At 36.3% G+C, this 57671-nt stretch carries 55 protein-coding genes and 1 tRNA gene (1 of these 56 only partly in view); 29 read left to right on the top strand and 27 right to left on the bottom strand.

Translation table 11 applies throughout. The annotated features are described in order from the left end of the window. The 4 genes from ACIEHO_RS05405 to ACIEHO_RS05390 form a co-directional block, all read right to left on the bottom strand. On the bottom strand, window positions 1-470 hold the 5' portion of the coding sequence (locus ACIEHO_RS05405; protein WP_406969433.1) for a hypothetical protein. It extends 67 nt beyond the left edge of the window; only the first 470 of its 537 coding nucleotides appear in the window; its start codon is at window positions 468-470; its stop codon lies beyond the left edge, outside the window. A gap of 163 nt (window positions 471-633) precedes the next feature. Further along, window positions 634-1287 (bottom strand): tetratricopeptide repeat protein, encoded by a 654-nt coding sequence (locus ACIEHO_RS05400; protein ID WP_406969431.1) that lies wholly within the window; start codon window positions 1285-1287, stop codon window positions 634-636. A gap of 48 nt (window positions 1288-1335) precedes the next feature. Beyond that, window positions 1336-2595 (bottom strand): helix-turn-helix domain-containing protein, encoded by a 1260-nt coding sequence (locus tag ACIEHO_RS05395; protein WP_406969429.1) that lies wholly within the window; start codon window positions 2593-2595, stop codon window positions 1336-1338. A gap of 161 nt (window positions 2596-2756) precedes the next feature. Beyond that, the gene (locus ACIEHO_RS05390; protein ID WP_406969427.1) at window positions 2757-3602 is read right to left on the bottom strand and encodes a DUF2911 domain-containing protein; all 846 of its coding nucleotides are present in this window, start codon (window positions 3600-3602) and stop codon (window positions 2757-2759) included. A 351-nt stretch (window positions 3603-3953) separates the two neighbouring features. Here ACIEHO_RS05390 and ACIEHO_RS05385 point away from each other — a divergent pair, with 351 nt between their 5' ends. The 14 genes from ACIEHO_RS05385 (at window position 3954) to ACIEHO_RS05320 (ending at window position 13233) form a co-directional block, all read left to right on the top strand. Next, complete coding sequence (locus ACIEHO_RS05385; protein WP_406969425.1) at window positions 3954-4610, top strand: TetR family transcriptional regulator C-terminal domain-containing protein; 657 nt, start codon at window positions 3954-3956, stop codon at window positions 4608-4610. Between the two features lie 7 nt (window positions 4611-4617). Next, a complete protein-coding gene (locus ACIEHO_RS05380) occupies window positions 4618-5931 on the top strand; it encodes an ABC1 kinase family protein (protein WP_406969423.1) in 1314 nt (437 codons plus the stop codon). Next, window positions 5928-6563, top strand: a complete 636-nt coding sequence (locus tag ACIEHO_RS05375) for a flavin reductase family protein (protein ID WP_406969421.1) — start codon at window positions 5928-5930, stop codon at window positions 6561-6563. Before ACIEHO_RS05380 ends, ACIEHO_RS05375 begins: the two co-directional genes overlap by 4 nt. Before the next feature lie 20 nt (window positions 6564-6583). After that, window positions 6584-8014: an SDR family oxidoreductase gene (locus ACIEHO_RS05370; RefSeq protein ID WP_406969419.1), complete on the top strand. Its 1431-nt coding sequence runs from the start codon at window positions 6584-6586 to the stop codon at window positions 8012-8014. Window positions 8015-8019: 5 nt separating this feature from the next. Then, window positions 8020-8448 carry a hypothetical protein gene (locus ACIEHO_RS05365; RefSeq protein ID WP_406969417.1) on the top strand — a complete coding sequence of 143 codons (429 nt, stop codon included), beginning with the start codon at window positions 8020-8022 and terminating at the stop codon, window positions 8446-8448. Beyond that, window positions 8445-8717, top strand: a complete 273-nt coding sequence (locus ACIEHO_RS05360) for a TIGR03643 family protein (protein ID WP_406969415.1) — start codon at window positions 8445-8447, stop codon at window positions 8715-8717. The genes ACIEHO_RS05365 and ACIEHO_RS05360 overlap by 4 nt, the downstream gene beginning before the upstream one ends. Before the next feature lie 42 nt (window positions 8718-8759). Next, window positions 8760-9464 carry a GTP cyclohydrolase I FolE gene (gene folE, locus ACIEHO_RS05355; protein ID WP_406969413.1) on the top strand — a complete coding sequence of 235 codons (705 nt, stop codon included), beginning with the start codon at window positions 8760-8762 and terminating at the stop codon, window positions 9462-9464. 1 nt (window position 9465) lies between these two features. Then, entirely contained in the window at window positions 9466-9690 is a 225-nt protein-coding gene (locus ACIEHO_RS05350; protein WP_406969411.1) for a hypothetical protein, read from the top strand. 166 nt (window positions 9691-9856) lie between these two features. Further along, window positions 9857-10072: a hypothetical protein gene (locus ACIEHO_RS05345; RefSeq protein WP_406969409.1), complete on the top strand. Its 216-nt coding sequence runs from the start codon at window positions 9857-9859 to the stop codon at window positions 10070-10072. A gap of 24 nt (window positions 10073-10096) precedes the next feature. Further along, window positions 10097-10780, top strand: a complete 684-nt coding sequence (locus tag ACIEHO_RS05340) for an SDR family NAD(P)-dependent oxidoreductase (protein WP_406969407.1) — start codon at window positions 10097-10099, stop codon at window positions 10778-10780. Window positions 10781-10801: 21 nt separating this feature from the next. Continuing rightward, window positions 10802-10978: a Lacal_2735 family protein gene (locus tag ACIEHO_RS05335; protein WP_406969405.1), complete on the top strand. Its 177-nt coding sequence runs from the start codon at window positions 10802-10804 to the stop codon at window positions 10976-10978. After that, window positions 10965-11429 carry a TspO/MBR family protein gene (locus ACIEHO_RS05330; protein ID WP_406969403.1) on the top strand — a complete coding sequence of 155 codons (465 nt, stop codon included), beginning with the start codon at window positions 10965-10967 and terminating at the stop codon, window positions 11427-11429. The genes ACIEHO_RS05335 and ACIEHO_RS05330 overlap by 14 nt, the downstream gene beginning before the upstream one ends. Before the next feature lie 4 nt (window positions 11430-11433). Next, window positions 11434-11907: an SRPBCC family protein gene (locus ACIEHO_RS05325; RefSeq protein WP_406969401.1), complete on the top strand. Its 474-nt coding sequence runs from the start codon at window positions 11434-11436 to the stop codon at window positions 11905-11907. A 21-nt stretch (window positions 11908-11928) separates the two neighbouring features. After that, window positions 11929-13233 (top strand): cryptochrome/photolyase family protein, encoded by a 1305-nt coding sequence (locus ACIEHO_RS05320; protein ID WP_406969849.1) that lies wholly within the window; start codon window positions 11929-11931, stop codon window positions 13231-13233. Window positions 13234-13351: 118 nt separating this feature from the next. Here the strand turns inward: ACIEHO_RS05320 and ahr are convergent, their stop codons facing one another. Continuing rightward, entirely contained in the window at window positions 13352-14359 is a 1008-nt protein-coding gene (ahr, locus tag ACIEHO_RS05315) for an NADPH-dependent aldehyde reductase Ahr (RefSeq protein ID WP_406969399.1), read from the bottom strand. Between the two features lie 138 nt (window positions 14360-14497). On the opposite strand from ahr, the gene ACIEHO_RS05310 reads away from it, so the two are divergent. The 3 genes from ACIEHO_RS05310 to ACIEHO_RS05300 are packed head-to-tail and all read left to right on the top strand — an operon-like array spanning window position 14498 to window position 17722. Then, a complete protein-coding gene (locus tag ACIEHO_RS05310; protein WP_406969397.1) occupies window positions 14498-15112 on the top strand; it encodes a fumarylacetoacetate hydrolase family protein in 615 nt (204 codons plus the stop codon). A 21-nt stretch (window positions 15113-15133) separates the two neighbouring features. After that, entirely contained in the window at window positions 15134-17053 is a 1920-nt protein-coding gene (locus ACIEHO_RS05305; RefSeq protein ID WP_406969395.1) for a DUF294 nucleotidyltransferase-like domain-containing protein, read from the top strand. A gap of 3 nt (window positions 17054-17056) precedes the next feature. Then, window positions 17057-17722: a 3'-5' exonuclease gene (locus tag ACIEHO_RS05300; protein ID WP_406969394.1), complete on the top strand. Its 666-nt coding sequence runs from the start codon at window positions 17057-17059 to the stop codon at window positions 17720-17722. Between the two features lie 4 nt (window positions 17723-17726). On the opposite strand, the gene acs is transcribed toward ACIEHO_RS05300, so the two are convergent. The 4 genes from acs to ACIEHO_RS05280 all read right to left on the bottom strand — a co-directional run bounded on the left by acs (window position 17727) and on the right by ACIEHO_RS05280 (window position 23488). Further along, window positions 17727-19634, bottom strand: coding sequence for an acetate--CoA ligase (gene acs, locus ACIEHO_RS05295; protein ID WP_406969392.1), 1908 nt, complete (start codon window positions 19632-19634; stop codon window positions 17727-17729). Window positions 19635-19823: 189 nt separating this feature from the next. Continuing rightward, on the bottom strand, window positions 19824-21614 hold the full coding sequence (locus ACIEHO_RS05290; protein WP_406969390.1) for a sodium:solute symporter family protein: 1791 nt from the start codon (window positions 21612-21614) through the stop codon (window positions 19824-19826). 6 nt (window positions 21615-21620) lie between these two features. After that, window positions 21621-21875: a DUF4212 domain-containing protein gene (locus tag ACIEHO_RS05285; protein WP_406969388.1), complete on the bottom strand. Its 255-nt coding sequence runs from the start codon at window positions 21873-21875 to the stop codon at window positions 21621-21623. A gap of 254 nt (window positions 21876-22129) precedes the next feature. Next, window positions 22130-23488, bottom strand: a complete 1359-nt coding sequence (locus tag ACIEHO_RS05280) for an alanine/glycine:cation symporter family protein (protein WP_406969386.1) — start codon at window positions 23486-23488, stop codon at window positions 22130-22132. Between the two features lie 90 nt (window positions 23489-23578). Here ACIEHO_RS05280 and ACIEHO_RS05275 point away from each other — a divergent pair, with 90 nt between their 5' ends. Beyond that, complete coding sequence (locus tag ACIEHO_RS05275) at window positions 23579-24682, top strand: heparan-alpha-glucosaminide N-acetyltransferase domain-containing protein (protein ID WP_406969384.1); 1104 nt, start codon at window positions 23579-23581, stop codon at window positions 24680-24682. Beyond that, window positions 24672-25043, top strand: a complete 372-nt coding sequence (locus tag ACIEHO_RS05270; protein WP_406969382.1) for a TfoX/Sxy family protein — start codon at window positions 24672-24674, stop codon at window positions 25041-25043. The genes ACIEHO_RS05275 and ACIEHO_RS05270 overlap by 11 nt, the downstream gene beginning before the upstream one ends. Before the next feature lie 137 nt (window positions 25044-25180). Here the strand turns inward: ACIEHO_RS05270 and ACIEHO_RS05265 are convergent, their stop codons facing one another. From ACIEHO_RS05265 to ACIEHO_RS05235, 7 genes are all read right to left on the bottom strand, one after another. Beyond that, window positions 25181-27142, bottom strand: a complete 1962-nt coding sequence (locus tag ACIEHO_RS05265; protein WP_406969847.1) for a protein-disulfide reductase DsbD family protein — start codon at window positions 27140-27142, stop codon at window positions 25181-25183. Between the two features lie 16 nt (window positions 27143-27158). Beyond that, the gene (locus tag ACIEHO_RS05260) at window positions 27159-27605 is read right to left on the bottom strand and encodes a protein-disulfide reductase DsbD domain-containing protein (RefSeq protein ID WP_406969380.1); all 447 of its coding nucleotides are present in this window, start codon (window positions 27603-27605) and stop codon (window positions 27159-27161) included. Window positions 27606-27617: 12 nt separating this feature from the next. Further along, window positions 27618-27929: a peptidase M16 family protein gene (locus ACIEHO_RS05255; protein WP_406969378.1), complete on the bottom strand. Its 312-nt coding sequence runs from the start codon at window positions 27927-27929 to the stop codon at window positions 27618-27620. Beyond that, a complete protein-coding gene (locus tag ACIEHO_RS05250; protein ID WP_406969376.1) occupies window positions 27914-28111 on the bottom strand; it encodes a hypothetical protein in 198 nt (65 codons plus the stop codon). Before ACIEHO_RS05250 ends, ACIEHO_RS05255 begins: the two co-directional genes overlap by 16 nt. Continuing rightward, window positions 28112-28300 (bottom strand): hypothetical protein, encoded by a 189-nt coding sequence (locus ACIEHO_RS05245; RefSeq protein WP_406969374.1) that lies wholly within the window; start codon window positions 28298-28300, stop codon window positions 28112-28114. It lies immediately after the preceding gene. 239 nt (window positions 28301-28539) lie between these two features. Next, window positions 28540-29031: a carboxypeptidase-like regulatory domain-containing protein gene (locus ACIEHO_RS05240; protein ID WP_406969373.1), complete on the bottom strand. Its 492-nt coding sequence runs from the start codon at window positions 29029-29031 to the stop codon at window positions 28540-28542. Between the two features lie 429 nt (window positions 29032-29460). Next, a tRNA-Arg gene (locus tag ACIEHO_RS05235) sits at window positions 29461-29534 on the bottom strand. A gap of 243 nt (window positions 29535-29777) precedes the next feature. On the opposite strand from ACIEHO_RS05235, the gene galK reads away from it, so the two are divergent. From galK to ACIEHO_RS05210, 5 genes are all read left to right on the top strand, one after another. After that, window positions 29778-30926 carry a galactokinase gene (gene galK / locus ACIEHO_RS05230; protein WP_406969371.1) on the top strand — a complete coding sequence of 383 codons (1149 nt, stop codon included), beginning with the start codon at window positions 29778-29780 and terminating at the stop codon, window positions 30924-30926. A gap of 17 nt (window positions 30927-30943) precedes the next feature. Continuing rightward, window positions 30944-31966, top strand: a complete 1023-nt coding sequence (locus ACIEHO_RS05225) for a UDP-glucose--hexose-1-phosphate uridylyltransferase (protein WP_406969369.1) — start codon at window positions 30944-30946, stop codon at window positions 31964-31966. Between the two features lie 124 nt (window positions 31967-32090). Beyond that, on the top strand, window positions 32091-33662 hold the full coding sequence (locus ACIEHO_RS05220; RefSeq protein WP_406969367.1) for a hypothetical protein: 1572 nt from the start codon (window positions 32091-32093) through the stop codon (window positions 33660-33662). Window positions 33663-33851: 189 nt separating this feature from the next. Continuing rightward, complete coding sequence (locus ACIEHO_RS05215) at window positions 33852-35675, top strand: glycoside hydrolase family 2 protein (RefSeq protein ID WP_406969365.1); 1824 nt, start codon at window positions 33852-33854, stop codon at window positions 35673-35675. Window positions 35676-35773: 98 nt separating this feature from the next. Further along, entirely contained in the window at window positions 35774-36361 is a 588-nt protein-coding gene (locus tag ACIEHO_RS05210) for a hypothetical protein (RefSeq protein ID WP_406969363.1), read from the top strand. 194 nt (window positions 36362-36555) lie between these two features. Here ACIEHO_RS05210 and glyA read toward each other — a convergent pair whose 3' ends face one another. Beyond that, complete coding sequence (glyA, locus tag ACIEHO_RS05205; RefSeq protein WP_406969845.1) at window positions 36556-37827, bottom strand: serine hydroxymethyltransferase; 1272 nt, start codon at window positions 37825-37827, stop codon at window positions 36556-36558. A 214-nt stretch (window positions 37828-38041) separates the two neighbouring features. Here glyA and fahA point away from each other — a divergent pair, with 214 nt between their 5' ends. From fahA to ACIEHO_RS05190, 3 genes are all read left to right on the top strand, one after another. Next, the gene (gene fahA / locus ACIEHO_RS05200; protein WP_406969361.1) at window positions 38042-39325 is read left to right on the top strand and encodes a fumarylacetoacetase; all 1284 of its coding nucleotides are present in this window, start codon (window positions 38042-38044) and stop codon (window positions 39323-39325) included. 124 nt (window positions 39326-39449) lie between these two features. After that, window positions 39450-40628 (top strand): hypothetical protein, encoded by a 1179-nt coding sequence (locus tag ACIEHO_RS05195; RefSeq protein WP_406969359.1) that lies wholly within the window; start codon window positions 39450-39452, stop codon window positions 40626-40628. Window positions 40629-40972: 344 nt separating this feature from the next. After that, window positions 40973-42406 carry a T9SS type A sorting domain-containing protein gene (locus ACIEHO_RS05190; protein ID WP_406969357.1) on the top strand — a complete coding sequence of 478 codons (1434 nt, stop codon included), beginning with the start codon at window positions 40973-40975 and terminating at the stop codon, window positions 42404-42406. Between the two features lie 341 nt (window positions 42407-42747). Here the strand turns inward: ACIEHO_RS05190 and ACIEHO_RS05185 are convergent, their stop codons facing one another. From ACIEHO_RS05185 to ytxJ, 5 genes are all read right to left on the bottom strand, one after another. Further along, complete coding sequence (locus ACIEHO_RS05185) at window positions 42748-44085, bottom strand: vanadium-dependent haloperoxidase (RefSeq protein ID WP_406969355.1); 1338 nt, start codon at window positions 44083-44085, stop codon at window positions 42748-42750. A gap of 306 nt (window positions 44086-44391) precedes the next feature. Next, a complete protein-coding gene (locus tag ACIEHO_RS05180; protein WP_406969353.1) occupies window positions 44392-44805 on the bottom strand; it encodes a hypothetical protein in 414 nt (137 codons plus the stop codon). 765 nt (window positions 44806-45570) lie between these two features. Beyond that, window positions 45571-47010 carry a PQQ-dependent sugar dehydrogenase gene (locus ACIEHO_RS05175; RefSeq protein WP_406969351.1) on the bottom strand — a complete coding sequence of 480 codons (1440 nt, stop codon included), beginning with the start codon at window positions 47008-47010 and terminating at the stop codon, window positions 45571-45573. Window positions 47011-47092: 82 nt separating this feature from the next. Continuing rightward, on the bottom strand, window positions 47093-47488 hold the full coding sequence (locus ACIEHO_RS05170; protein ID WP_406969349.1) for a gamma-glutamylcyclotransferase family protein: 396 nt from the start codon (window positions 47486-47488) through the stop codon (window positions 47093-47095). Next, entirely contained in the window at window positions 47489-47878 is a 390-nt protein-coding gene (ytxJ, locus tag ACIEHO_RS05165; RefSeq protein WP_406969347.1) for a bacillithiol system redox-active protein YtxJ, read from the bottom strand. Window positions 47879-48116: 238 nt separating this feature from the next. On the opposite strand from ytxJ, the gene clpB reads away from it, so the two are divergent. Together clpB and deoC are read left to right on the top strand one after the other, a co-directional pair. Next, on the top strand, window positions 48117-50723 hold the full coding sequence (clpB, locus tag ACIEHO_RS05160; RefSeq protein ID WP_406969345.1) for an ATP-dependent chaperone ClpB: 2607 nt from the start codon (window positions 48117-48119) through the stop codon (window positions 50721-50723). A 341-nt stretch (window positions 50724-51064) separates the two neighbouring features. After that, window positions 51065-51802: a deoxyribose-phosphate aldolase gene (gene deoC / locus ACIEHO_RS05155; RefSeq protein WP_406969343.1), complete on the top strand. Its 738-nt coding sequence runs from the start codon at window positions 51065-51067 to the stop codon at window positions 51800-51802. On the opposite strand, the gene ACIEHO_RS05150 is transcribed toward deoC, so the two are convergent. From ACIEHO_RS05150 to ACIEHO_RS05130, 5 genes are all read right to left on the bottom strand, one after another. Next, window positions 51780-52625, bottom strand: a complete 846-nt coding sequence (locus ACIEHO_RS05150; protein ID WP_406969341.1) for a 5-oxoprolinase subunit C family protein — start codon at window positions 52623-52625, stop codon at window positions 51780-51782. The two genes, deoC and ACIEHO_RS05150, sit on opposite strands and share 23 nt — an antisense overlap. A 16-nt stretch (window positions 52626-52641) precedes the next feature. Continuing rightward, the gene (gene pxpB, locus ACIEHO_RS05145) at window positions 52642-53373 is read right to left on the bottom strand and encodes a 5-oxoprolinase subunit PxpB (RefSeq protein ID WP_406969339.1); all 732 of its coding nucleotides are present in this window, start codon (window positions 53371-53373) and stop codon (window positions 52642-52644) included. 3 nt (window positions 53374-53376) lie between these two features. Next, a complete protein-coding gene (gene pxpA, locus ACIEHO_RS05140; RefSeq protein ID WP_406969337.1) occupies window positions 53377-54117 on the bottom strand; it encodes a 5-oxoprolinase subunit PxpA in 741 nt (246 codons plus the stop codon). Continuing rightward, window positions 54117-55346 (bottom strand): Nramp family divalent metal transporter, encoded by a 1230-nt coding sequence (locus tag ACIEHO_RS05135; RefSeq protein ID WP_406969335.1) that lies wholly within the window; start codon window positions 55344-55346, stop codon window positions 54117-54119. Before ACIEHO_RS05135 ends, pxpA begins: the two co-directional genes overlap by 1 nt. 1119 nt (window positions 55347-56465) lie before the next feature. After that, the coding region (locus tag ACIEHO_RS05130; RefSeq protein WP_406969333.1) for a T9SS type B sorting domain-containing protein at window positions 56466-57671 on the bottom strand (1206 nt) is incomplete at its 5' end.

Here is a 57671-nt window from a genome sequence, read left to right as displayed (position 1 = left end):
TTGTATATTTTTTTTACTCGCTTGGTATCATACCAAACCAAATAATCAGAACTTACCAATTTACATTTAGAAAATTCCCTCAAAACATTGTCCCTTACTACACTAGGAAGCTTAACTTGTTTAAATCTTTCTTTGGTTTTTAAAATTTCACCGTTTTTACCATACAGTACTTCAATATACCCTTTATCTGTTTTAAATTTTACTTTAAAAGGCTCTGATTTGCCCTTATATTCTGGAACTGAAGTAACATCAAATTTAGATACACGCTCCTCTAATACGCTTACATGTATAGCCATAGAGTTATCAACCACTTCATTTTTATAATTACTGTTTATTGCCTTAGTTGAAGGTTCCGTGGTTTCAGAAGTCATTTCTTCTGTGTTTAAAGCTAGTAGATCTGTGCCTACATTTTGTGAATTTCCGAGATTTGCAGTAAAAAAAACTACCAATAATAATACAATTGCTTTCATGATTATATGTGTTTAAAGATTAATAAGTAATGTTTACACAAATATGAAACAATAGAGTACACAAGGCTTAACAGCTATGTTGTTAATTATTTAAAGTTTTATTTAAAGGCTATAACACATAATTTGAAGCATTTAAATTATGTTGAATGGTGTCGCATTATAGCTAGTCCTTAAAGTATGGACTTTGTTTGTAATTGCCTAAATTCATTTTTTCTAAAAGTGACAGGAATTCTGGGTTATCGTGCATATCGGTAAAAAAATGGTCGTGTTTTATTCTATTCATTTCACCGTTTTTTCTTTTGAAGCCAATATTCAACCATTGCATAGCTTTATCATGCTCACCTAGAAAAGCAAATTTTTGAGCTATATAATAGGCATTATGTTGCACCCGCTCTTCATCGGCATGGTTAATGTCCAAATCGTTTATCCATCTAAAAACCCCATTAATTCCATTTTCTTTGTAGGCCTGTAACATAGGGGCAACATTTTTATTATAATTATGACTTAGGCTCCAATTATCAACAAGTTCATTAACGGCCAAATCATGCTCTCCTTTATTAACGTAAGCTAAAAAAGCAATCCACGGCGCCCATCCATCAATTGGACTTAACTCTTTAGCCCTTTCTGCTTCCTTTAAAGCCGCATCGTAATCTTCGATGAATAAATAATATTCTGCACTCGATATATTGATATAATATGAAACTGGCGCAGCCAATAAAGCTTTATTTAAATATTCTCTACTCTTTTCAAAATCTCCCTTAACGGACATCAAATACCTGGCATAAATGGTCATCACATAAGGATTTTTGGAATCCAAACTTAATGCTTTTAGAAATTCCTTTTCGGCTTCCTCCCAATTCCATTTTTATTCCATGAATATCAATCCGAGTGCACGGTGGGTTTCGGCCAAATCGTCGTCAAGCTCAATAGCTTTTAAAGCATAGCCCTTAGCCGTTAAATAATCTTCCTCTGAAGGTGATGGCCAACCTCGGTAAAGACTTAAAATGGATAAACCAGAATATGGAAGCGCAAATTTTGGATCTAACTCAATACTTTCATTAAAATATTTTTCTGCAAGCATAAACCCTTCATCTGAGAATTGATACAAAAAGTAATCTCCCTTTTTATACAAGTTGTAGGCCTCTAAATTTACGGTTGGAATCTTTTCTATTTCTTGAATTTCTGAAGGAGACAAAACAAGATTTAATTCCTTAGCAATTGATCTGGAGATTTCACTTTCCAGATAAAAAATATCCTCAAATTCCCTATCAAAATCTTTTGACCATAAATGTGTGTCATTTTTTGCATTTATAAGGTGGACAATAATTTTAATTCTATCGTCATACTTTTGAACGCTGCCATCAATAATATAATTTACGCCCAAAGCCTCGCCTATTTCCAAACCTGATAAATCTGTGCTTCCATACCTATCGGAAGATTGCCTAGACTTTACCAAAACACTTTCAATTTTAGACAAATGGTTTATAATGTCGTCCCGCATACCATCAGCAAAATACTGATTGCTTTCATCATTACTCAAATTCTTAAAAGGAAGCACGGCAATTGACTTTTCACCAACATTACTTTCTTTATTGTTTACCAGTTCAGTTTCTTGAACTGTGGGATTATTGAACGTAATGAATAAAAACACCAAAAGTGCAATCCCTCCAAATACGGCAACTAATATCCCTAACTGAGATGAAAGTTTTTTTCTTTTTACTTTTTTTCGTGTTCGTTTTGAAGTAACTCTAATTGGAATATTTGAATCAGCATCTTCAGTTTTTGAACTTCTATACTTAACCTCACCAGGCGGATAACCAAAATACTCACTAAAACGGGTGTTAAAATAAGTAGGACTACTAAATCCAACGCGATATGCTATTTCGGAAGCCGTTGCAACATTATCTTGCAGCATCACCATAGCTTTTTGAAGTCTATATTCACGAATAAATTGACTTGTTGATTTTCCTGTTAGCGCATTTAACTTTCTATGCAAATGCGATCGGCTTGCACCAAGTTCTTCGGCCAATTCATTAACTCCAAATTGTTCATTTTCAAGGTTGGTTTCTATTAAATTTTCAACCTTTTTTATTAACTCTTCATTTAAAGATAATTCGTTTGGCATTTGGTTTTTTAGTTATTTTAAAGAAGTGTATCTATATTAGATAGTACTAATATACAGAATTAAAACATAAATAATTTTTGTTTCTAATTGTTTAAAATCAAAAAGCACAGGTTTTTAAAAACCTGTGCTTCTTTGTATCTAAAAATCTAGAATATCTAATCCTACATCGCCCCCCACTCTTTTAAAGAATCTTTGTTCATTTTTACATAATCGGCATTACCAGCTTCCTCAGCTCCGGCCAAAGACTTTTTAGCCGTTGCAATTGCTGCCTTTTTATCACCTAATTTGGCATAAATTAAAGACTGTTGTCTAAGTTGCCAAAAGCCTGGTTTTTCAATCATACCCATGGCTTTTTCCATGTATTCTTTGGCCTGTTCTAAATTTTTACCTTCCTGAGAATAGTAAACCGCAGCCGAATAATAATCACTAGCCGCAGGCCCACTCAAAGCCTTATCAATAGAAGCCTGAACAATGTCGCTTGTTGGTAAGGTAAACGGAACACCTACATAGGTGTTTTCCCAAATAAAATCTAAGGTGCCTCCATTATTCGTAATGCTATTTACGTCAAGAGTAAAGGTTTCAACAATAAATGGTACCGAATGGGTTTTTACGGTTGTTTTAGCAGCCACCTTACTGTCATCCCAATTACTGGGTGTACCCCAATTTTCGGTATCGCTATAAAAATAAACCTCCCAAGACTCTTTGCCAGGCTTCGTAAAAATAGCATAACTACCCGCTTTTAAAGTTTGTCCGTCAACGGTTGCATCTGTGCTAAATGTAATAATGGAATTTTTGTTGGCTCCGGTTCTCCACAGTTTATCAAAAGGCACTAAATCACCAAAAACAGCTCTACCCTTCACGCTTGGTCTAGAGTATTCTATGGTTACATCGGTAAGTCCAACTTTCTGTTCCAATTTACTTGCAGGGCTCGGTGCAGGCGTTTGTACCTGTGCATTGGTAGCGTAAACAGTTGTAAACGCCAATAAAATCAAAAGTAATTTTTTCATGTTTTATAATATTTATTATCCTGGTTAATGGTTAACCATAAATTTACATATCGAAATCCTGTTTAGTGTTAACAAAATCTTAAAAAAAGCAATAAGCCTGAGAGCTTAAACCGAGTGTTCCATAAAGGCGCTCGCTATAATTAGAATTTCTTTATATAAAGTGTATTATAAAAACATTAACGAATGCTATTGAGAGCCGCAACAAGGGTACCTCTGCTATCCTTAGCTCGAGCCATGAAATCGATCAAAAAACACTACATTAAAGCAGTTCAAATTAAACTAATAAAATTTTGTTTAACTTTTTAACTAAATAGTTAAACATTTTTGTATCTTTGTTGTAAACAGAATGATATGGCAAAGAAAAAAAATATTACCACCGATACTATCATTAGCCTTTATATGGATTTTATTTTAGAAAATGGTGAAAAACCAAAATCGGTTTATGCCTTCACTAAAACAAATAATTTTGATGAAGCTAAATTCTATCAACATTTTGCATCATTTGATGCCGTTGAAAAGGCAGTTTTTGAGGCATTTTTCACCAACTCGATAAAAGCCTTAAACAAGAGCGAAGATTATCAGATTTTTGATGCCAGAAACAAATTACTTAGCTTCTATTACACCTTCTTTGAAACTTTAACGGCCAACAGAAGTTACGTTTTACATATGTTAAACAGTTACAAAACCAATTTAAAAGGTTTAAGGGTACTGTCAGGACTTAAACATCATTTTATTGAATATGTGCACAGCTTAGGCATTCAAATGCTTGATTTAAAGGAAGAGCGATTAGAAAAAATTCAGCAAAGAGCTCTGAAGGAATCCGCTTGGTTGCAACTCATTCTTACCATAAAGTTTTGGCTGGACGACAATTCTCCCGCGTTTGAAAAAACCGATATTTTCATTGAGAAATCGGTAAATACCAGTTTTGATGTTTTAAATGTAGCCCCGTTACAAAGTGTTATGGATTTGGGCAAATTCATATTTAAAGAAAAAATAAGCATGAACTAATTTGCCCATGAAAACCATAGACCACATTCCAACCACAAAAATATCACGGGCTACAAAACTTGTTTCAACGGGTGCCAAAGTAGGCGTTAACTATCTGAAGTATTACGGCGACAAACTAGTAAATACACCAGAAGAAGCCAAGGAACGTCTAAACAAAAACAATGCATCTGACATTTACGATAGTCTAAAGCAACTTAAAGGTAGCGCTTTGAAAGTAGCTCAAATGCTTAGCATGGAAAAAAGCATTCTGCCAAGGGCATATGTCGAGAAATTTTCGTTGGCACAATTCTCGGTTCCGCCACTATCGCCACCCTTAGTTATAAAAACATTTAAAAAATATTTTGGAAAAACACCAAATGATCTATTCGATACTTTTAATGCAACCTCTGTGAATGCTGCCAGCATTGGTCAAGTGCATATCGCAGAAAAAAATGGGAAAAAACTTGCTGTGAAAATCCAATATCCAGGGGTTGCAGAAAGTATCGCTTCAGATTTGGCTATGGTGAAACCCGTTGCCATGAGTATGTTCAATATAAAAGGAAAAGATTCCGATAAATATTTTAAAGAGGTTGAAAACAAATTGGTCGAAGAAACCAATTATATTTTAGAACTTCAACAAAGTGAAGAAATTGCCAAGGCTTGCCAACATATTGAAAACTTAAGATTTCCAGAATATTATAAAACGCTGTCTTCTGAACGTATCATAACCATGGATTACATGGTAGGCGAACACCTTTCTGAATTCACTGCTTACAATACAGATATGCAGAAGGCCAATAGACTGGGGCAAGCGTTATGGGATTTTTACATGTTCCAAATTCACAATCTAAAAAAAGTGCATGCCGACCCGCATCCGGGGAACTTTTTAATTTCTGAAAATGGTGAACTTATTGCCTTAGATTTCGGGTGTATGAAAAGCATTCCTAATGAATTTTATGTGCCGTATTTCGAGTTGGCAAAAAAAGAAAACATCAAGAATCAAGATTATTTTGTTTCAAAACTTTATGAGCTTGAAATCCTAAAGTTAGATGACACCAAGGAAGAAATTGAATTCTTCACAGCCATGTTTCATGATATGTTGAGCCTGTTTACACAGCCTTTCCATCAAGACACTTTTGATTTTTCGAATGCAGAATTCTTCGGAAAAATTGCCGAGTTGGGCGAACGTTATTCAAAAAGTACCGAATTAAGAAAAATGAACGGCAACCGAGGTTCCAAACATTTTATATATATCAACAGAACATTTTTCGGACTATATAATTTAATGTTCGACCTAAAAGCCGAAAACATAAAAATCGATAATTATTTAAAACTCTCATGATCTATTTTAACGAATCTGACATAGAAAGTTTAGACCATATTTATAAAATCAACTTAATAAATAGTTGCTCTGGTTATAAATCGGCTAACCTTATTGGAACCAAATCGGAAACTGGTGTTGACAACGTTGCTGTTTTCAGTTCGGTAACCCACATGGGTTCAAGCCCAGCCTTATTTGGATTCTTTTTAAGGCCAACTACAGTTTTAAGAAATACCTATGAAAACATAAAATCTACCGGATGTTACACTATAAATCATATTCATAAAAGTATCACAAAAGAAGCACACCATACCTCGGCAAAATATGACGCATCGATTTCAGAATTTGATATAACCAGTTTAAAACCAGAAAACAAAAATAACTTTATAGCGCCATTTGTTCAAGGTGCACCCATTCAACTAGCTATGGAATATGTAGAAGAATATCCTATAAAAGCCAATAATACCATTTTATTGGTTGGTAAAATAAAGGGCTTGTACATAGATGATGGCTTAGTGGAAGACGACGGGTTTGTAAACCTTTCTGAAGCTCATGTTGCTGCCATAAATGGACTGGATGGTTATGCAATTCCAGAAAAGAGAACACGGTACGGCTACCAGCGGCCAAAAGAAACTGTTCTATCAAATAGATAACTCAATTAAGAAAACAACTTATGACTATTCTTGTTACCGGAGCGACGGGATATATTGGAAAACGCCTTATACATTTTTTATTAAATGAAGGCCATACCGTTGTTTGCGTTGTTAGAGATAGGCTAAGAGCCGATAAAAGTTACACAGAAGAAGATAATGTTTATGTTTTTGAAGGGGACTTCTTAAAGCCAGAAACATTGAAAGATATCCCAAAAGACATTGACGTAGCTTACTACTTGATACATTCGATGTCCAACTCATCAAAAGATTTTGAATCGCTTGAGGAGCAGTGTGCAAATAACTTCAAGACTTGCATTGAAACTACCAATACCAAACAAGTTGTTTATTTGAGTGGCATCACCAACGAGGAAAAGCTTTCGAAACATTTACAGTCCAGAAAAAATGTGGAAGACCTACTAGCTTCAAAAAAATATGCGCTTACCATTTTTAAAGCTGGTATTATAGTAGGTTCTGGAAGTTCTTCTTTTGAAATCATTAGGGACTTGGTTGAAAAATTACCGTTTATGATTGCCCCTAAGTGGTTAAACACAAAAACACAGCCCATTGCCGTTAGAGATGTGTTAACCTTTTTATCAAAAGCTGCAGGCAACGAAGAACTGTTCAATAAAACCTATGATATTTTTGGTCCAGAAATCATTACCTACAAGGATATGCTACTTCAATTTGCAGAAGTTAGAGACTTAAAACGGTACATCCTAACCGTACCGGTCATGACTCCAAAATTATCATCGTACTGGTTGTATTTCGTTACTTCCACGTCTTACAAATTGGCCGCCACTTTGGTGGATAGTATGGGCGTTCAAATTATAGGAAAACCAAGTAATATCAACAAAAACTTAAAAGTAGACCCAATCCCGTACAAAAAGGCTGTGAAGTTAGCTTTTGAAAAAATTGAGCAAAATAGTATTATCTCGAGTTGGAAAGATTCTATGGTAAGCAGTGGCAGACTGCGAAACAATTTACATAAATACATAAACGTACCTAAATTTGGCTGCTTCAGAGATTACAAAGAACGCCAAATAAACGATACTCAAAAAACCATAGATAAAATTTGGAGTATTGGCGGAAAAACAGGATGGTATTACGGAAATATTTTATGGCGTATAAGAGGTTATATTGATAAGGTTTTTGGAGGCATAGGTTTAAGACGAGGCCGTACAAGTCCAACCGATTTAGATGCCGGAGATGCATTAGATTTTTGGCGTGTTATTTTTGCAGATAAGAACAAACAAAAACTTCTACTCTATGCTGAAATGCGCCTACCTGGTGAAGCTTGGCTGGAATTTAAGATTGAAGATAATTTACTAAAACAAACGGCTACCTTTAGACCTCGCGGACTTTGGGGCAGATTGTACTGGTACAGTGTACTGCCTTTTCATGGGTTTATATTCTCTGGAATGATAAGCAAATTAGTTAAAATTGAGCCATAAAATCTATGATACTAAATTCAACATATTACGAAAAAGAACATAAACAAATCATTTCAGATTTGGTTGGCCGATCGTTTACCTTATTGGAGATTTTCAAAATGCGCGGTATTGGTTCTAAAAGAATGATTATAGATGAGGCCAGCCCCAATCTACAACCTTACTTAAATACAGTATCAGATATTAATTATGGTAATATGGAAATTAGAAAGAATGGTGTGCTAATTTATATCAACAAGGGCTTACAAAATTTTACTTGGGTTATTCCGTATTATCAATTAGCCCTTTATAAAACTAATGGCATCAGTATTCATGCACAGGGCAAGTTTATTCATTTTAAAAACAACAAAACCTTTAAAGAGAATAGATCCTTTTTTAAAAAATTGATGGATGAAAAGCTAAAATATGACGAACAACACAACTTCCAGCCTTCATGACTCTAACCGATTATGAAATAGATAGAATAATCGAAATGGCTTGGGAAGACAGAACCACCTTTGAAGCTATCACATTTCAATTTGGTTTAAAAGAGCAGGAAGTCATCGAACTGATGCGGACGGAGCTCAAACCAAGCAGTTTCAAATTGTGGCGCAAGCGTGTTCAAGGCAGAAAAGCAAAACATGAAAAATTAAGAAATTTTGAAAAAGGGCGCTTTAAATGCTCCAGACAAAAGCAGATAACCCATAATAAAATTTCTAAAAGATAAGCCATGGATTTTAAAGGTAAATAGGTTAAAAAAAGGACAATTATGAATATAGAAACAAAAAATGGTAAAACCAGAGTTAACGGCCATCGACTTAACGGGGTGTCTTATGATGATATTGGAGATGACCACTTATACACGGGACTTGAAACACCGTTAAAGAAAGACGCTTTTAAACTATCTGACGAAGAAAAAAAAGAACGTATTGCTATTTTGTTTGAAGAAATAATGGACGTGATGGGCCTCGACCTCACAGATGATTCCCTGCAGGGCACCCCAAAGCGTGTAGCTAAAATGTACATCGACGAAATATTTTCTGGACTCAACCCAAAAAACAAACCTAAAGTGGCGTTGTTCGATAACAAGTACCAATATAACCAGATGCTGGTTGAAAAAAACATAACCTTTTACTCCAATTGTGAGCATCACTTTGTTCCCATAATTGGTAAGGCTCATGTAGCTTACATATCATCAGGAAAAGTAATTGGCTTATCAAAACTTAATAGAATGGTTCAATATTTTGCCAAACGTCCACAAGTTCAAGAACGACTAACTAATCAAATAGCACAAGAATTAAAAGATATTTTAAAAACGGAAGACGTCGCCGTAATCATAGATGCCAAACATTTGTGCGTGTCGTCCAGAGGCATCAAAGACAATACCTCATTAACTGTAACATCATTCTATGGTGGAAAATTTAACACCCCATTCAAAATTGCAGAATTACAAAATCATTTAAAAAGTAGCTAATATGGATTTAATAAACAAAGCTTTAGAATTCGAAAAAAGAAAAATGAAATCCTTATCAACAAGTGATAGAGTGAAAATTTCAAGAGAAGCCAAAAGTCTTATTTTAGATTTAAATAAAATCTACAAAGAGAAGAAAGATGAAAAAATTATGGACTTAATGAAACGATTAACCGCCATAAAAAGGAAAGTTGAAAAACGATTGAAAGGCGCTCCCTTAACAGCTTAATATTTATAACTCAACAAAATAAGTCACCAATAAAACAATCATATTAAATTTTTTATAAAAAACATTGACAAAAATCATAAATATCATAGATTTTACTATATTGTGAAATTGATGAAATATACCATATTTCATGTAATATCAATTTATAGAATAAAGATTAAAAACTATGGAGATTATTGACCGAGCTTTAGAATTCGAGCAACGTAAGCACACATTTAAAACCACAAGTGAGCGTATCGAATCGTCTAGAGAAGTAAAAGACCTAATACTAAGTTTAAATAAAGTTTACAAAAAAGACAAAGATCCAGAAATAATGGATCTTATGAAACGCTTAACAGCTATAAAACAAAAAATAGAAAAACGGCTAAAGGGCAGGCCATAAAATAATCAAAAGCCCTGAAACCATATGAAAACAATAATTTTAATAGGTGGTAGTAAGGGCATTGGAAATGCCATTCTTAACAAACTTATAGACTCTTGCAAAATAGTAAACATTAGTAGGAGTTCGCCAAAACAAGACCATCCCAATTTAACACATCATTCCTGCGATATTTTAAAGGGCGACTTACCAAAAATTAAAAGTGCTGACGCCTTAATATATTGTCCAGGTAGCATAAATTTAAAACCAATATCGAGGTTAAGTACGGAAGATTTTCAAAATGATTTTGAAATAAATGTACTGGGTGCCGTAAAATCCATACAAGAGTACATACCTGCCTTGAAAGGTGGCAATACCCCTTCAATCTTACTTTTTAGTACTGTTGCGGCAAAATTAGGCATGCCTTTTCATGCTAGTATCGCAACTGCTAAATCGGGTGTGGAAGGTTTAGTAAAATCTCTTGGGGCCGAACTAGCGCCTACCATTCGCATCAATGCCATTGCGCCTACAGTTACCAATACCGATTTGGCTTCAAAACTATTGCGCAACGAAAAAATGATTGATAACATCACCGAAAGACACCCTCTAAAAAAGTTTTTAGAGCCTGAAGAAGTTGCTGAGATGGCTTCATTTTTAATTTCGGATAAAACCACATCCATCTCGGGTCAAATCTTTAACATGGATTGTGGAATTGTGAGTTTCAAAATATAAAACACTAAAAAATAAATAGCTATGTTCAGTTTTTTCAAGAAAAAGTCAAAAAGAGAGAAATTAGAAGAAAAGTTTAAAAAATTAATGCAAGAATGGCACGACCTCTCCTCTATTAATAGAGCTGCTAGCGATAAAAAATATGCTCAAGCGCAAGAAATTGCCAAAATTTTGAATGATATGAAACATGAAGCTGCTTAAATACATCTTATTTTTTTTAGTTATAAATTTCGGTGCATTGGCTATCGGCACATGGCTGATGGACAATGGCCCGCAAACCGAGTGGTATCTTAATATAAACAAAGCGCCTTGGACGCCCCCGGGTTGGGCATTTGGTACTGCTTGGACGACCATAATGATTTGCTTCTCCATATACATGGCATTTTTATACAAACTCATACCTGGAAGTACAACACTAATAGCCCTATTTTCAGTTCAATTTGTTTTAAACGTTCTTTGGAATTATATTTTTTTCAATCAACACTTAATTGCAGCAGGTTTAATTTGTATTGTTCTATTAACCCTAATCGTATTGAGGTTCATTTTTGATTATAAAGATATCTTAGGCATAAAAACACTACTTATACTCCCCTATTTTGTTTGGCTGTGCGTGGCCACATCACTAAACACCTACATATTTATTTACAATTAAAAGCATGAAAATATACAGGTTACACGAAAAGCAAAATTTACCAATTTCAGTCGGCGAAGCTTGGGACTTTTTATCAGACCCCAAAAACCTTAAAACCATTACGCCAGATTATATGGGGTTCAATATACTTTCTGGTGCCGATAGGCCTATGTTCGCTGGTCAAATTATCCAATATATTGTAACACCTGTTCTCGGCATTAAAACCAAATGGGTCACTGAAATAACGCACAGCATCCACCAAAAATACTTTGTAGACGAACAGCGATTTGGTCCTTACAACCTATGGCATCACAAACATTTTATAAGAGAAATTAATGGCGGTGTTGAAATGGAAGACATTATAGACTATAAACTCCCTTTTGGCCTTATTGGGCAAATGGCTCATCCTATTCTAGTAAAGCCTAAGTTAGAAGAAATTTTTAATTACCGTAAGCAAAAATTAGAAGAGCTATTTGGCCTATACAAGAATGACCAATAGATGAAAAAGAATGAACAAAGAATGAATCAGCCTTTAAATATATTTTGGTTTCGTCGTGATTTAAGATTAGATGATAATGTTGGTTTCTATGAAGCCTTAAATGGCGAACACCCTGTTTTACCCATTTTCATATTCGACAAAAACATCCTTGACAAGCTTCCAGAAGATGATGCGCGCGTCACCTTTATTTTCAACACCTTGCAAAGCATGCGCAACACTCTTCAGAACGAAAGAAATAGCAGTATTGCCATATTTTACGGTACACCAGAAAAGGTTTTTAAAAATCTAATTGCCGATTACGATATCAATGCTGTATTCACCAACCATGACTACGAACCTTATGCCAAAGAACGCGACTCGCAAATAAAATTGCTTTTAGAAGAACAAAACATCACCTTCAAAACCTATAAAGACCAAGTTATCTTTGAAAAGGACGATATTTTAAAAAATGACGGTACGCCCTATGTTGTTTATACGCCCTACATGAAAACGTGGAAAGAAAAGTTTAAAAGCCATAATCTTAAAATCTATTATACCAATAGGCATTTGGACAATTTAGTGGAGCATAGCAGGCTCCCAAATGTCTCATTGTTGGATATGGGTTTTAAAACAGCCTCACAAAAAATTGAAGGTTATACGGTAACACCAACCCTTATTCAAGAATACGAGGACAAACGAAATTTTCCTGCCAAAGACGCCACCTCAAAGTTGGGTCCGCACTTACGATTTGGTACCGTGAGCGTTCGTAAAATGATTAAAAAAGCCATTGCCGAGAAAAACGAAATCTTTTGGCAAGAACTGATTTGGCGTGAATTCTTTATGCACATATTATGGCATTTTCCTCATACGGTCACAGAAAGCTTTAAACCCAAGTACGACCGTATCATGTGGCGAAATAACGACGATGAATTTAAAATTTGGTGTCAAGGTAAAACGGGTTACCCACTGGTAGATGCGGGTATGCGCCAACTTAACGAAACCGGCTTTATGCACAACCGGGTGCGTATGCTGGTGGGTAGTTTTTTATGTAAACATTTACTGATTGATTGGCGATGGGGCGAGGCTTATTTTGCCGAAAAACTTCACGATTACGAAATGGCCAGCAATGTAGGCAACTGGCAGTGGGTGGCCGGGTGTGGAGTGGATGCCGCACCATATTTCAGAATTTTTAACCCAACCACACAAATAGAAAAGTTTGACAAAAAACTAGAATATATTAAAACATGGGTGCCAGATTATCAAGAACTCACTTACCCAAATAAAATGGTTGACCATAAATTTGCCAGAGAACGTTGCTTAAAGGTTTACAAAGAGGCTTTAAACTAGTATTTGATTTTTATTGAACAAAGTAGTTACTCGGTTTAAATTTGAATTAAACAATTATAAAAACCATATCTTTAAACCATCAAGAATATAAAACCCAAGTGCTTATTGTGCCTTTAGACTAGGCTTTCAGCACCAACCTGAAACGTGCTTTCCCTTCCTCTAAATGTGACAATGCTTTGTTTACATCTTCCATTTTAAACTCTTCAACCGTTGGATAAATATCGTGTCTTACACAAAACTCTAACATTTTCCGCGTAAGCGCTATACTTCCAATTGGGCTTCCACCGACCGATTTTTCACCAACTATTAAACTAAATGCAGGAATGGCCATTGGTTCTAAAACGGCACCCACTGTATGTAGTTTTCCTTTTGGAGCAAGTGCGGTTAAAAATGAACCCCAGTCTAAAGTAACGTTGGTCGTATTTAAAATAAAATTCAGGGAACCGGCTATACCCTCGAGTTCCTCCGGTTTTGTTGAGTCTATAACCTGATGAGCTCCCATATTAAGAATCATATCTTTTTTGTTGGGATTTGAACTAAATGCGTAAACCTCGCAGCCCCATGCTTTTAAAAACTTAATAGCCATATGGCCCAATCCACCAATGCCAATAACCCCTACTTTATCGGTAGGCTGAACACCAGAAAGCACAATAGGATTGAAAACGGTAATACCGCCGCAAAACAACGGTCCTGCTTTCTTAATATCTAAGCCTTCAGGAAGAGGAATAACCCAAGACCAATGCCCTCTTACGGCATTTGCAAAACCACCATGCCTTCCAACAATAGTCGCTTCGGCATTACCACATAAATGCTGGTCTCCATCCAAACATGAGTTGCAATGCATACAAGAGGCAGAGTTCCATCCCATACCCACTTTATCTCCAGCTTTTAGTCCCTGTACATCGCTTCCAACGGCTAATACCTCACCCACAATTTCGTGGCCGGGCACAAGAGGAAATTCAGACATGCCCCAATCGTTATTAATCATACTTAAATCAGAATGGCACAATCCACAATAATGGACTTTGATGTCCACCTCTTCTTTTCCTATTTCGGGAAGCTCGTATTCAAACTTTTCTAACTTTGCCCCAGCTTCTTTAGCGGCATATGCTTGTATTTTTCTCATGGTTTTTGGTTTCAAAATGGTTTTAGAAAAGATACAAAAAAAAGTCGTGATTTAATAAATTGAGATTAGCTAGTTAATAACATTTTTAAAGTGGTAATTTTATTAAATTTACACTTCTAACTTTAACAAAACTAAATCATGAAAATATTAGCTATTGGCAAAAACTACGTTGCCAACAAAGTTGAAATAAGCGCGAACAAAACCGGCAATCAAATTATATTTTCTAAACCCGAATCGAGCTTGGTAAAAAACAACCATGACGTGGTTTATCCTAGTTTTACCAATCAATTGAATTATGAAGCGGAGTTGGTTATTAAAATAGGAAAAAAAGGCAAAGACATAAAAATTAGTGAAGCCGCATCGTACATTTCAGAAATTGGTATTGGTATCGATTTTACCGCCAAGGATGTCTTTAATGCCAGCAGAGAAAACAAGGGGCCTTGGGATTTAGGAAAAGGGTTTGATGGTGCTGCACCGATTTCAAAGTTTCAAAACATATCTAATTTTCCAAACCTGAATAATATTAACTTCAATTTAGTAATAAACGGAGAAGAAAAACAAATAGGAAACACTAGCCTGATGATTTACGATTTCAGCGACATTATCGCTTTTACTTCTAAATTCATGACATTGGAATCTGGCGACCTTATCTTTACAGGCACTCCCGCATCCGGAACTGGTGAAATCCATAAAGGCGACCATTTACAAGCCTCTATTGAAGGTCAATTACTTTTGGATTTTAAAATAATATAGTTTAAATCTATCAATATAATAATGAGTAATTCTATTGCCTATCGCGTTTACGATTTCCTAAAAAATTACCCGCCTTTCAATCTTTTGCAAAAAGACGATTTACTTAAAATTTCAGAAGATGTTTCAATCATCTATTTGGAAAAAGGCGATACTATTTTTAAAAAAGGCGATAATTTGAAGAACGTTTTTTACATAGTTAGAAATGGGGCCATAACGCTTTATCATACTGCTAACGACAACGTTCAACATATTGTAAACATTAGCGATGGTGGTGATGTTTTTGGATTAAGACCGCTTATTGCGGAAGAAGATTATAAAATTACGTCCAAAGCGAATGAAGAATCTATCGTTTATGCCATCCCAATAGATATTTTTAGAAAAGTAAGCGCTAACAATAGTTACGTTTCGAAATTTTTAATCACGGCGTTTGCCACCAATGCTTTCGACCCATATACAGCAGAAGAAAACAAAAAAATATTTGTTGATTATTTACCCAATACGTCACAAGACATTGTAAACTTTCAAACGGCCAACTATAGTAAAAACCCCATTACTTGTGGCCATGATTCATCTTTAAAAGATGCTGCAATCAAAATGAAGGATCATAAAATCGGTTGTATTATTGTGGTTGACGAAAGCAACAAGCCTGTTGGAATTATTACAAACAGCGACATAAAAAACAAAATTGCCACGGGCACCTTCCCTATTAAAACTTGCGTTACCAAGATTATGAGTACACCTGTGATAACCTGTAGAAAGGACTTGACGGTAGCCGAAGGTCAGTTGAAAATGTTACAGTACAACATTGGTCATTTGTGTATTACCAAAGACGGCACCGAAAACTCGAAACTTATCGGTGTTTTAACCAATCATGATGTTTTGGCTACCTTAGGAAATAACCCCGCCGTTATTTTAAAGGAAATTAAACGGGCCAAGCGCACTAAAAAATTGCGGGCAGCTAGGCTAACGGCCAACAATCTCCTAAAAAGTTATTTAGAGCAAAACATACCCATTGGCCATATCACAAAAATAATCTCGCAAATTAACGATGCTGTAACAGCGCGAGCAATTGAAATTGCACTAAAGAAAATGCCGAGCAAACCACCGGTAAAATTCTCTTGGATTGCTACGGGAAGTCAAGGTAGAAAAGAGCAACTCTTGTTTACAGACCAAGACAACGCCATTATTTTTGAAGACGTTCCTAAAGATAAACACGAAGAAACACAAGCTTATTTTCTAGAATTAGGTAAACTGGTAAGTAAATCGCTTAACAAGATAGGTTTTGAATATTGTGAGGCCGATATGATGGGCAGCAATCCAGACTGGTGCAAAACCATAACTGAGTGGAAAGTACAATTTGACGACTGGATTTTAAACACCGATGATAAAGCCATTTTATTGTCTTCTATATTTTTCGATTTTAGCCATATTTATGGTAAAAAAGCCTTAGTTACCGATTTATCTGATTCTATTTATAAAACCTTAGAACAAACCTCTCTATTCTTTAAGTTTTTGGGAAGAGATGCCTTAAAAAACCCGCCTCCGTTAGGCTTTTTTAAACAATTTGCCGTTGAAAAAGATAATGAGCAAAAAGACCTCTTCAATATTAAAAACAGAGCTATTATGCCGTTGGTTGACGCCGCTCGGTTACTCATATTGCAAAACAGAATTAAAGGGGTTAACAATACAGCCAATCGCTTTGAAAAATTGGCTGACTTAGACCCGAGCAATAAAGAGCTTTACCATTCTTGTGCTTACTCATTCAAGGCGCTATCTAAGTTTAAAACTAAGCAAGGTTTGTTGCATAACAATACGGGCAAATTCATAGAAATTGAAACTTTAACTAAGGAAGAACAACTCAAATTAAGGCGCTGCTTTAAACCGATTCATGATATTCAAGAGGTGTTGAAAGTTAGATTCGACCTAAAAAACTTTGTATAACCTATGAAGTTAAAATGGCCATTTGTAAAAAGACGAAAGGATTTACCTGATTTTTGGCTAGATTATTTAAGTCTATTTAAAAAGAAGAAGAAATCTGAGATTCGAAATACACGTTTCGTTGCTTTTGACACAGAAACCACAGGTTTCGACAAAAAAGAAGACCGCATTTTATCAATTGGGGCTGTAGCGCTTACTGGAAAAACCATTTCTGTTAACGACACATTAGAAGTTTATTTAAAACAAGAAGTTTTTAAACCTGAAACGGTAAAAATCCATGGTATTATACGTTCGGGGTCCGAAGAAAAAATATCAGAACAGGAAGCTATAAAAGTCTTTTTAGATTACATAAAAGATGCCGTTTTAATAGCCCATCATGCCAGTTTTGACAAAGGCATGATTAATAATATGCTCGCTAGACATGGTTTTGGTAAATTAAAAAATAGGTTTATTGATACGGGCGTGCTTTACAAAAAGTCGTTGCACATTATTTACAAGGACAATACAAGACCCTATACTTTAGATTATCTCTGCAAAGAATTGAATGTTCAGCCTATAGATAGGCACACCGCCACTGGCGATGCGCTTATCACGGCTTTAGTATTCTTAAAAATCCTATCCCGTTTAGATAAAAGAAAACACCTAAACTGGGGTTATTTGCTGAACAGATAGAAAATTACTTAACGTTATCCATGATATCCTGAACTACTTCTGGATTCAATAACGTACTTGTATCTCCTAAATTACTGGTATCTCTACTTGCAATTTTTCGCAAAATACGACGCATAATTTTACCCGAACGTGTTTTGGGCAGCCCTTGCGTAAATTGGATTTTATCTAATTTTGCGATAGGCCCAATACGGTCTGAAATCAATTGATTAATCTCTTTACGCAAATTAGAATGGTCTCTAGACTCTCCTGTATCCTTGAGTGTTATGTATCCATATAATGCACTTCCCTTAACCTCGTGCGGAAATCCGACGATAGCAGACTCTGCAACGGCAGGATGCTCGTTAATGGCATCTTCGATAGGAGCTGTTCCTAAATTATGACCAGATACAATTATAACGTCATCTACCCTACCTGTAATTCTATAATAGCCTACCTCATCGCGCATGGCACCATCACCGGTGAAATATTTGTTTTCAAAAGCTGAAAAATACGTGTCTTTATAACGCTTATGGTTGCCCCAAATAGTTCGAGCTATAGATGGCCAAGGAAACTTAATGCACAAACGACCTTCTACTTGATTGCCCTTAAGTTCGTTTCCACTTTCATCCAATAGTGCCGGCTGGATTCCGATGAATGGTAAAGTAGCATAAGTTGGTTTTGTTGGTGTTACAAACGGTATTGGCGTAATCATGATACCTCCTGTTTCGGTTTGCCACCACGAATCTACAATAGGACTTTTATTTTTACCCACCACGTCATTATACCAGTGCCAGGCTTCTTCATTTATAGGCTCTCCAACACTGCCCAATACTTTTAAGGACGATATATCGTATTTCTCAACCAATTCCACACCATGTTTCGCTAATGCTCGAATAGCTGTTGGTGCTGTATAAAACTGGTTTATTTTATGCTTTTCAATAATTTGCCAGAATCGTCCAAAATCAGGATAACTCGGCACGCCTTCAAACATTACCGTTGTGGCTCCGTTAGCTAATGGTCCGTAAACAATGTAGCTGTGCCCGGTAATCCATCCGATATCCGCTGTACACCAAAACACATCATTTTCGCGATACTGAAAAACATTTTTAAAGGTGTAAGCCGTATAAACCATATAACCGGCCGTTGTGTGTACCATGCCTTTAGGCTTTCCTGTGGAACCAGAAGTATACAAAATAAACAATGGGTCTTCGGCATTCATAATTTCGGGATCACAATCGCCATAAGCCTCATCCAATAATGGTTTTAACCAATAGTCTCGGCCTTCTTTCATTTTAACATCTGAATGGATACGTTTCGCTACTAAAACTTTATCTACACTCGGGCATACTTCTAATGCTTCATCAACGATACCTTTTAAATCGATAGTTTTAGCGCCGCGATAAGACCCATCCGATGTGATGACCATTTTACAGTCACTGTCATTTATTCTGGTCGCCACAGCAGTTGCAGAAAAACCAGCAAATACAACAGAGTGTATGGCTCCAATCCTGGCACAGGCCAAAACAGAAATCGCCAATTCTGGAATCATAGGTAAATAAATGCAAACCCTATCGCCTTTTTTTATTCCCTTAGCTTTTAAAACATTGGCTAATTTGTTTACCCGTTTGTGTAATTGGTTATAAGTAATGTGTTCTGCTGGTTCATCCGGACTATTAGGCTCAAATAAAATGGCCGTTTTATCACCACGTGTTGCTAGGTGTCTATCTATACAGTTTTCGGTGATATTTAATTGTGCGCCTTCAAACCATTTAATTTCTGGCTTATTGAAATCCCAGGTTAAAACATTATCCCATTTCTTTCGCCACATAAAATGCTCTTCAGCTACTTCTTCCCAAAAATTTTCTGGCTCTCTTATAGACTTACGGTAAACTTGATAATATTCCTCTAAATGTTTTATGTGATAATTACTCATTTGATATTTTGATTATGCTAATAACTAAAATTAATAAATTAAATAATTTTTCTTTCGATCTAAATTAATTTTTTGGGCGTTACCCCAAAATGGGGGTCGGGCTTTCACTACTCGCTCCTCCTACGTCGGGAGCTCAAACATACCGTTCAATCCCTAACGCGGTCATACTTCTGAAGTTCGTTTAGTAAATTAATGTGTTGCCCCACCAGCGCCACTTGGTATTCTGATGTTTTCAACAATCTCTTGAACATCTTCAGGCGGGTCTGGTGTAAATTTCATAATTACAATAGAAACAACAAAATTTAAAACCATAGCAACCGTTCCGAAGCCCTCTGGCGAAATACCAAACCACCACTCACTTTCGTCTGGTAAGGTCTCATCAAACCAACCCAATCTGAATTTCACCATATACAGAAGCATTGTTGTTACACCAACAACCATTCCTGCAATAGCACCTTCTTTATTCATTTTCTTATAGAAGATACCCAAAATAATTGCTGGAAAAAAGGAAGCTGCAGCTAAACCAAAGGCCAAAGCAACCACCGCCGCAACAAACCCTGGTGGATTTATCCCGAAGTACCCAGCAACAATTACCGCTACCACAGCTGAAAGTCTGGCAGCTATTAATTCACCTTTATCAGAAATGTTAGGATTAATCATTTTTTTAATCAAGTCGTGCGATACAGAAGACGAAATCACCAACAATAGACCAGCAGCAGTTGACAAAGCAGCAGCTAAACAACCAGCAGCAACCAGTGCAATAACCCAATTAGGTAAATTGGCTATTTCTGGGTTGGCCAACACCATAATGTCGCGATCTACATATAGCTCGTTGGCATTACTTGAAGCATTTGAAATCAAACGTTCACCAGACAGACCTATTTCACCTGTAAATTCCGGAGATTTAGAGGAAAGTGCAGGCCCACCGTCTAGCTTTGGTCCTAAATACTGTACCTTTCCATCTTGATTTTTATCTGTCCAAGCGATTAAACCTAAATCTTCCCAAGTGTTAAACCATGTTGGTAGTTGTTTGTACTCTGTTTGATTAACAGTTTCCATTAAATTCAGCTTGGCAAAGGCCGCTACGGCAGGTGCCGTGATGTACAAAAGGGCAATAAACAATAAGGCGTATCCAGCCGATTTCCTTGCATCCTTTACCCTTTTTACGGTAAAAAATCTAACTATTACATGAGGCAAACCAGCTGTACCCACCATTAAAGCTAAGGTTATTGCAAATACGTCAATCATACTCTTAGAGCCATCTGTATAAGCATTAAACCCAAGCTCTTGATTTAGTCCATCAAGTTTATCTAACATGTAGGTTCCAGAACCATCAGCCAAGGTATCGCCCATGCCCAGCATTGGAAAAGGATTATTAGTCATTTGAATGGAAATAAAAATAGCAGGAACCAGAAACGCAAAAATCAGTACGCAATATTGTGCTACTTGCGTATAGGTAATCCCTTTCATTCCTCCCAGTACAGCATAGAATAATACGATAATCATTCCAATCATAACGCCTGTATTGATGTCTACCTCAAGAAAACGTGAAAATACAACACCAACCCCACGCATTTGTCCAGCAATATAGGTAAACGACACTATTAAAGCACAGAAAACAGCAACGCTTCGTGCCGTATTTGAATAATACCTATCACCTATAAAATCGGGTACCGTAAACTTCCCGAATTTTCTTAAATAAGGTGCAAGAAGCAATGCTAGTAATACATAGCCACCTGTCCAACCCATAAGAAAAACAGAACCATCATACCCTAAAAATGAAATAATACCAGCCATAGAGATGAATGAGGCTGCCGACATCCAATCTGCCGCTGTGGCCATACCGTTAGCAATTGGAGAAACACCTCCGCCTGCAACATAAAATTCTTTTGTAGAACCTGCTCTAGACCAAATGGCAATACCAATGTAAAGTGCAAATGTTACTCCAACAAATATATAAGTTAAATTTTGTGCATCCATAATCTATTAGTTATCAAACCCGTATTTTTTATCCAGTTTATTCATTAATCTTACGTAAACAAAAATTAGTATTACAAATACATAAATTGATCCCTGTTGTGCGAACCAAAACCCTAATTTGAAGCCGCCTAATTTTATTTCATTTAAGGCATCTTTTAATAAAATTCCGGCTACAAAAGACACAAGGAACCAAATTGATAAAAGAATAAATAAATACCTGAGGTTTTCTTTCCAATAGGCTTTAGCATTGTTTTTTGCCATTTTAATTTAGTTTAGTTAGTGTTTTTTTCGATATCAATGAATTCTCAATTTTAATTATTCAGCGCCTAAATTTCAACAAATACATCATAAAGTGAACACTAATGACTGTTCTGTTTGAAACTTAAAACATTTTGATAAAAAATAGACTGAAAAACTAAGAACTTCAACAAAAACATCGTGTTAAAATGCTAATATAACATTTAGATTGTTAAAATCAATTAGTATTGCTCATTTATGGCCTTAAGAAAACAATTTTACGACATTCGTTTTAGGTATGATTTTATTTCCACAACAACTTTTGGAGCCAAAATAATTGTTGCGAATATGGTTGGAATTGCCATCAACGCAAAGACACCATCTATTAAATTTAGCATCGCGCTAAATGGCGAAACAGCAGCCACAATGATACTCAGAATATAAATGTAATTGTAGTAATGCTTTTTATTGGCTCCAATAATAAAGGACAAGCATTTTGCCCCATAGTATGAATACGAAAACAACGATGAAACACTAAAAATGAACACGCATACCATAAGCAAATAGCTTCCATAAATTGGCATGACATGACTAAATGCAGACGCCGTTAAACTCACGCCGTTATCTGATGTAGTTTCCCATACTCCGGTCACTAAAATAGCCAAAGCCGTTAAGGTACAAACCACTAAAGTGTCGATTGCTGGCCCCAACATAGCTACCAATCCCTCGCGAACCGGTTCATCGGTTTTGGCTGCACCATGAGCCATGGGTGCCGTTCCAATACCTGCCTCGTTTGAAAATGCCCCGCGCCGAATCCCCAAAAGCACCAAAGCCCCTATCATACCTCCAAAAAACGGGTCACCGTTGAAATTTTCTGCTGCAAAAGCATCGGTAAAAATCATTAAAAGATATTTAGGAACCTGATTATAATTTGAAATCAGAATAAAAACCACCAAACCAAAATACAGTAACACCATAGACGGTACTAATTTTGAGGCGGTATTGCTTATTCGATTTAATCCACCTAAGATAATTACAGATGTTATCAGCACTAAAACACCTGCCAATATGAGATTTGATTTTAATCCCACTTCAAAACCATTCGGGATTAGAATAATATCATTTACTGCCTGAGTTAACTGATTAACATTTACCACAGGTAGTGCGCCAATCATTCCAAAAACACTAAACATTACGGCTAAGGGTTTCCAAGACTTACCCAGGCCTTCAACAATAAAATACATAGGACCACCCTGTAATTCGCCAACACTATCTTTACCCCGATACATTACCGCCAACGTACAGGTAAAAAATTTGGTAGACATGCCCATAATGGCACTAACCCACATCCAGAACATAGCACCAGGCCCTCCAATTGAAATAGCAACGGCAACACCAGCGATGTTCCCCATGCCTAAGGTTGAAGATAAAGCCGTTGTTAATGCCTTGAAATGTGAAATTTGTCCGGGGTCATCGGGGTCATCATATTTACCGCGGAGTACCTCAATGGCATGACCTAGATATCTAAAAGGTAAAAACTTTGATAGGACCAAAAGATACGCCCCACCTCCAATCAACAAAATGAGCAAAGGTAGCCCCCAAACAAAATCAGAAAAATTTTTAATCAAATCCTCCATAAACGATTTGTATTTTATAAATATATCACTTTAAACATATTCTTTTTTCATTATTTAAAAGTATATTTAACTACTTAAAGACAAATTGTATTGCAGGCCAATCGCTTACATTTTATCGATGCCGTTAGGGCATTTGCTATTTTAATGATGCTGCAGGGACATTTTATTGACACCTTGTTGGCGGTAAATTTTAGAGACCAAAATGATATAGCTTATAACATTTGGTCTTATTTTCGGGGTATAACAGCCCCTACTTTCTTTACTATTTCTGGACTGGTTTTTACCTATTTATTACTGCGTGCTTATGCTAAAGGAAACGACAAACCCAGAATAAAGAAAGGACTGACGAGAGGCTTTGTTTTAATCGCCATTGGATACAGTTTACGCGTTAATATTTTCGGCTGGCTTAGTGGTTACTTTAATTCATATTTTTTGGTCATCGATGTGCTGCAATGCATCGGTTTTTCATTGATATGTCTTGTTGGACTTCACCTGTTGTTAAAAAAACATAGCTATTTGTTTTCGATATTTCTATTTTCAATTGGATGCTGTTGTTTCATCACCGAACCCATCTACAGAAATTTAAAATTTGAAAACATTCCAACGGTTTTTGCCAACTACTTGACCAAATCCAACGGTTCTGTATTTACCATTTTACCTTGGTTTGGTTATTCGGCTTTTGGTGCCTTTATTTCCACCGTGTTTTTTAGGCACGTACATCGCGAACGTTTTAAGACCATAACCATAGCAACTTTTTTTATGGTTGGATACTTTCTCATATACCACTCCTCCTGGATGTTAATGAAACTTTACGGATTAACGGAATTCGAACTGCTAGAACAAAGTGCCAACTACAACTATTTGTTTACGCGATTGGGCAATGTGCTTATTTTATTCGGATTGTTTTATGGTTTTGAACGGTTTTTAAAACAATCGATAATCGCTAAAATCGGTGAAAAAACCTTGTCCATATATGTCATCCATTTTATTTTGCTCTACGGAAGCTTTACTGGTTACGGAATAAAGCGATTTTTAAATAAATCTTTAAATCCCACGGAAGCTATTTTAGGTGCTCTTTTATTTATGATTATGGTATGTTTTATTTCTTTCCATTACGCTAAAACCAACGCATTTCTCTATAATTTGATCAGGAAAATCATCCATAAATTTAAATCTGAAAAAAATGGCGTATGACGAATACTTGGCCGATAGAATTAGGCGACAGTTACAGGAAAAACAAATCATGTTCGCAGAATTAAAAATGATGGGCGGTTTGTGTTTTAAAGTAGATAATAAAATGCTTTGTGGTATCCATATCGATAAAAAACGAGGAGATAGTTTATTGATGGCGCGTATTGGTGAATCGGTTTATCAAAAAGAACTCGAAAAGCCCGAATGTTTACCCATGGATTTTACGGGACGCCCAATGCGGGGCTATATTTTTATTACTGAAGATGGTTTTGATTCTGAAGATGAACTATCTTATTGGATTGATTTGTGTTTAGCTTTTAATCCTCAAGCAAAATCCAGTAAAAAGAAACGCAAAAAACAGTAAACAAAAAATACAAGGATTTTATGTGTGATTCTCAAGGAGAACTATAGTAATTCTCCATTAACGAATACTTAAAACATATCTTTAGTTAAATTAAAATTACTCTTTAGAAGCTAACCAACGTTCAGCGTTTATCTTTTTTATTTAAATTTTGAAACGCCTTCTTTTAACCAATTGTAATACTCATCAACATCGGGCGTATAGGCTACAGGATCAATCAAATTTTCTTCATCGTGCCCCATCAAAACATAAAAGGGCTGTGAATTGGTTTTATATTTTATAGTTTGCAGTTCACTCCATTTTTGTCCGATATATTTCAGCTTTTTTCCCGGCTTCAGTTTGGAATCGACGATTTCATCTTCCTTTAATTCACGCTTGTCATCAACATATAACGATATCAAAACCACATCGTTTTTTAGAATATCTAAAACTTTAGGTTTTACCCAAACCTTCTGTTCCATTTTTCGGCAATTAACACAGGCATGCCCTGTAAAATCGAGCATTATGGGTTTACCAACTTTTTTGGCATAGGCCAAGCCTTTATAATAATCATTAAAAGCCAAAATATTGTGTGGAGGCATTAAATGGGCACCTTCAGGAATGTCGCCATGACCTGCTGAACCATCAGAACCCAATTGGGTATAACCCACACCATAAGGTGACTCGCTATAATGTTGTGGCGGCGGAAATGCACTGATTAAATTCAACGGGGCACCCCAAAGTCCAGGAATCATATAAATGGTAAATGATAAAACTAAAAGCCCCAGGCTTAAACGCCCCACTGAAATATGAGTTAATGGCGAATCGTGGGGTAATTGTATTTTCCCAAAAAGGTAAAACGCTAAAGCACCAAATATAGCAATCCAAATAGCAATAAACACCTCGCGTTCAAGAATATGTAATTGCAGCACTAAATCGGCATTGGAAAGGAATTTAAATGCCAAAGCCAACTCCAAAAAGCCCAAAACCACTTTTACAGTGTTTAGCCATCCACCAGATTTTGGCAATGAATTTAACCATCCCGGGAATGCTGCAAACAAAGCAAACGGTAATGCAATGGCCAATGAAAAGCCTAACATACCTACAATAGGTCCAATTTGACTGCCACCAGATGCAGCTTCTACCAACAAGGTACCAACAATAGGTCCCGTACAAGAAAAGGACACGATAGCCAAGGCCAAGGCCATAAAGAATATACCAATATATCCGCCTCTATCGGCTTGTCGGTCTACTTTATTTGCCCAAGAATTAGGCAACATGATTTCGAAAGCTCCTAAAAAAGAAGCAGCAAAAACCAATAGTAATAAGAAAAAAGCCAAATTGAACCATACATTGGTTGATAGGGCGTTAAGGGCATCGGCACCAAAAACTAAACTTACCAATGTGCCCAACAACACATAAATAATAATGATGGACAACCCATAAATAATAGCATTTCTAATGCCAATGGCTTTATTTTCACTCTGTTTGGTGAAGAAACTTACCGTCATAGGAATCATCGGGAAAACGCAAGGCGTTAACAAAGCTGCAAAACCCGATAAAAAGGCAATGATAAAAATAGACCATAAACCTTTTTTAGATTCTGGTGTTTTAGAAACGGTTGAAGAGGCTTCGGAAACATCAACGATTGCTTCATTTTTGGTAGTTGAAACACCTTGAAAATTAAATTCCAGATCTACTTCGGTTGGTGGTAAGCATCTAGTATCATCGCACACCATAAATTCCACAAAACCAGCAATAGTTTCAATATTTCCCTTAAGCTTTATTTTTTGTTTGAATGTGGCCGTTTCATCAAAATATTTAATTTCCATTTCAAACACGGGGTCGTTCACAGTATGCCCTTTGTCTTCATCGGTATTTCCGACAATTTTAAAATTGCCTTCGCTATCATCATAAATAAATGAGGTTGGAATAGGTCCATCTTCCGGAACATCCTGCGAATATAAATGCCACCCATTTTCAATGGTAGCTTTTGAAACTAAATAGTATTCGGTATCGGATATTTTTTCAACGGAAGTTTCCCATTTAACAGGTTCTAATACTTGAGAAAATGTACTTACCGAAAATACGAGTGCCGTTAAAGCAAAAAGAAAATTCTTCATCATGTATAATTCTGATTTATTTTACGTTGAATACTAAATCCACTTCGGTTGGAGGCAAACATCTAGTGTCATCACAAACCATAAACTCTACAACACCGTTTACATCAAAAGGCGCTTTTCCTTTTAATTTAATGCGCTGTTTAAAATCGGCCTTGGTATCAAAATACTTAATTTCCATTTCGAAAATAGGGTCTTTAACGGTATGTCCTTCCTCTTCAGAAGTATTTCCTTTTTTTAGAAAATTACGGCCACTTTGGAAGCTGAAGCTTGTTGGTATTGGACCATCTTCAGGCACACCTTGTGCGTATAAATGCCAGCCTTCGTCAATGGTTGCAGTGGCTACTAATTCGTATTCTGTAGCTGATATTTTATTAACGGATGTAGACCATTTTACAGGTTCTAATACTTGTGCCTGCCCTACTAGTGTAGACATAAACACAACAAATAAAATTAATTTTTTCATGTTTAATTTTCCTTATTTAGGTTTTTTTGGTTTAAATATGATTTCATAAGATTGTTTGTTATTGATTATTTCTTGAGCAATCTTTTGAATATCCTTTGCTGTCATACCATTTACAATATATTCAAAGTTTATAGAATCATTCATGTTTTCTCCAAATCGATAAAAAGCTTTTAGCATTTGCATATTGAAACTATTATAACCTTCTACTTGTTCTTGCTCTTTAATTAAATTGGTTCTTATCTTTTCTAAATCAATTGCACTTATTGTTTCATCCACTATTTTTTGAAACTCATTTTTTACAGTATCTGCTAATTTATCGGCCATATCTGGATTGCAATCAAAATTAAACGATACAATAGCCTGAGATTTTGGTTGTCTACAAAACTAGCACGTGCACTCGGGCTATAAGCGCCTCCTTCAGCCTCTCTTGCGGTTTTGGTAACACGTAAATGTAAAATACCTCCTAAAACTCTAGCAAAAATAACATTCTCTTTGCTATATGGCATTTATTTTTTATATATGATATTAATTGTTGCCTTAAGATCTTCCATGGCAAGGTAAATATCTTTATCTATTTGGTCTGAAATCCAATCTATAGAATTATCTTTATATGATTCTGAAACCTTCTCACTAGGTATTCTATATATATATTTTACTAAAGGAGGTTTTAATGCCTCTTCTTTAACACCTCCCACAATAAAAATTCGAAATCGGAAACATTAGCAAAACGTCCAATATGTATTGCGCCAAAAGATAAGAGGCTTTATGAATAACGGCTTGACCTTATAAGTTCGTCATATTTATATTCAATCTTTTAGGGTTTTGATGTAAAGTTTTAATGTTGTACCCATAATTTTTTAAACGTTTGTTTAAGGTTAATGATTTTGATTAACCCTTGCTTTTTCCAAATCTATAATGATGTTTTCCTATTCAATTATTCCTGCTGTTTTTTTCTTATGGCTCCCTTAGCACTTCTGCCTACCGCTTTTAATATCTCATTATTCAAATCTATATCGTTTGTATTTTTTTCCCTTTGGGCATCACGCCTGGCCTTATTATCAGCACGCCTCTTCTTTCTATAGTCTGATTTAGTTAATGCCTTTGTTTTTTCTGATGTAACTTCATCCTCCAAAATAATATTAACTTTAACCTGATTTTCCACAGTAAATTCTTTAGTTTTAAATCCAGAAGAACCAATAACCAGTACGGTCCCTTTCTCTGCCTTTAAATTGAAATTTCCGTCAAAATCTGTTTTGATTACATTCGATTTGCCTTTTATCAATATATCTGCCCCTGTTAAAGGTAAGCCGTGTACATCGCTCACATTTCCCTCTATCATGATTTCATTTTTCAGACCCTCTTCGAGATTGACCTGCCCAAATACAATAATTGGAAATGCAATAAATAATATTAGCAGTTTTCTCATTGGTTGATTATTTTATTAAAGATAAGAATTATAATAAAGCGTTGGGATAATCCAAGTAATGTTAGATGATTTAAGCTCCTAAGTTAATTCTGTAATTTTTTTTAAGATGCCGGATTTTGTATATGATGGTGTACGTACCATCTGATTTAACTCTTCTTTTGTCGAGTTTGGTTTTTACAGTTGCCATAATTGGTAGTATTATGGTCAAAGTGTGCGTCGTATTGTGCACGTTTTGTGTCAGAAAGTAACCTCCTAATCTGGTTCTCTGAAAAATTAGAAACCAGTATAAACAAAGAAACCTGCTGAATATCAACAGGTTCTTGTGATTGCGACAGGATTGAATATCCAAAGCGTACCGCTTTGAAAATAGTCCAAACAAAAAAACGCTCAAGCGTGCTTGGCGTTTTTTCTTATTACACTATTTATTCGTGATCGCGACAGGATTCGAACCTGTGACCGTCTGCTTAGAAGGCAGATGCTCTATCCAACTGAGCTACGCGACCTTTAATATTAAGAAAAATATAATTTTATTTTTCCAGTGCGCAAATATAAAATTAACTACATATCTAACCAAAAGAAATAGTATAATTTTAAATAATTAATGTATTGTCTTATTCAAAAAATCATAAACAGTTCAATCTCCACAATTTAAAACCGACAATCCATGGTATTAAATCTATAATTTGTCTATTATTCTATATTTGAAGCTTATTTTTGTTATTATAAAAGCCTAAACAGGATTAAATATGAGCAATACGCTAATTAATATTGTAAAAACAAGTTTCATCTCCAACTTTCAAACAACGCCCATTCTTATTTTTTCGCCAGGAAGAATAAATATTATAGGAGAGCACACCGATTATAACGACGGATTTGTATTTCCTGCAGCCGTAGATAAAGGCATTGCAGCAGCCATTCAAAAAACAGACAGCAATAAATCCATAGCCTATGCCTTGGATTTGAACAGTAAAATTGAATTCGACTTAAACAACTTAAAACCTTCAAAAGAAGGCAGCTGGGAAAACTACGTCTTCGGTGTTGTGGCCGAAATACAAAACCGGAATAAAGTTGTAGGCAACTTCAATATCATGTTTAAGGGAAACATTCCAGGAGGTGCCGGAATGTCGTCTTCTGCCGCTCTAGAAAACAGTGTGGTTTTTGGGTTGAATGAGCTTTTTAATCTTGGTCTTACCAAAGAAGAGATGATACTCATATCGCAAAAAGCCGAGCACAACTATGTGGGAGTAAATTGCGGCATTATGGACCAATACGCCAGTATGTTTGGTATTAAGAACAATGCTCTCCTATTGGATTGCAGAACCATAGAAGCGAAGCCTTACGAAATTGATTTTAAAGACCATCAACTTATGCTTATCAACACCAATGTAAAGCATAGCCTTTCTGACAGTGCTTACAACGACAGACGTTCAGCATGTGAAAATATAGCTGAATTATTGGGCATAAAAGCACTAAGAGATGCAACCGAAAGTGATTTGGAAAAAATAAAAAATCAGGTAACCCCCGAAAATTACCAAAAAGCCTTATATGTTATTCAAGAAAACGAAAGAGCTGTAAAAGCATCAAAGGCCATCGAAGATAATGATTTGGAGACTTTGGGAAAACTTATCTATGCATCGCACGATGGGCTATCCAAGCAATATAAAGTAAGCTGTGACGAATTGGACTTTCTTGTAGGACAAGCCAAAACAAATAATGAAGTGCTGGGCGCTCGAATGATGGGCGGTGGCTTTGGTGGTTGCACCATTAATTTGGTATCCAAAAAGGAAGCCAAAAAATTTGCGGAAACTGCATCAAAAGCCTATAAAGAAAAATTCGATAAAGAATGTTCAGTTTATTTTATTGAACTTGAAGATGGTACTCATATTGTAAACTAACTAAAATAAATATTGAAATGAAAAATACCGATTTACAAGATTATTCTCATAAAAGATTAAATATACTCACTGGCGAATGGGTTTTGGTTTCTCCGCATCGCGCTAAAAGACCATGGCAGGGGCAAAATGAAGCCGTTTCAAATGAAGTTCGCCCTTCTTATGACGAATCTTGTTACTTGTGCGCTGGAAACACTCGTATTAATGGCGAGGTAAATCCAAAATACGATGACGTTTTTGTATTTACCAACGATTTTGCCGCCTTGCAAAGCGATTCTAAAATATTTTCTGTCAACGACGGACTCCTAACTGCCGAAAGTGAAACGGGCATTTGCAAAGTAATCTGTTTTAGTCCAGACCACTCTAAAAGCTTGGCCGATATGGCTCCAAAAGCCATTGAAAAAGTGGTGTTGGCATGGCAAAAAGAATTTAAAGCACTGGCCGATAATCCAAATATCAATTACGTACAGATTTTTGAAAACAAAGGTGCTGTTATGGGCTGTAGCAATCCGCACCCGCACGGGCAAATATGGAGCCAGTCTACCTTGCCAAACGAAGTAGATAAAAAACACACCCAACAGCTCAACTATTTCAATAATAACAATAGTAGTCTTTTAGGAGATTACCTAAAACAAGAACTGGAAAAACAGGAGCGCATTATTTTTGAAAATGATGGTTTTGTGGTTTTGGTGCCATTTTGGGCAGTTTGGCCTTTCGAGACGATGATTATTCCCAAAAAACACCAATCGAATATTTTAAAAATGTCCAGTGAAGAAACCTATCAGTATGCTGAGGCCATATCGGTAATAACGAAGGCTTACGACAAGATTTTCAATACATCATTCCCCTACTCCAGCGGCATCCACCAAGCACCCACAGATGGTAACGACAACAGACATTGGCACTGGCACATGAGCTTTTACCCGCCATTGCTGCGTAGCGCAACGGTTAAAAAATTCATGGTAGGTTACGAAATGTTCGGTTCGCCGCAACGTGATATTACCGCAGAATCAGCTGTAAAAATGATTAGAGCTCTGTTGTAACTTCTCCAATAAAATACTTTACAAAACCTGTTGCTTCCTAACAGGTTTTTTTATTTTTAAACACTTTCATAATAAATCATACCTTCAAAAGTTATATTTTTAACCCACAAAACATGCGCCTTTAATGAAACGTTACTTTTACTTTATACTTACTTTAGGATTTTTATTGCTTTGGAGCTCATGCCGAAAAGATTTTGAATTTGCTCCAAGCACTGGTCAGCTTGAATTTTCAAAAGACACTGTTTATCTCGATACGGTTTTTACCAATATTGGCTCCAGCACGTACAACTTAACGGTTTACAATAGAAGTGACAATGATATTTCAATTCCTTCATTGCGGTTGGCTTTGGGTGAATCTTCAAATTACCGATTGAACGTTGATGGCATGGCCGGAAAAACTTTTGATAATATTGAAATTTTATCGAAAGACAGTTTATATATTTTTGTTGAATCAACCATCGATTTCAACAATTTCAACAATCCAACTGGTGAGTATTTATACACCGACCAAATAGAATTTGATGCAGGAAGCAATCTGCAAAAAGTAGAATTGGTCACTTTAGTTAAAGATGCCATTTTTATTTATCCAGAACGTGATGGCACTACTAAGGTTATTGAAACGCTCACCCTGAATTTAGGTGGAGAACTGTTTGAAACCGATTTGCAGGGACGCGAGCTCCGTGACGACGAACTCACATTTACTAACGAAAAACCTTATGTTATTTATGGTTTTGCCACCGTTCCAACCGGTAAAACCTTAACCGTTGAAGCTGGAGCACGACTTCATTTTCATGATAATTCTGGACTAATTGTTTCCAACGGGGCTTCTATAAACGTGAATGGCGTCTACAGTACCGACCAAGAGTTACTGGAAAACGAAGTGATTTTTGAAGGCGACCGCTTAGAGCCATTATATAGTGACGTACCTGGGCAATGGGGAGCTATTTGGCTATTGGATGGCAGTGTAAACAACACCATCAATTACGCTACTATTAAAAATTCTACCATTGGTATTTTGTGTGATGGCAATCCCAATGGAATCAACAACAAATTGACCATGACCAATTCACAAGTTTATAACTCCAGTAGCTTTGGTGTTTTGGGCCGTAATACATCTATTTTGGGCGAAAACGTAATTATTAATAATTCGGGGCTGTCTTCGTTTGCGGGTACATTGGGCGGCAAGTACAATTTTACACATAGTACCATTGCCAATTATTGGGATACCAGTGCACGGCAATTTCCTGCATTATTGCTAAATAATTTTGTTTTGGATGAAGACAACAATGCAGCCCTAGCCGATTTAACCGAAGCCAACTTTAACAACTGCATTATTTATGGAAACGATAACCCCGAAATTTTGTTAGATGAGTTGGAAGACGACAATGTGGTGTTCAATTTTAAGTTCACCAATTGCCTCATTCGTTTTGATAGTCGAAACACAAACCTTACTGGGCCTAATTATGATTTGGAAGATACCAATCTTTATGAAGGTAATATTTTCAACCAAGACCCCAACTTTTTAAATTCCGATGAAAATCAACTGATTATTGGTGAGGATTCTGCAGCTATAAACCGCGGCTTGGCTTCCTTTGCCTTACAAGTGCCATTCGATATTTTAAATATTGACAGAACCACTTCACCAGATTTAGGCGCTTACCAACATATTACTTTTCCTGAAGAAGAAGAAAACTAAAAACAACTGAATTTGATTCTATAAAAAGTTTGAATTAACTTCGTTTCCTAGTATACAAAAGTTGACCATCCTAAACATGCTTCAAACATAGATGACAAGATTTTGTTATACTCAAGTTAACAATAATTATGCACTGCCATTTCCAATATAGTAAATTAAACTAGAACACTAAACATAAACTAAAACCCAATGGTATTTTCTAAGCACCTGAGAAAAATCAAAATCTTATTTTTCATTATAATATTAACTCCTTTCGGCTTAACGCACGCTCAAGATGTTTTTATTTCCAACACACAAAACCGAACCTATACGAGTTTAAATGGTAAATGGGAATATATTTTGGACCGCTATCAAACGGGAAGATTGGGCTTTATGCCCATTTATAAAAATGCCATATCCAAAGATAAAACAGACCGTGTGGAATATAGTTTTGATTCAGGCCAAACCCTTTGGGTTCCCGGCAACTGGAACTCTCAAAAACCCGAGCTTACCTATTATGAAGGAAATATTTGGTACAAACGCACCTTCAACAAAAATAATATAGACCCCAACAAACGCTATTTCATCAATATTGGTGCCGCCAACTACATCACCACTGTTACGTTTAACGGTGAAATTTTAGGAAAACATGAGGGCGGATTTACGCCATTTTCATTCGAAATCACCGGTTTATTAAAAGCAAAAGATAACTTTTTAATCATTGGCGTTAACAATACCCGAAAGCCAGAAAATATCCCTGCTGAAGTTACCGATTGGTTCAACCACGGTGGCATCATTCGCGATGTTAAATTAATCGAAGTCCCTAAAACTTTTATCGGTAATTATTTTATAGCACTTGATAAATCGACGCTCAACAAAAGAACGAAAAAAATAAACGGTAAAATTGAGCTTGTTGGTGACCATTTTCCTGAAAGTGCCAAAATCAAAATTCCAGAATTAAATGTAAACCAAATCATTAAAATTAATCCGAACGGCATAACCAAATTTTCAGTTGAGGCTAGAAATATTGAATTATGGTCGCCCGAAATCCCTAAATTATATCAAGTGATTTTAGAGACCGGTGCTGACACTCTTGAAGACCAAATTGGTTTTAGAACCATTGAAACAGTTGGAAAACAAATTTTATTAAACGGCAAGCCCATTTTCTTAAGAGGTATTTGTTTACATGACGAAAACCCACTTAGAAAAGACAGAGCCAATACTATTGAAGATGCCAAATTAATGCTGGACTGGGCGGAGCAACTGGGCTGCAACTTTTTAAGGTTAGCCCATTACCCTCATCAAGAAAACATTGTTCGCCTTGCCGATCAAAAAGGTATTTTACTTTGGGAGGAGTTGCCTTTGTATTGGGGTATTCAATGGGGAAATCCAGAAGTACTCAAAAAAGCCAAACAACAGTATTCAGAACTTATCAATCGAGATTATAACCGAGCCTGTTCCATTATTTGGTCCATAGCCAATGAAACGGCTCCAAATGAAAAGCGCACTGCCTTTTTATCTGAATTGGCCGACTACATTAGAGGTATAGATAACACCCGATTAATTTCTGCAGCTATCAAAAAAGACCAAGAAAAAGATGGACATCCAGACAGTGTTTACACCTATAACGACCCCCTTATCGAAAAACTGGATATTATCAGTTTAAATGAATATCTGGGATGGTATGGCGGTTTACCTGAGGAAGCCAAAAAAAAATCGTTTACATCAAGCTATGAAAAACCTATTATTATAAGTGAGTTTGGTAGCGGAGCCCTGCAAGGTTTTCATGCTGATAAATTAACCCGTTGGAGTGAAGAATTCCAAGAATACCACTACAAAGAAAGCATTGCCATGTTCGACAAGATTGACGGCTTAGCTGGTATGACACCGTGGATTCTTGTTGATTTTATGTCACCGTTAAGACAGTTAAGAGGCGTTCAAGATGGCTGGAACCGAAAAGGTGTGATTTCTGAAAAAGGACAAAAGAAAAAAGCTTTTTATGTTTTACAGGATTACTATAAAACTAAGGAATAGCATTTCAGTATAGAATAAATCACCTCAAACAAACCACAAAGAAATAATATCTGTTGATGAAGTGCCTCAAGGTTTTGCTAATGTTATATGCATTTTTTTTGACTGAACATGCAATATGCCAAAACGCAGATAAAATTGGAGAGGTGGAAATTATGTTTTCCATACCATACGTCAATAACTTTTACTCACAACCCGAAGGAGAAACCAATAAATCTGGTATTGGGTTTTGGGGTGTTTCAGGTTCTGTAGGATATCAATATTCCAAAAACAAATTTGCAAGTATTGTGTTTAGTAATCAAATGGAATATGAAGTTCCTGTACCAATGGGAATAGATTATATAGATGGTATTTTAGAAGACCAATATTCCAGTAATATTAGCTTAATTAATAACCATAATTTGAAAAAGTTCATAATTGGTTATGGTTTAAGTTATACATGGTACACATGGCGCATAAGATACTTTGGAGAAGATTATATGCCGCCAAATCAAATTGGTAAATCGGTTTCTAATCAATCATTAGGTTTAAATTTAAATACATACTACAAGATTGGTAGACATTTGAATATTGGTATAGTATATCGCCCTGATTTTTTTATGGTTAACCCATCATCCAAATTAAAATATCAACATTCAATAAGTTTAGACTTCTGTTGGAGGTGGAGAATAAGTAAGAAGAAAAGTTAATTGCAACTAAAATCATCATCAAAATCTTCTATTTATGATAATCAATATTTAAATAAATTACTTTACAATTAAAAACAAAAAATCCCGCTACTTGACGGGATTTTTTATTGTCAACCTGAACTTGTTTCAGGTTCTCTCTATATTATGTGATGCTGAATTATGCGATGCTGAACCAAGTTCAACATGACGACACTCTATACAAACAAAGGCTTACCTTTCATCATAGCGTTTACTTTCACTTTTACTGCTTCTAAAGTGGTATCGTCTTCAAAATTGGTAATCACTTCATCCAACAATTCAACAATAGCTAGCATATCGTCTTCTTTTAATCCACGCGTCGTTACTGCAGCAACACCCAAACGGATACCCGAGGTTACAAATGGCGACTTATCATCAAAAGGCACCATATTCTTATTCACCGTAATATCGGCTTTAACCAAGGCTTGCTCAGCATCTTTCCCAGAAAGGTTCTTGTTACGCAAATCAATCAGCATACAGTGGTTATCGGTTCCACCAGAAATAATGTTGTATCCTTTTTCAACCAAGGCATCTGCCATTTTGCTGGCATTTTTCTTAACCTGCAACTGGTAGTTTAAAAAGTTGTCTGTTAACGCTTCTCCGAAAGCAATAGCTTTGGCCGCAATAATATGCTCTAATGGACCTCCTTGATTTCCAGGGAATACAGCAGAGTCCAATAAAGACGACATTTTACGTAAGTTTCCGTTTTTCAATTTTATTCCGAAAGGGTTTTCAAAATCCTGCCCCATCATAATCATTCCACCTCTTGGACCACGCAATGTTTTATGCGTTGTGGTCGTTACAACGTGACAGTGCGGAAGTGGGTCGTTTAATATACCTTTGGCAATCAAACCAGCAGGATGCGATATATCGGCTAACAAAATAGCTCCAACGCTATCAGCTATTTCTCTAAAACGCTTAAAATCGATATCACGAGAATAAGCAGAAGCACCAGCAATGATTAATTTAGGTTGCTCTTTAGTGGCAATCTCTTGAATTTTATCGTAGTTTAAAACACCTGTTTCTTGCTCAACACCATAAAAAACAGGGTTGTATAATTTACCAGAAAAATTTACTGGCGAACCGTGCGTTAAATGCCCACCGTGCGAAAGGTCGAAGCCTAAAATTTTATCGCCTGGCTTTAAACACGCATGGTAAACCGCCGTATTAGCCTGACTACCAGAGTGTGGCTGTACATTAACGTAAGCCGCACCGAACAATGTTTTTGCTCTATCAATGGCTATTTGTTCTACCTCATCAACCACTTCACAACCGCCATAATAGCGTTTTCCAGGGTAACCCTCTGCATATTTATTAGTTAATACCGATCCGGCAGCTTCCATAACTTGTTCGCTTACAAAATTCTCTGAAGCAATCAGTTCAATACCATGTAATTGGCGCTCTTTTTCGGCTTGTATAAGTTCAAAAATTTGTTCGTCGCGTTGCATATAAAATGATGTTCTAGTTAAATATTCGGCAAAAATAACAAATAGATTACTTAACGCCACCAAAAAATGTGCATTTAGTGTGAAGTTTTTAACCGGGTTATTAACGATTACATGCACATCATATTTTTTGTGTTTTTTTAATTTAAAATAAAAAAATTATGTAGGTTTGATTAGATTACAATAAATAACAAACTCTAATAAAACTTATAAAGTCATGCCATTATCCGCTAACAACCCAGATAGAACTTCGTGGCTACACGTTGACAAAAACTCCGATTTCCCGATTCAAAACATTCCTTTTGGGGTGTTTCTTACGCGCGACGATATTATTACGATTGGTACGCGTATTGGTGATACCGCCATAGATTTGGGGGCACTGCACCAATTGGGGTACTTTGATGGCATTGCACTTACCGACGATATTTTTCTGCAAGACACGCTTAATGATTTTATTGCTGACGGCAGAAAAACATGGCGTGCCGTTAGAAATCGCATTGCAGAAATATTCGATAGCAACAACGAAACCTTAAAAAATAACAAAAGCCATAAGCAAACGGTGCTGTTTCGATTGGATGAAATAGAAATGCAATTACCGGTTCAAATTGGCGATTATACCGATTTTTACTCGAGTATAGAGCACGCCACCAATGTTGGCAGCATGTTTAGAGATTCAGAAAACGCACTGTTGCCCAATTGGCTGCACATTCCCGTGGGGTATCACGGCAGAAGCTCGTCCATCATTCCTTCTGGAATTCCAGTACGCCGCCCACAAGGTCAAGCTTTACCCAATGGCGCTACCGAACCAGTATTTGGCCCAAGTAGGTTGGTAGATTTTGAATTGGAAATGGCCTTTATTACTACCGATGCGAACGATTTGGGTGAATCCATTCCCATTAACGAAGCTGAAGAATATATTTTCGGTTTGGTATTGATGAACGATTGGAGCGCCCGCGACATCCAAAAGTGGGAATACGTGCCACTGGGCCCGTTTTTGGCAAAAAGTTTTGCGACCTCCATTTCACCGTGGATTGTCACTTTAGATGCTTTGGAACCTTTCCGCGTAACCGGACCAAAACCACTTAAGCCGCAATTGGATTATCTAAAATACAAAGGCAAAAAAAGTTACGATATTAATTTAGAAGTATCCATTCAGCCGAACGGTGCGAAAGAAACCGTGGTAAGCAAAAGTAATTTTAAGCACCTGTATTGGAATATGGTACAACAACTGGCACACCATACGGTTAACGGATGCCCAGTAAATTCAGGCGATATGATGGGTAGCGGTACTATTTCTGGTCCGACTGAAGACAGCTACGGCTCTATGTTGGAACTGACCTGGAAAGGCGAAAAACCCATTAAACTAAAAGACGGCAGCGAACGCAAATTCATAAACGATAACGACACGGTTATTATGCGTGGCTATTGCGAAAACGATGGAACCCGTATTGGTTTTGGTGAAGTATCTACTAAATTACTTCCCATTTTTAGCAAAAAGTAATCTTAAATTTACAAAACATAAAATATTTACTCATTTAATCGGATTTATTTGTTTTTAATCGGTTATTTGTTTATTTTGGCATCAAAATTGAAATGGTACCCAAATAAACCTAAACTTATAACCGATGAAAAAACTTTTACTTTTCAGCTTAGTAATACTTACCGTGCTTTCTTGCAGCACCAGCAAACAAATAGAAAAAGCCGTTAGTGTTGGCAATTACGACCAAGCTATTTCTTATGCCTTAGGAAAACTGCGTACCAACAAAGACAAAAAAGGCAAAAACGATTTTATCGTCATGCTACAGGAAGCCTATAGCAAAGCAACGGCACGTGATTTAGATAACATCGCATTCTTAAAAAGAGACAGCAACCCCGAAAACTACATCCGTATTTATGATGCTTATGTAGATTTGGATAACAGGCAGGAGCGTATCAAGCCCATTTTACCGCTTTACGTTGATGGCCAAGAGATGCGTTTTAATTTCTCTAATTATCATAACGATATCATCGCTGCCAAAAACAGTGCTTCAGAACAAATATACATCAACGCTGTAGCCCTTTTAAAATCTAACAACAAATTCGATTTTAGAGCGGCCTACGAGCAATTTCAAGAGATTGAAAACATCAACCCCAATTACAAAGATGTACGCCAACTTATGGAAGTGGCCCACCAAAATGGGACTGACTTTGTTTTGGTTGAAATGATTAACGACACCCAAAAAGTGATTCCACAACGTTTGGAAACAGATTTATTGAACTTCAGCACTTATGGATTAAACAACCTTTGGACGGTGTACCACAACAACCCAACAAAAGAGGTTAATTACGATTATAACATGCGTGTTAACCTGCGTGAAATAAACACCTCGCCAGAGCAAGTAAAGGAACGCCAAATCATCAAGGAGAAGCAAATTGTTGATGGCAAAAAATTGTTGTTGGATGAGCGTGGCAACCAAGTAAAAGATAGCTTGGGTAACGCCATTGAAATTGACAACCTAAAAACCGTACGTTGCGAGTTTTACGAATTTACGCAATTTAAGGCCGTACAGGTTACCGGAAATGTGGAATACTATAACTTAAACACCAAACAACTTACTGATGCTTTCCCGGTGGATAGCGAGTTTGTGTTTGAGCATATTTATGCCGATGCCCGTGGCGACCGCCGTGCTTTGGAAACCACCCTATTGCCCTTTTTACAACGTCGTGCTGTGCCCTTCCCTACCGAAGAGCAAATGATTTATGACTCTGGAGAAGACCTGAAACTCCAACTGAAAAACATTATGAATTCATATTCTTTGAATTAGAAAATAAAAAAAACGCCCGATTTAGATTGGGCGTTTTTGTGTTTTTTTTTGATTCATGCTTATCGAGTTTTGAAAGATTAATTGCGTGTACGAACACCCAACTTACTTAAAGATAGAACGAACAATGGAAAATCATCAGGATTTTCAAAGAAGGTTAAAACCAAGCAATTATTTTTACCCGGTAGTTGGATAATGGTATTTTGTTTTTCAATCCTTATACACCCCTTTGGTTTTATTTAAAAGGGTTTAATCTGGAATACGGTTTATTGTTATATTATTTAAACATTTAATTATCAGCTATTTGAATTAAATTTCATAAATTAAGAGAAATTAAATCTTAAATTATGAGAACACTTTTACATTATCTGATTGCCTCAATTTTAATTTTACCTTTAATTACCTTTAGTCAAGTGCTTGTTGATTCGAGCATTGAAGGCACTGCATCCAATGATAATTATGGCAGGTCTGTTTCTCTCTCTGAGAATGGTTCTACATTGGCCATAGGAGGCGAGGGTTTCAACAATTTTTCTGGAGCTGCCAGAGTCTATGAGAATCAAGGGGGGACCTGGACACAAATAGGGTCTGATATTATTGGGGATGATGAACAACATCAATTAGGAACAAGTTTAAGCCTATCAGCAGATGGTTCTATTTTAGCTGTTGGTGCTCCCGCTGGAAATTCTTATTTGGGTTATGTACGGATCCTTGAAAATCAAGGAGGAACTTGGGTAGAGATTGGTCGTTTTGATGGTACTGATTTCAATGCGATATTGGGTGAAAGTGTAGATATATCCTCTGAAGGTAATTTTTTAGCTGTTGGAGCTTATAATTATAGTTCAGGAAGGGGTTATGTTAAAGTCTATGAAAATCAGGGAGGCACTTGGACAAAAATTGGAGGTGACCTTTATGGAGATAACGCTGGAGACCAATTTGGGTATCAGGTGGATATATCATCTGATGGTTCCATTGTAGCGGTTGCTGCCAGAGGCCATAATGCAGCAACAGGTCAAGTAAAAGTGTTTCAATTTCAAAGTACAGATTGGGCACAGTTGGGCAATGATCTTGTTGGGGAAAACAATGATGACCGATTTAACCGAATAAGCCTTTCGGGGTCCGGTACTGTTATAGCTGTTGGAGCTCCCAATCATAATGGTACAAGTGGCTCGGATTCTGGCCATGTCAGAGTATTTGAGTATCAAGAGGGAAATTGGGTGCAGATAGGCTCAGAAATAGAAGGAGAAGCGCCTAATGATGGATTGGGCACTAGTATAAGCCTATCATCCAATGGGTCTGTTTTGGCTGTTGGTTCCATATCTCACAACTCTAGAACAGGCTATACTAAAGTCTATAAGAATATCTCAGGGGTTTGGACCTCTATTGGTTCTGATATTAACGGGGAATCTGCTGGTGATCTATCGGGTACTAGCCTTAGCCTTTCTTCCGATGGCTCATTTGTCGCTATTGGGGAGGTTGGCAATGACTCAAATGGGTCGTTTACTGGCCAGGCTAGAGTGTTTGATTTGAGCGGAGTTTTATCAACAGAATACAATGTTTTATCGCAGTCAAAAATATATCCTAACCCCGTAAAAAATGAATTTAATATAGATTTAGCTGAAGGAATAGAATTACTTGAGTTAAATATCTATAATAGTTTGGGCCAACATTTAATTTCAACCAATAAAACCTTGGTAAAAACAGCTAATTTGTCTAAAGGGTTATACAGTGTGGAAATCAAAACGAATTCAGGTAGTACCATTAAAAAAGTAATCATTTATTAGAACTCTTTTAATGAAGTTAAGTAATGGTTGTTTTTAAATTTTCTACCTGAGACTACTTGTGGTTGAATAATGGTATATGGTCTAGTGCAGACCCTAAATAAAAAGGAATGACCAGTAGTATATCTGTTTAATTTTCCTACTAAAAATAAAATACGTAGCGCTACTAATATTTAGAAAATTAAACAAGCGTAAATAAAGTCCTTTTTTGAGTTTTTCCACGCAATTCGGTTTTACCGAATGGTTTTCTGTATAGGCCCTCTTAAATTTGATTAGAGTATTTTAAACTTGAGTTGTACTGCACCAGTCACAGACGGGAGATATCAGGAGTTGGATACAGTTTTTTATAAATTAGTAATTGGTTTAAGGAAATTTTTAGTTGCATATTCACCTATTTTATTTCCTAACTTATGTCCTTCTTCTGAATCATATCTGAAATGGATGCCCAGATAAACTCTTGACATAGCTGCTTCCAATCCAGCTTCATTGAAACTCTTGAATGTACGAGTGGGGGGAATCATTTTTATTTTTTCCGAATATGGCCCTGCCCTTTCCACTTCCTCTGTTGTCATTGTAAATTCATAATTGTTACCAGTTCCTAAGGTGTTGGCCAGTACAGTCATTGCAGCACTACTCGCACTCCCGTGTGCCGAAGGGTAAGACGGAAATGCATAAGTATGTTTATGAAGATTATTCCAGTCAGAATCTAATTTGGTATTTGGATTCCCATCGTTATCCGCCCATCTAATAGCAGTATATGGTCTCCAATGATTATAATGAAATTTATTATCAAAAACATTAACGTAGGCATCATAAATTGTCATATTCATCAAGGAAAATACCCTTGTTGCCTCCCATAGATTTAAATTTTCAATTTTAACCAATTGTCTTGTGAGACGATTATGAGATTTTTCAACAAAATCTTTCCACCACATTGCTAGATGAGCTTGGTCTTTTGTTCTAGTTTTACTTTCAAAACTTCCTACTTCTTTTACCTCATTAAACGCGCTTGCATAAAGGTTGCTACTAATGTCAGGTGGTGGCGGAGATCTAAAATAATCCTGCTTTGGTAGTAGGAAGGGTTTAGCTTTCGCCCATCCTGAACCAAAGATAAAACCTTCTGGTGTGCCACTGTGTTCATTGAATTCTGCATAAACGCCTGGTGCCATTGGGTGCCAAACGTATTCGGCTTCTCCATCCCATTTGTCATCTGCACGATAAGTCAAAACAGCTCTGGCAGCCTCTTCTCCTATTTTTTTTCCAGCTTTTTTACCTTTTTTATCAGTAATAGTCTTTAACCAATTATTTAGCTCAAGCTCTAGAATATCCTTTGCATCGGGATACTGACTGACCGTTACTTCATAAGCAGCATAAGATGCTGCCACAATAGGGTTTGATTGTTCGTATTTTCCTTTAAAAGCATAAGATTCATATTTAGGAATTATACTATTAAGTGCGTCGTGCATTGCTGTATGCATCATAGCTGCAGCTCTTACTCCTTTGAGGGTGAGAAGATTATCTTCTGATACAGCCAGTTCCATTATTTTTTCATTCCATGAAACAGCTAAATCTGGATTATAATCATCAACGTTATTTATATTTTCGGAGCAACTTTGAAGAATAAATAAGCTAACTACAACGACAATGAATTTGTTTTTTGAATTACTTATTACACTTTTCATTGTATGAAATTTTCATACATAAATATACGAAAATTGTAAAACTTAAATTGTGCCCAACATAAAGATAGAATGTGGTCTCCATTCATTTTATCGATTGATACTGATACAATCCCGATAACTAGCGGGACAATACAGGAATGAGAAGTCGATTTTTCCTACTAAAAATTAAATTCGTAACGCTATTTATATTTAGAAAATTTGCTAAACTTATGCAATCTCATGGCATTAAGCTTGTATACGGGCAGCGGTGTTGGGTACATCAGTTTAAAAAGAACCTCTTTTTTAGGAATCGTATTTTCGATACGTTTAATGCAACTCCTCAACTATTAAACTATCAATATAAACTTGGGAAGAACGCAAATAATCATTATTGGAATTTGTTTTAAACATGTACGTGTAATGTATAGAATCTCCTTGAAGATCATACTTCCCTTCAGTTGTATAAGTCCCTATCCATGACTCGGGAGGCACAATACGCAAATCTTTTTTTGAAACCATTGATTTTCCCAAGTGCACGATGTTGGAATCCTCCACAAGGAGTTCTTTTCCAAACAGACCTTTTTTACTAAATCTATCCAGAGAGTTTTCATCTGCATCGAATATTACCAAAATATAATCTTCAGGAGTAGAAACACGTACATCGAGATAACTATTACCGTAGTCAAACAACACATCTCCCCCCAGCACTATACCTGTTATAATAGCAAGCTCTGCAATCATCAATTTGAAATACGATACCTTTTTAACAAGTACTCTATCTACAGCATACAAACCAACAATAAACAAAGTAATAGGGACTACAACGAATGTATAGATGATGGCCGGGCTTTCATAAGTAAGGCCGATATATATAGCTTGTATACTAAAACCAATACTAAAAAGCGTAATAATTGTTAACAGTGTAACAGGATAAACTAGAGTTTTAAGTGTTTTTAAAAATGCCATTGCAGTTGGGGTTATGGCTAATTCAAACTTTACTTAAAGATAAGCAATATTGTAGTACGAACGCAGCGAAAAAACAGAACTTTTTACGCTGTTCTATACCGTATTTTTATTTTTGGAAAAATCTATAATTTGGTTTGGGTCAGTTAATACTTTTTCAAGTACTAATAAATATTTCGCTTCTTGGTTAGTTAGCACGTTTCTTTAATTACTTATAACGTAAAGATAAACTATAGTTTCAATTTATTTTATCGATTGACAATGAAGCAATCCCGATAACTATCGGGATTGCATAGGAAAACGAAGTTAGATTTTTCTTATTAAAAATTAAATACATAGGGCTACTCTACATTTAGAAAACTAGCTAGTTATAATTAATTACAAAATCTTGGTTTACGTAAAATTTTATATCAACAAAATACCTTTGCCATATTCATTATCAAATATTTAAATTTTAGAGCCTAATAATTCTTTTACCCTTTCCATAAGTGATATTTACAACAAGGTAAATTTTATAAAATCGGCACACTAAAACATTTATTTTCAATCCACTGGAACCATCTGAAGAAGTCTTGCCGGTTCGTCGGTTAGTATGTAAATTGTCCCATCTGGTCCTGTTCTCACATCTCGAATTCGCCCCATACCTTTCAAAATAATCTCCTGTTTCGATGCTTGCCCCTCATTAATGCGTATCCTACGGAGTTCTTCGGCTTTTAAGCTTCCAGCAAAAAAATCGTTTTCCCAATTGGGAAATATTTCTCCTTGATATTGAGTTAATCCACAAGGAGCAATTGAAGGCGTCCACTGTACCAATGGTTGTTCCATACCTTCTTGTTCTGTTTTAGAAGTGATTGGTTGACCGTTGTAGTTAATGCCATGCGTAATTACTGGCCAGCCATAATTTTTGCCCTTCATGATCAGGTTAAACTCATCACCTCCTCTCGCTCCATGCTCTGTGGCATAAAGTTTATTATCCGAACTTACAACCAAGCCCTGAGGGTTTCTGTGACCATAACTCCATATAGCATCTGGTATATTGTCATCGTTAATAAACGGATTGTCGGTGGGTATTTTACCATCATCATGAAGCCTCATGATTTTTCCGTTCGGTCTTGTTAAGTCCTGTGCTTGACCCATGGCTCCTCTCTCTCCAATTACAAAATATACATAACCATTTTTAAAGGCTATACGCGTGCCAAAGTGAGCCCCAGACCTCATGTAAAATTTAGAATCGGCTTTATAAATCCATTCCTGATCTACCCATTTATGGTTCCTTATTCTTCCCCTCACGATTGCCGTTTGCGACCTTGACTTACCATTGGCATCGCGCCATCCATCCGCAAATGCCAAATAAATCCATCCATTATTTTTATACTCAGGATGAAGAGCTATATCCATCATCCCTCCTTCAGGACCATCAAAAATGACCTCAGGGGTATTTTCGACAGGAATAGTATCAAGCTTATTATTGGCACTAATAAGATGTATAGCCCCCAATCTTTCGGTTACCAACTTTTCTCCATTTGGAAGAAAAGCAATGGACCATGGCGTTTTAAATCCTTCCACTAGTATCTTAATCTTATAGTCGTGATACTGCGTGCGAATGATACCATTGGAACCTTTATAGGGCTTTGTATTGGCTGGATTATTTTTATCCTTGGCTTCCAACTCTCTTATATAAACTACAATAGCCCTTAATTGCCTATCTGTTAGCGTATTATTAAAGGCGGCCATTCCTTTTTCGGGAATACCATATTTTATAGACTTTAATAAAGCATAATCAGTATTTCCATTTTTCCAAATACCATCCTTTAAACTACCCCCAATAGCTCCAGTTACATGACAACTAGAACAAAGATTCCTGTAAATATCTGCTACCTTCATTTTGGAAAAGTCTTGGGAATATATGGACAGACTAAAAAGCACCAAAATAGAAATTAGAAAAAACCGTTGCACATGTAAATGATTGTAGTTGAAATTCATTCTTATAGAAGCTGATTTAATAGGTACAAAACACTAAAATAAGGAATTTAGACAGATATGATTATTAAATCTTTCGTATAGTTTATTCAAAAAACTTCCCGGAAGTAATTTGCTCTAAATTTGAAGTACTTAAATTGTAAAGATAGATCCAAGTTTTCATGGCTATGCCACCCTCTAAATAGGAAGTAACCAATGCTTTTTTGTATAAATTAGGTTTTGGTTGATTGTCGCCAGCACCTTCGTAGTTATCCAAGACTTCAAAAACGGCATTGGCATCATGCAATTTGAATATTTTGCCATGTACTTTTTCGGAAGTATTTTTACTTAAAACCGCCCCTGGATACCACGATACCATGTAGAGTTTTCCGAAGAAGTAACCATTACCCAAACACTCGGAATGCGCCTCTAGAAATCGAGCCATTTCATGGTTAGAATCTTTTAGAAGGGTGCCATAGACAAATAGGCAATCGAGTTCCATTTATATATACTTACTTAAATCAAGATCGTTAATAGCCCCGTGACTATCGTGCGCCACAACGGTTCCATTTTTAATCACCAAAAGCTGTGGCGATTGGTGAACGACCTGAAACAAATTGGAAATAGTGTTGGAAACATCTCGGAAAGCAATCAAATCCAAAAAGTATAATTCCATATGGTTTTCTTTAAAACTGAAGTCGCTTTCAAATTGGTTTTTCACCATTCGGCTGATGCCACATCGCGTGGAATGTTTAAAAATGACTTGCGTTTTGGTACTCGATTTTTGTTTGATATCGTCCAACTGGTTAAGGTCGTTCAATTCAACCCAAGGCAATTTTTCTTCTTCTTTCGGCGCGTCTGAACCACCGAAAATTTTATTTAATATTCCCATAAATTAATTTTCTTTTTCTATTTCCGCATGAGCGGCAATCTCTTTTAATCATTTACTCAGTCGAAACAAATACACAATCTTACATACCGACAAAAAGTCACTATAAATCAGTGATTAGCAGACATTTTGTCTTCTTGATTGAGTTGGTAAGATAATTGACTTATTCAAATTGTAAATGTAAAACAATAAAAATCTTCCTGCGTAAAGGCCGGAATAAAAACATAAAAAAAACAAAGATATGAACTTGAACAATTATACCATAAAGTCGCAGGAAGCCATCCAGCAAGCCCAACAGATTGCCCAGGGCTTTGGTCATCAACAAATTGAAAATGAACACCTTTTTAAAGGTATTTTCGAGGTTGATGAAAACGTATTACCATTCCTTTTAAAAAAGTTGAATGTAAACGTTTCCATTTTACAACAAGCTTTAGACAAGCAACTGGAAAGTTTCTCGAAAGTTTCGGGTGGCGAAATCATGCTGTCCCGTGAAGCTGGAAAAACACTTAATGAAGCTGCAATCATCGCAAAAAAAAAGAAAGACGATTACGTATCCATTGAGCATTTAATTTTAGCTGTTTTTAAATCGAACAGCAAAATAGCACAAATGTTAAAAGACCAAGGCGTTACCGAAAAGACCTTGACTGCTGCTATTACCGAGCTTAGACAAGGCGACCGCGTAACATCCCAAAGCCAAGAAGACACTTATAATTCGCTTAATAAATACGCCAAAAACCTAAACCAATTGGCCAAAGATGGCAAGTTGGATCCGGTTATTGGTCGTGATGAGGAAATCCGTAGGATTCTACAAATTTTATCACGACGAACCAAAAACAATCCTATTTTGGTGGGTGAACCCGGCACAGGTAAAACAGCCATTGCAGAAGGTTTGGCACACCGTATTATTGATGGTGATATCCCTGAAAACCTAAAGGACAAACAAATTTTTGCACTTGATATGGGTGCTTTAATTGCTGGCGCAAAATATAAAGGTGAATTTGAAGAACGCTTAAAAGCCGTTATTAAAGAGGTGACGACCAGCGATGGTGATATTGTACTATTCATTGACGAAATACACACCCTTGTTGGTGCTGGTGGCGGACAAGGCGCTATGGATGCCGCCAATATTTTAAAGCCTGCCCTAGCCCGTGGCGAACTGCGCGCTATTGGTGCCACAACTTTAGATGAATACCAAAAGTATTTTGAAAAAGACAAGGCTTTAGAGCGTCGTTTCCAAAGGGTAACTGTAAACGAGCCCGATACCGAAAGTGCCATTTCAATATTACGTGGTATCAAAGAAAAATATGAAACACACCACAAAGTGCGGATTAAAGATGATGCCATTATTGGTGCAGTGGAATTATCGCAACGCTACATTACCAATCGTTTTTTACCAGACAAAGCGATTGACCTAATGGATGAGGCCGCTTCAAAAATGCGTATGGAAATCAACTCCAAACCTGAAGAATTGGATGTTTTAGATAGAAAAATCATGCAGCTTGAAATTGAAATCGAGGCCATTAAACGTGAAAAAGACGAAGCTAAGCTGAAAAGTCTGCGTTCCGATTTAGCAAATTTAAAAGAAGAGCGCAATGAAATTAACGCAAAGTGGAAAAGCGAAAAAGAAGTTGTGGACAATATTCAGAACACGAAACAGGATATTGAAAACTTTAAATTAGAAGCTGAAAAGGCGGAACGCGAAGGCGATTACGGAAAAGTAGCCGAGTTGCGCTACGGCAAAATAAAACAAGCCCAAGAGCAGCTGGAAGTTTACCAAAAGCAATTAGAGGAACAAGGGGAAACGTCTTTAATTAAAGAAGAAGTCACTTATGATGATATTGCCGAAGTGGTTGCTAAATGGACGGGTATTCCCGTTACTAAAATGCTTCAAAGTGAACGCGAAAAGCTATTGAAACTTGAGGACGAATTGCACAAACGGGTAGTTGGCCAAGAAGAAGCCATTGAAGCCGTGAGTGATGCCGTCCGCAGAAGTCGTGCAGGCTTGCAGAATCCGCAAAAGCCTATTGGAACATTTCTATTTCTCGGTACTACTGGGGTTGGTAAAACGGAATTGGCAAAAGCATTGGCCGAGTATTTATTCGACAATGAAAATTCCATGACCCGAATCGATATGAGCGAATACCAAGAACGCCATGCCGTGAGCCGATTAGTAGGTGCTCCTCCAGGATATGTGGGTTACGATGAAGGCGGCCAGTTAACCGAAGCCGTAAGAAGAAAGCCATACTCAGTCGTGCTTTTGGATGAAATTGAAAAAGCACATCCAGATGCATTCAACATCTTATTACAAGTATTGGACGAAGGTCGTTTAACAGACAACAAAGGGAGAGTTGCTGACTTTAAAAACACGATCATCATAATGACTTCCAATATAGGAAGCCATATTATACAAGAACGCTTTGAGGCAACAAAAGATATTGAAACTGCCATTGAAGGCGCTAAAGTTGATGTACTGGCCCTACTAAAACAATCGGTAAAACCAGAGTTTTTAAACCGTATTGACGACACGATTATGTTTACGCCATTAAGTAAGGAAAACATCATAGATATAGTTGGCCTACAAATTAAAAACGTTACCAAAATGATTGCCAAACAAGGTATTACTTTTGATGCCACCTCAGAAGCCATAAACTACTTAGCTGAAAAAGGATACAACCCAGAATATGGCGCAAGACCTGTAAAACGCGTTATCCAAAAAGAAGTACTTAACGCTTTAAGCAAAGAAATTTTATCTGGAAAAGTAACAACAGACAGCATCATTTTACTAGATGCTTTTGATGACAATTTGGTATTTAGAAACCAAGGTGACCTAGTAAAAGAAGAAATTTAAAATTTAATAGCTGTTTCATGTAACAAAACAAGTTGCAAACAGTCTATTAGTTTGGTTGGTTAGTTGAAAAGCAACACAAATCCTTTCTTTTGGATGCGTGTTGCTTTTCTTATTAATGCGAATCCTTAAAAAAATATACCTAATCATAAAATATTTTTCAATATTATCTGTTAAATACACAGTTAATTTACCGTTAATCTAAAAAACCAAAAGTGACAAACATTTATCATATTATTTATATAATTTAGTTTTTATGTTAGTCCCCAAATTGACATAAATAAAACAAAAAGCAAATATGCTCTCACTATTTGCGCCAACAAAATTAAACCCTACTTAAAAAAATGACAATTTCCAACTACATTGACTACACTCTGTTAAATCCGACAGCAACCAGCCGAGACATTATACAATTATGCGAAACAGCAAAAGAACTAGGCTATTATAGCGTTTGTGTAAGTAGTTGTTATATAGCTTTGGCCAGTCAGATGTTAGAAAACTCCCAAGTAAAAGTGTGTTCTACCGTAGGTTTTCCATTGGGCACTATGGCAACGGCATCAAAAGTTTGCGAGGCGGAGAAAGCCATTGAAGATGGTGCGGATGAAATAGACATGGTAATCAACATTAGTTTCCTCAAAAGCCAAAACTACATGGCGGTTTTAAAAGATATTACAGACGTAAAGCTGGCTATAGGAAACACTCCTTTAAAAGTCATTATAGAAGTTTCAGAATTAAGCAAAAACGAAATTATAAAGGCTTGTGAAATTTGCTTGGACGGCAAAGTTGATTTTATAAAAACATCCACCGGGTTTACTAAAAGCGGAGCCACACTAACAGCAGTAAAAATCATTAAAAAAACCATAAAAAACAGAGCTAAAATTAAAGCTTCTGGTGGCATTCGTGATTTCGAAACCGCGTTAAAATACATTGATGCCGGCGCCGATAGAATAGGTACGTCATCAATTATAGAAGCTACCATTGACAGTGTTAGCCTGAGAAATACAAAGATTTACAAACACTATATAGAAAAGGCCAACGAAACCAAGGTTTCTGATAAAACTACCGAATCAAAACCTGTTTAGAGTTTAGGCATTTGAACTGAATGGTTTGCCCAGTAAACTTTTGCGCCAAAACATTTATAGCAATTTCCATCAACTGCAAAACCCGAGGATAACCTCCTGTGGTTTGGCAATCGCGCATCAAAATAATGAGTTTTCCAGACGGTGTGAGCTGAACCGTTCCTGGCATTACTGCTGAAGTTATTATCGGTTCTAAATCATTTTCGAAAGATTCTGCCAGTTGATAGGCCATTCGGTTATTATCTTTCGAAATTGAAAATTTTGAAGTCAGTAATTCTTTTTGCTGTGATTTTGAAAGCAAATCGAATTCTGGCCCTTCAAATACTTCAATCGTTTCAGTCCTTAAATAATCTTTACGTTCTTTGATATGGGCGTGTTTCCGCAGGTTGTTTAATGTTCTTATTTCAACAGGTAATATATCCCCTTTTTGTATCCTTAGAGTCGAAGTAATCCCTTCATACATACTCCTGCTCTGCATTACGGTTTCAGTGTTAAAGCCACCCAAAACACCCAAATAACATCTAAAACCCAATTTCAACTTACCAAACGACAACACATCTCCTTTTTTTACAGGTATTACTTTATTATTGGGAATATCCGATTGATTTAGCTTCGGACTCATTTCTGCACCAGAAACACAAATTAAAGTTTCACATTCAAATTCCAACGAGGGACCAAGCATGGTTATTTCCATTACAGCAGCATTTTCTTCATTGCCCAAAAACAGATTAACCATTTTGGTCGCATAGGTGTCCATACCCCCCGAATATGGCACCCCAAACTCTTGATAGCCAAAACGCCCTAAATCTTGAATGGATGAATACATGCCGGGTTTTAAAACCTTAATCATCAACCACCTCACTTTCTATTTGATAAACATTGGCCTCTACCAATGCTTTTATAGCTTCGTGTTCCTTAATAGTTATTGGGTGAAATTTTATGCGGTCTCCTGCCGATGCAAAACAAGGCTTATCATTATTGATATTGAAAAAATTAATAGGTGAATTTCCTATGATATTCCAACCACCGGGACTGGCACTGGGGTAAACACCTGTTTGATTACCGCCGATAGCAACTGCTCCTTTTTCTATTTTTAGTCTTGGAGTCCCTTTTCTAGGCATAGCCAACATTTCATTTAAACCACCCAAGTATAAAAACCCTGGTAAAAACCCAATAAAATACACGGTGTAAACAGATTCGTAATGCGCTTTAACAATAGCAGCCTCTGATAGTTTTTTTTCTTTGGAAATGCTTTCTAAGTCAATACCAAATTGAGCATCATAGCATACTGGAATATTCCATAAAGTTGATATTAATTTCACAAAATCCCCTTTCGAAGCGTAAATGGATTTAAGCTTTTTGACCTCACCCTTAAAACCTGTATCAAACTGCTCGTAAATAATGAGCAAGGAATTATAAGCCGACCGAACCTCTGTTAAATTTTCAATATTTAACTGAATTAATTTCGATTTGAACTGTAATAAATCAGAGAGAATATCTTCATTTATTGAAGCTGGCCATTCCACTAAAATAGCATACTGCCCGTAAAGTTTATAAACAAGTTGAAAAGCCATCCACTATCTTATCTTATACCCTTTATCCTGTAATTTCCCAGCTAAACTTTTCACCATATTTACCGCATCAGGGTGATCGCCATGAACACAAAATGTATTAGCCTTTAACATCGCCCATTCCCCTTTCGCTGTTCTCAATTTTTGATTTTCATAGATACTTAAAACTTGCTGAAACATTAAATCGGCGTCTTCAACAATGGCGTTTTTTTCGGATCGTGACACCAAGGACAAATCGGCATTATAATTTCTATCAGCAAATGCTTCATATAAAACTGGAATATTATTCTTAACAGCTACACGAGCCATCACCGAGTTAAAAGGCACATACAGTTCAGCCGGAACTGCTAACGATTTCATCACCTCAACAATAACATTAGCAATTTTATCATCGGTAGCAGCCAAATTGTACAAAGCACCATGAGGTTTTACGTGATGCAACGGCACATTTTCCTCATTAAGAACCGCCAACAAATCTTTTATTTGATTTTTTACTGAAGTAAACAAAGCCACACATGACATCTCCATGGTTTTTCTTCCAAAATTTTCTTTATCGGGAAACGACGGGTGCGCTCCAATTTTAACGCGATTCTGCTTGGCCAATGTCACCACATGTCTCATAGTCTCTAAATTACCCGCGTGACCACCACAAGCTATGTTACACGAAGAAATATAAGGCATAAGTTTAGATTCATTACCAATGCCCTCCCCCATATCTACATTAATATCGATAATTTTATTTTCCACTAAAACAGATTTAAACTAAATACTTTATTAAGGGTTGTAAGAGACAGTAATATACTAATTCCTAAAATTAAAATCCCTAAAATATTCTGTTTTATGGTGTTTTTATAATCGCCTAAAACGGATTTTTTATTCATTATCCATATTAAAAATCCTGCAATAACAGGTAATAGAATACCATTTGTAACTTGCGCAAACTTAATGACCTCGATAGGCTTAATACCAATCGATGAAAATAAAACTCCTAAAACCAGAACCACTATCCAAACTGTCCTAAATTTTTTGCTTTTCATGTTTGTAGACCACCCTAAACAACCAGTGGTTACATAAGCTGCAGCCAATGGAGCGGTAATGGCACTCGTAATTCCTGCCGAAAACAACCCGATAGCCAAAAAGTATTTAGCAAAACTACCAAACAGTGGCTCTAAACCCTTAGCCAAATCGGTGGCGCTTTTTACTCCTTGACTTGGTATGGATGCCGCTGAAATTATAATACACATAGATACCAATCCGCCTAAAATAATAGCAATAATGGTATCTTTTCTAACAAATTGCAAGTCTGTTTTTGATTTCCATCTTTCCTTAACTAATGATGCGTGCAAAAACAAATTATAAGGCACAACCGTGGTGCCAATAAGTGCAATAACAGTAAATAAACTATCATTTGGAAATGTTGGGATAAAAGCGCCTTTAAGAATTTTTGTTATATCTGGTTTGGTTATGATTGCAGTGACCAAAAAAGCCAAACTCATTAAGATCACTAATGCTACGAGCGATTTTTCCAATATTTTGTAATTGCCAATAAATAATAGCACAAAAGCAATGCAACCTATTAAAACGCTTAATAAATTAATGCCCAACTCTCCTATGGTAATCCTAGGGTTTTTCACAATGGTCTCTAAGCCTAAAACACCACCAGTAATATTCCCTCCTTCGTATGCTGCATTACCTAAAACTATGGCTGAAAGGATTAAAAGAATAGCTAAAAATTTTAAAACCGGGTTTTTAATTTCGGTTCTAATAATTTCAGACAAACCCTTTTGCGTAATGATGCCCAATCTTGCCGACATTCCTTGTAAAACAACAGTTGCAATAATGGACAATACCATAGCCCAAAGCAAGGTAAAACCATAGCTAACACCAGCCAATGTACAAACCGTTACGGTACCTGGACCAATAAAGGCGGCCGCTATTAATGGCCCCGGACCAATATTTTTAAACCATTTGATCATTTTGATGTTAACTTCAAAAATAACTGAGCCAGTTTATTGGTTTGACCTAAATTAAGGCTAAAATTTTTGGTCATTTCAACTACACTGGTTTTTAAAAATTTATTTTTCTTCTTCGGAAGTATTACAGTTTAAAATTGATACCATTTGCAATATCAGGAAACCTTTTCCATTTCATAAATTTAACGGTTTTCCGCAATAAAGCACTACAAAATGAAATCCAAATACTAAAGAACAACAGATTTACTAAATTTCGAAAATTTAATGACATTTTGTACTGACCCTTGTTTGCAAAGATTACGATTTAAAAAATTATATTGTTAGTCACTTGTCGAAAATGAGCATTTTTTTATAAAACTTTTTTGATACCTGTCACAGACGGGCGCCAACTTGGGGAAAAACAACTCCACAATGCAGCAATCAGCAAGAAATACCAAGCTCGCTGCAATTGGGAGAAACAAATAATTTAATACTTGTGGCCAACTGTTCGACACAGCTAGTTCCCATAGATATAAATGAAGCTATGGTTTTGTTTTAAAAGGGTTTAGATGCATTATCAAAGTTTTCAAAATGACATATCAATTCCACCTAATTAAATTGTACATTGCTGAAGACTAAAAACAAACAACTATGAAAAAACTATTGTTAATGCTATTAGCTTTTTTAAATGTTTGGCTGTACTGCCGAAGATACAGTTGATACTATTTTAGATAAAGCCATTGAAATCACAAGAGATTACAACTACAAAGTAAGTTTGGCTAACTAGTGTAATAAAAATTTTGACAACAACTTGATTTGTGTTTCTAAATCTGAATATGAAAGACTTGAAGTTCTAAATGAATCTTGCGATGTTATTTCAATAACTTCCTTAAAGGGGAATACTTACTCGGGCATTTTAAAAGGTTTTGGTTATAGTGAAGGCCATGTTTGAGATAAGGTATAAAATCAACCCAGCCACCCCTCTCTATCTAAACTCTTATATTGAATAGCCTCACTAATGTACGTGCCGTTAACATCTTCAGCATCTTACAAATTGGCCAGAGTTCAGGACACTTTCTAATTTAGAACAATAATATAAGATAATAGTAGTAGAAATCGATACAAAATATATTGCAGATAATACTACCGTATTAAAGCTATATGCGATTTAAATACTTGTTTAATATTTTGTTCATCAAAATATTCTACTACAAACCAATAATCGTTAGCTGGCATTGGCCTACCATTATAACTACCATTCCACCCACTTCCATTAGGACTGATTTGTTTTAAAAGTTTACCGTAGCGGTCAAACACAAAAATTCTAGCATTACTCATTAAAGAATCTATATTCCAAGTATCATTTTCACCATCCCCATTAGGTGTGAAAAATTTAGGATAATCAACCACAAAAATACCCCCTTTAGTTAATGGAGCATTACAACCATCTGGATCACTTACCGTCACGGTATGCTCTCCATATGAAACGTTCTCAAAAACGGGACTTGTTTGAAAAGAACCCAAATCTAGTTGATATAAATAATCACCTGGCTGAATGGCACTTATGGTAATTACTTGATTTTCTGAAAACGGTTCGGTTACAGTCCATTGAAAGTCAATTAAATTATTAGATGGTTTTACCGTTATATCCATTGCCGTTGCACTGGCACATTGACCTGCATCAGGTGTAAACACATAATTAAACGTTCCTAAAACAGTACTATCGACAAAAGAAGGACTCCATACACCTGTAATTGCAGGAGAATTATTAGAGGTCATTGGCAATATAAAATCACCGGAATTCTCACAAACAACAGAAGGTATCGCATTAAATACAGGATCAATTAAAGGATTGACCGTTATGGTCAAATCCACCAAATTAGCACATTCACCCGAATTGGGCGTAAAAGTATATGTTGTTGTTTGGGTATTATCGATGGCGGGAGACCAACTTCCAGAATAACCATTATCGGACATTGTTGGCAAGGGCGCCAAAGAATCACCCGAGCAAATAGGTGCTACAGCTGCAAATGTTGGGTTTTCTTTAGGGATTACCGTTATAGTCATAGTGGTACTTAAAGCACACTGATTTGGATTGGGCGTAAAAGTATATGTTGTTGTTGCTGTATTATTCAAAGCTGGCGACCATACACCTGTAATACCTTCATTGGAAGTGGTTGGCAGAGCTGTCAAACTATCTCCTGAACATATCGGGCTTACTTGAGTAAATGTCGGACTTACTATAGGGTTTACCGTTATAGTCATAGTCGCGCTTAAAGCACACTGATTTGGATTGGGCGTAAAAGTATATGTTGTTGTTGCTGTATTATTCAAAGCTGGCGACCATAC

Origin of the sequence: Flavisericum labens (assembly GCF_045446075.1) — a bacterium.
GTDB lineage: Bacteria > Bacteroidota > Bacteroidia > Flavobacteriales > Flavobacteriaceae > Flavisericum > Flavisericum labens.
Note: the sequence above shows the minus strand (reverse complement) of the source record. Positions and strands in the feature narration are given on the sequence as shown.

What these genes read in the sequence shown, in the direction of transcription:
- ACIEHO_RS05175 (WP_406969351.1), bottom strand. Translation starts at nt 47,010, where the DNA reads ATGAATTTCAACTACAATCATTTACATGTGCAACGGTTTTTTCTAATT.
- ACIEHO_RS05255 (WP_406969378.1), bottom strand. Translation starts at nt 27,929, where the DNA reads ATGGCCGATAAATTAGCAGATACTGTAAAAAATGAGTTTCAAAAAATA.
- folE (WP_406969413.1), top strand. Translation starts at nt 8,760, where the DNA reads ATGAATATAGAAACAAAAAATGGTAAAACCAGAGTTAACGGCCATCGA.
- ACIEHO_RS05285 (WP_406969388.1), bottom strand. Translation starts at nt 21,875, where the DNA reads ATGGCAAAAAACAATGCTAAAGCCTATTGGAAAGAAAACCTCAGGTAT.
- ACIEHO_RS05305 (WP_406969395.1), top strand. Translation starts at nt 15,134, where the DNA reads ATGAGTAATTCTATTGCCTATCGCGTTTACGATTTCCTAAAAAATTAC.
- glyA (WP_406969845.1), bottom strand. Translation starts at nt 37,827, where the DNA reads ATGCAACGCGACGAACAAATTTTTGAACTTATACAAGCCGAAAAAGAG.
- ACIEHO_RS05265 (WP_406969847.1), bottom strand. Translation starts at nt 27,142, where the DNA reads ATGAAGAATTTTCTTTTTGCTTTAACGGCACTCGTATTTTCGGTAAGT.
- ACIEHO_RS05150 (WP_406969341.1), bottom strand. Translation starts at nt 52,625, where the DNA reads ATGTATTCATCCATTCAAGATTTAGGGCGTTTTGGCTATCAAGAGTTT.
- ACIEHO_RS05335 (WP_406969405.1), top strand. Translation starts at nt 10,802, where the DNA reads ATGTTCAGTTTTTTCAAGAAAAAGTCAAAAAGAGAGAAATTAGAAGAA.
- ACIEHO_RS05250 (WP_406969376.1), bottom strand. Translation starts at nt 28,111, where the DNA reads ATGCCATATAGCAAAGAGAATGTTATTTTTGCTAGAGTTTTAGGAGGT.
- ACIEHO_RS05360 (WP_406969415.1), top strand. Translation starts at nt 8,445, where the DNA reads ATGACTCTAACCGATTATGAAATAGATAGAATAATCGAAATGGCTTGG.
- ACIEHO_RS05375 (WP_406969421.1), top strand. Translation starts at nt 5,928, where the DNA reads ATGATCTATTTTAACGAATCTGACATAGAAAGTTTAGACCATATTTAT.
- ACIEHO_RS05270 (WP_406969382.1), top strand. Translation starts at nt 24,672, where the DNA reads ATGGCGTATGACGAATACTTGGCCGATAGAATTAGGCGACAGTTACAG.
- ACIEHO_RS05180 (WP_406969353.1), bottom strand. Translation starts at nt 44,805, where the DNA reads ATGATTGCAGAGCTTGCTATTATAACAGGTATAGTGCTGGGGGGAGAT.
- ACIEHO_RS05395 (WP_406969429.1), bottom strand. Translation starts at nt 2,595, where the DNA reads ATGCCAAACGAATTATCTTTAAATGAAGAGTTAATAAAAAAGGTTGAA.
- ACIEHO_RS05170 (WP_406969349.1), bottom strand. Translation starts at nt 47,488, where the DNA reads ATGGAACTCGATTGCCTATTTGTCTATGGCACCCTTCTAAAAGATTCT.
- ACIEHO_RS05220 (WP_406969367.1), top strand. Translation starts at nt 32,091, where the DNA reads ATGAAACGTTACTTTTACTTTATACTTACTTTAGGATTTTTATTGCTT.
- ACIEHO_RS05260 (WP_406969380.1), bottom strand. Translation starts at nt 27,605, where the DNA reads ATGAAAAAATTAATTTTATTTGTTGTGTTTATGTCTACACTAGTAGGG.
- ACIEHO_RS05190 (WP_406969357.1), top strand. Translation starts at nt 40,973, where the DNA reads ATGAGAACACTTTTACATTATCTGATTGCCTCAATTTTAATTTTACCT.
- ACIEHO_RS05380 (WP_406969423.1), top strand. Translation starts at nt 4,618, where the DNA reads ATGAAAACCATAGACCACATTCCAACCACAAAAATATCACGGGCTACA.
- ytxJ (WP_406969347.1), bottom strand. Translation starts at nt 47,878, where the DNA reads ATGGGAATATTAAATAAAATTTTCGGTGGTTCAGACGCGCCGAAAGAA.
- ACIEHO_RS05320 (WP_406969849.1), top strand. Translation starts at nt 11,929, where the DNA reads ATGAATCAGCCTTTAAATATATTTTGGTTTCGTCGTGATTTAAGATTA.
- deoC (WP_406969343.1), top strand. Translation starts at nt 51,065, where the DNA reads ATGACAATTTCCAACTACATTGACTACACTCTGTTAAATCCGACAGCA.
- ACIEHO_RS05300 (WP_406969394.1), top strand. Translation starts at nt 17,057, where the DNA reads ATGAAGTTAAAATGGCCATTTGTAAAAAGACGAAAGGATTTACCTGAT.
- ACIEHO_RS05310 (WP_406969397.1), top strand. Translation starts at nt 14,498, where the DNA reads ATGAAAATATTAGCTATTGGCAAAAACTACGTTGCCAACAAAGTTGAA.
- ACIEHO_RS05385 (WP_406969425.1), top strand. Translation starts at nt 3,954, where the DNA reads ATGGCAAAGAAAAAAAATATTACCACCGATACTATCATTAGCCTTTAT.
- clpB (WP_406969345.1), top strand. Translation starts at nt 48,117, where the DNA reads ATGAACTTGAACAATTATACCATAAAGTCGCAGGAAGCCATCCAGCAA.
- ACIEHO_RS05370 (WP_406969419.1), top strand. Translation starts at nt 6,584, where the DNA reads ATGACTATTCTTGTTACCGGAGCGACGGGATATATTGGAAAACGCCTT.
- ACIEHO_RS05330 (WP_406969403.1), top strand. Translation starts at nt 10,965, where the DNA reads ATGAAGCTGCTTAAATACATCTTATTTTTTTTAGTTATAAATTTCGGT.
- ACIEHO_RS05365 (WP_406969417.1), top strand. Translation starts at nt 8,020, where the DNA reads ATGATACTAAATTCAACATATTACGAAAAAGAACATAAACAAATCATT.
- ACIEHO_RS05135 (WP_406969335.1), bottom strand. Translation starts at nt 55,346, where the DNA reads ATGATCAAATGGTTTAAAAATATTGGTCCGGGGCCATTAATAGCGGCC.
- ACIEHO_RS05240 (WP_406969373.1), bottom strand. Translation starts at nt 29,031, where the DNA reads ATGAGAAAACTGCTAATATTATTTATTGCATTTCCAATTATTGTATTT.
- ACIEHO_RS05185 (WP_406969355.1), bottom strand. Translation starts at nt 44,085, where the DNA reads ATGAAAAGTGTAATAAGTAATTCAAAAAACAAATTCATTGTCGTTGTA.
- pxpB (WP_406969339.1), bottom strand. Translation starts at nt 53,373, where the DNA reads ATGGCTTTTCAACTTGTTTATAAACTTTACGGGCAGTATGCTATTTTA.
- ACIEHO_RS05345 (WP_406969409.1), top strand. Translation starts at nt 9,857, where the DNA reads ATGGAGATTATTGACCGAGCTTTAGAATTCGAGCAACGTAAGCACACA.
- ACIEHO_RS05340 (WP_406969407.1), top strand. Translation starts at nt 10,097, where the DNA reads ATGAAAACAATAATTTTAATAGGTGGTAGTAAGGGCATTGGAAATGCC.
- fahA (WP_406969361.1), top strand. Translation starts at nt 38,042, where the DNA reads ATGCCATTATCCGCTAACAACCCAGATAGAACTTCGTGGCTACACGTT.
- ACIEHO_RS05325 (WP_406969401.1), top strand. Translation starts at nt 11,434, where the DNA reads ATGAAAATATACAGGTTACACGAAAAGCAAAATTTACCAATTTCAGTC.
- ACIEHO_RS05390 (WP_406969427.1), bottom strand. Translation starts at nt 3,602, where the DNA reads ATGAAAAAATTACTTTTGATTTTATTGGCGTTTACAACTGTTTACGCT.
- ACIEHO_RS05195 (WP_406969359.1), top strand. Translation starts at nt 39,450, where the DNA reads ATGAAAAAACTTTTACTTTTCAGCTTAGTAATACTTACCGTGCTTTCT.
- ahr (WP_406969399.1), bottom strand. Translation starts at nt 14,359, where the DNA reads ATGAGAAAAATACAAGCATATGCCGCTAAAGAAGCTGGGGCAAAGTTA.
- galK (WP_406969371.1), top strand. Translation starts at nt 29,778, where the DNA reads ATGAGCAATACGCTAATTAATATTGTAAAAACAAGTTTCATCTCCAAC.
- ACIEHO_RS05280 (WP_406969386.1), bottom strand. Translation starts at nt 23,488, where the DNA reads ATGGAGGATTTGATTAAAAATTTTTCTGATTTTGTTTGGGGGCTACCT.
- ACIEHO_RS05350 (WP_406969411.1), top strand. Translation starts at nt 9,466, where the DNA reads ATGGATTTAATAAACAAAGCTTTAGAATTCGAAAAAAGAAAAATGAAA.
- ACIEHO_RS05215 (WP_406969365.1), top strand. Translation starts at nt 33,852, where the DNA reads ATGGTATTTTCTAAGCACCTGAGAAAAATCAAAATCTTATTTTTCATT.
- acs (WP_406969392.1), bottom strand. Translation starts at nt 19,634, where the DNA reads ATGAGTAATTATCACATAAAACATTTAGAGGAATATTATCAAGTTTAC.
- ACIEHO_RS05225 (WP_406969369.1), top strand. Translation starts at nt 30,944, where the DNA reads ATGAAAAATACCGATTTACAAGATTATTCTCATAAAAGATTAAATATA.
- ACIEHO_RS05290 (WP_406969390.1), bottom strand. Translation starts at nt 21,614, where the DNA reads ATGGATGCACAAAATTTAACTTATATATTTGTTGGAGTAACATTTGCA.